Genomic DNA, 55,175 nt, shown 5'->3' on the forward strand with positions numbered 1-55,175 from the left:
TGGAGGAGGCGACGGGCCGCCCGCTGTTCGCCCGGGACACGCACCGCGTGGAACTGACGGAGGACGGCGAGGCCATGCTCGGTTTCGCGCGCACGATCCTCCAGGCGCACGAGCGGGCGGCGGCCTTCTTCGGCGGGACCAGGTTGCGGGGGCGGCTGCGGTTCGGGGCCTCGGAGGACTTCGTGACGACCCGCCTGCCGGAGATCCTGGAGTCCTTCCGGCGCGAGCACCCCGAGGTCGACCTGGAGCTGACGGTCGAACTGTCCGGGACGCTCCAGGCCCGGCTCGCGGCCGGGCGGCTGGATCTGATCCTGGCCAAGCGGCGCGGGGCGGAGAGCGAGGGCCGGCTCGTCTGGGAGGACACGCTCGTCTGGATCGGGGCGCCGGGGCTGCGGATCGATCCGGACCGTCCGGTGCCGCTGATCCTGTACCCGCCGCCGGGGATCACACGGGCGCGTGCCCTGGAGGCGCTGGAGGCGCAGGGCAGGGCGTGGCGGATCGCGTGCACGAGTTCCAGTCTGAGCGCGAACGTGGCGGCGGCCCGTGCGGGGCTCGGCGTGATGGCGCACACGCGGGGTCTGGTGCCGCCGGGGCTCGTGCCGGTGCCGGCCCGCGCGGGGCTGCCGGACCTCGGCGACGTGGGGTTCGTGCTGCGCAAGGGGCGCCGGGGCGGGGAGACCCAGGAGGCGGCGGACGCCCTCGCGGAGGCGATCCTCGCGGGCGGCGACCGCCTGCACCGGCCGAGCTGACCGGGCGGCGCCCGGCCGCACCGGCCCCCGCGCACGCGACCCCGGCGGCCACGCCCGGCAGGACAGCGAGAAGGCGCCACGACGGCCTGGCGGGGTCCGGGGCGTGAGCGGCCGGTACAGATTCGGTGGAGATTCGCTCCCGGAGGCCGTACCGTCCGGTCAGTAACCGACCTGCGCCGTCCCCCACTTGGTCGCCTCACCGGCCCTGACCTGTGAGAACGCGAAATGTCCCGGCTTGGTGAAGGACCTCCCCCCGGCCGGTCGGGTGGGGTACCGTCACCCGCGCCGTACGGAGCGCGACAACGGGCTTTTCCAGCCACCGAGCCGTCGAGGAGCAGGTCAGTGCGCGAGTTCACCGTGCCGCCCGTCGAGGCGGCGCCTCAGGTCGGCGGTCTGGCGGACGCCGTGTTCGAGCACGCCCTCGCCGATCCCGGCCGGATCGCCTTCGGCCGGAAGGGCCCCGACGGGGCGTGGCACGACGTGACCGCCGCGCGGTTCCGGGACGAGGTCGTGGGCCTCGCGAAGGGGCTGATCGCCGAAGGTGTGCGGTTCGGCGACCGGGTCGCGATCATGGCCCGGACCCGGTACGAGTGGACGCTCTTCGACTTCGCGTTGTGGGCGCTGGGCGCGCAGTCCGTGCCCGTCTATCCGACGTCCTCCGCCGACCAGGTCTTCTGGATGCTGCACGACGCCGAGGTCACGGCCTGTGTCGTGGAGCACGAGGACCACGCGATGACGATCGGCTCGGTCGTCGACCGGCTGCCCCGGCTCCAGCGGCTCTGGCAGCTGGACGCGGACGCGGTGGGTGAGCTGACGGCGGCGGGCGCGGGGATCGACGAGGAGATCGTGCACCGGCACAGGCGGGCGGTGACCCCGGAGACGGTCGCGACGGTCATCTACACCTCGGGGACGACCGGCCGCCCCAAGGGCTGTGTGATCACCCACTCCAACCTCATGTTCGAGACGGACATGGTGATGGGCCGCTGGGAGCCGGTGTTCCGCTCGCGGCCCGACGAGCAGGCGTCGACGCTGCTGTTCCTGCCGCTCGCGCACGTCTTCGGGCGGATGGTGGAGGTGGCGGCGGTCCGGGGCGGGGTGAAGCTGGGGCACCAGCCGGTGATGGCGGCTGCGGAACTCCTCCCGGATCTGGTCGCGTTCCGGCCGACGTTCGTCCTGGCCGTGCCGTACGTCTTCGAGAAGGTCTTCGACGCGGCCCGCCGCAAGGCGGAGCGCGAGGGGAAGGCGGGCCCCTTCGACAAGGCCGTGGAGGTGGCGGTCGCGTACGCGGAGGCGCTGGAGCAGAAGGCCTTCGGGACGGGTCCGGGGCCGTCGGCGGCGCTGCGCGTCCAGCACCAGTTCTTCGAGAAGACGGTGTACGGGAAGGTGCGCGCGGTCCTGGGCGGACGAGTGCGGCACGCGATGTCGGGCGGTTCGGCCATGGACCGCCGGCAGGGGCTGTTCTTCGCGGGCGCGGGGATCGAGGTCTTCGAGGGGTACGGCCTGACCGAGTCCTCGGCCGCCGCCACGGCGAACCCGCCCGGACGGACCAAGTACGGCACCGTGGGCCAGCCGGTCCCGGGGACGACGGTCCACATCGCGGAGGACGGCGAGGTGTGGCTGCACGGCGGCCAGATCTTCTCCGGCTATCTGAACGCCCCCGAGGCCACGGCGGCCGTCCTCAACGACGGCTGGCTGGCCACCGGGGACATCGGCGCCCTCGACGCGGACGGCTATCTGACGATCACCGGGCGGAAGAAGGAGATCCTGGTGACCTCGGGCGGCAAGAGCGTCTCGCCCACCGCCCTCGAGGAGCGGGTGCGGGCGCATCCGCTGATCGCCCAGTGCATCGTGGTCGGCAACGACCGGCCGTACATCGCCGCTCTCGTGACGGTCGATCAGGAGGCGGTGGAGCACTGGCTCGCGGTGCAGGGGCGGGCGCCGCTCTCCCCGGCCGAGCTGGTGCGCGATCCGGCGCTGGAGACGGAGATCCGGCGGGGGGTGGTGGCGGCGAACACGCTGGTCTCGCAGGCGGAGTCCATCCGGACCTTCCGGATCCTGGCGCATCCCTTCAGCGAGGAGCACGGGCTGCTCACCCCCTCGCTGAAGCTGAAGCGGAAGGCGATCGAGCGGGCGTACGCGGCGGAGGTCGCGGCGCTGTACGGCTGACGGGCCTCGCGGCGCTGTTACGGCCGACGAAACCTCCGGCGCTGTGCGGCTGACGGAATGCGGGCCGGTCTGTGATCGTTGACGCTGGGAGTACCTCGGTACGACTCGTACGACCGCGACGACGTAAGGATCCACCCCACGTGAGCAAGGACAGCAACGTTCCCTCGATCACCCTGAACAACGGTGTGCCCATGCCGCAGCTGGGCTTCGGCGTCTGGCAGGTGCCGGACGACGAGGCGACGGCCGCCGTGACGACGGCCCTGGAGGCCGGGTACCGCTCGATCGACACCGCCGCCATCTACGAGAACGAGCGGGGCACCGGCCGTGCCCTCGCCGACTCGGGGATCGCCCGCGAGGAGCTGTTCGTCACCACGAAGCTCTGGAACAGCGAGCAGGGCTACGACTCGACGCTCAGCGCCTTCGACGCCTCCCTCGACAGGCTGGGGCTCGACTACGTCGACCTGTACCTGATCCACTGGCCGGTGCCGGCGAAGGACGCGTACGTCGACACGTACCGGGCGTTCGAGAAGATCCTCGCGGACGGGCGCGCCAAGGCGATCGGCGTCTCGAACTTCCTCCCGGAGCACCTGGAGCGGCTGATCGGCGAGACCTCGGTCGTGCCCGCCGTCAACCAGATCGAGCTGCACCCGCAGCTGGCCCAGCAGAAGTCGCGCGAGGTGCACGCCACGCACGGCATCGCGACCGAGGCGTGGTCGCCGCTCGGTCAGGGCAAGGGTCTCCTGGAGGTCCCGGCGATCGTCGCGATCGGCCGCAAGCACGGGCGGACGCCGGCGCAGGTGGTGCTGCGCTGGCACCTCCAGCTGGGGAACGTGGTGATCCCGAAGTCGGTCACCCCCTCGCGCATCCGCGAGAACATCGACGTCTTCGGCTTCGAGCTGGACGCCGAGGACCTGGCGGCGATCGCCGCCCTAGACGAGAGCCGCCGTCTGGGTCCGGACCCGGCGGAGTTCAACGCCGGCGCCTGACGGGACGAGGGCGTACGACGGAAGGCGCGGCGGTCTCACCGCGCCTTCCGCGTGTGCGAACTCGCCGCGCCTTCCGCGTACGCGAAGAGCGGTGCGGGATCAGCCCTTGCGGGCGGTGTGGACCGTGCGGGCCGTGAGGTGGAACAGGTCCGTGCGGTGGTGCAGGGACAGCTCCTCGGCCGGGTCGAGGAGCCGGTCGAGGGTCTCCTTGTCGGTCGCGTCCAGGCCGGCGCCGATGCCGTCCCGGAGGCGCCCGTAGTGGGCGAGGGCCAGCTCCCGGACGGCCGGGGAGACGGGCGCGGGGACGTCGGTGAGGAAGGTGCGGGTGCCGGCCGGGGTGAGACCGGCGCCGGCGAGCAGCGCCCGCCAGTCGTCCGGCTCGTCCTTGGAGCCCGGGAGTCCGGCGCGCATCTCGCCGAACCAGTCGGCGTGGACGGCGTCGAGACGGGCCTCCAGTCCGGGGCGTCCCATGCCGATGTGCCGGGGCAGGTGACGGGTGGGCAGGCCGCCCTCGACGAGGACCATCAGGCCGCCGGGGTTCAGGAGGGCGGCGAACTCCGCGAGCGCGGCGCCCTGGTCGCCGATGTGGTGCAGGGAGTTGCCCGCCCAGATGAGGTCGGCCGGTCCCAGGGTGCCGATCGACTCGGGGAGTTGGGCGTGGCGGGTGGAGACCCGCGCGCCGAGACCTCGGGCCTCGGCGCGGGCCTGCGCCCGTGCGAGGAGTTCGGGGGCGCCGTCGACGGCGACCGTCTCGGCGGCCGGGAACGCCTCGGCGAGCAGGCTGGTCACCACACCGGGGCCGCTGCCGACGTCGAGGACCCGGCGGACGCCCTGCACCGGCGCGAGGGTCCCCAGCCAGGCGGCGGCCTCCGCGTAGGCGGGGCTCGCGAGCTCGGCCTGTCGTTCCAGGAGCGGCGCGATCGCGTTCCAGTCGGGGTGGGTGCTGTCGTGGTGCCCGTGACCGTGGCCCTGCTGGTGGCCGGGGTGGGGCGCGGACGCGTGATGCTGGCTCATGGCCCCAGAGTGCGACGGAACGGTCGGGAGCGCGAGAAATGTTGCCGGTCCGGCAACATGTCCCGGGTCCGTGCGGGGCCGCTCAGCCGCGCCCCCGGTGTTCCTGCGGGCTGATGCCCCGGACGCGCTTGAAGGCGGCGCTCAGGGCGAACGCGCCGCTGTAGCCGACCTGCCGGGCGATGGATTCGACGGTGGCGTCCGTCTCGCGGAGCAGGTCGGCGGCGAGCGCGAGCCGCCAGCCGGTGAGGTACGCCATCGGCGGCTCCCCCACGAGTTCGCTGAACCGCCGGGCGAGCGCGGCCCGTGACACGCCCGACTTCACGGCGAGCGAGGCGACGGTCCACGGGTGGGCGGGGTCGTTCTGGAGCAGCCGGAGCGCCCGGCCCACGACCGGGTCGCCCATCGCGCGGTACCAGGCGGGGGCCTCGGCGCCCGGCCGGGAGAACCAGGCCCGGACGGCGGCGATGAGCAGCAGGTCGAGGACCCGGTCGAGGACGACGCTCTGGCCGGGTTCGTCGCGGGAGATCTCCTCGTCGAGGAAGGGCATGAGGGGGCAGTTCCACACGTCGGCGGGCAGGTGCGCCAGGCCCGGCAGGGCGTCGAGGAGCCTGCGGCCGACCTCGCCGTCCATCAGGTAGGTGCCGACGAGGACCGTGGTGCTGCCGTCCGGGGCGTTGCCCCAGGTGCGCACGCCGAGGCGCATGGACTGGGCGAGCGGCTCCCCCGAGAGGGTCGTGCAGCCGCCGTCCGGGCCGATCCTGGCGCGGGGCGGGGCGTCGGGGGCGTGGGCGACGGTGTACGGCTCGGGGCCGCGGGCGATGGCTATGTCCCCCGGGCGGAGCAGGACGGGTTCGCCGCGGTCGGGGACGATCCAGGCCTCGCCCTCGGTGACGCACATGAGGCAGATCGGGGCCTCGTCCTCGATGCGCACGGACCACGGCGGCTCCATGATCATGCGGAGCAGGAAGGCGCCCTTGGCGCGTGGCCCGTCGAGCAGTCCGGCGAGTGCGTCCATGGTGGGCAAGGGTAAGGCGTCGGCGGCTGGTTCCTGAGACGGATGCGTAGGCGGGCGAGACGGCGGAGCATGGGCGGGCGGCGCTCCGGACGGGAGTCTTGAGCCATGACGACGAACACGAACACGAGCGGCACGGAGAACATGACGGTCCTGGTGACCAGCGCCACCGGCAAGACCGGGCGGCGGGTGGCCGAGCGGCTGACCGCGCGCGGCGCGACGGTCCGCGCCGGCTCCCGGACCGGGGCGACCGTCTTCGACTGGGAGGCCCCTGAGACCTGGGCGCCCGCACTGCGGGGCGCGGACGCCGCGTACGTGGCCTACTACCCGGACCTGGCCGCCCCAGGGGCGGTCGAGGCGATGGAGACCTTCGGCCGGCTGGCCGTGGAGAACGGCGTCCGGCGGCTCACCCTCCTCTCCGGGCGCGGAGAGCCGGCGGCGGTGCTCGCGGAGGAGGCCCTGCGGGCGGCCGCTTCCGGGTCCGAACCGACCGTCGTACGGGCCTCGTTCTTCGCGCAGAACCTCTCCGAGGGACTGCTCGCGGAGGGAGTCGCCGAGGGCGTCCTGGTCTTCCCCGCCGGTGACACGGCCGAGCCGTTCATCGACGCGGACGACCTGGCGGACGTCGTCGTGGAGACGCTGACGGCGGACGGACACGTGGGGCGGGTGCACGAGGTGACGGGCCCGCGCCCGGTCGGCTTCGCGGAGGTGGCGGCGGAGATCTCCCGCGCCTCGGGCCGCCCGGTGGTCTATCAGCCGGTGTCCGAGGCCGAGTACGCCGGACTGCTCGCCGGGTTCGGACTCCCGGTCCCCGAGGCGGAGTGGCTCGCGGCGCTGTTCGCGACGCTCCTCGACGGGCACAACGCCTCGGCGACGGACGGCGTGAAGCGGGTCCTGGGCCGTGAGCCGCGCTCCTTCGGCGACTTCGCGGCGGAGGTGTGGGCCGGTCGTCGGCCCTGAGCGGTTCAGGCCTACCGCGCGGCCAGGGTCCGTAGGTCGCGGCGACGTGGTCGCGGAGCTCCTCGGGGGCGAGGAACCGGGTGAGGGACTTCAGCCGCGTCTGACGAAGCTCGCGAGCCGGTAACGGGGGTCGGCTCGGGGGCGGTCCTGCTCCGGGAGGGCGGTCAGGGCGGCGGCGAGCTTCTCCGTGGCCGCCGGGTCCCCCGCGTACCAGGAGGCGAAGTAGCCGGCGCGCAGCTTCCGGACGGTGTCGCGTGGCGTGCTGCCCTGGCCGTGCCCGGTGAAGCGGGTGCCGGGGGCGGGGTCCAGGCCGTAGGCGGCTGCGGACGCGGTGATCAGGTCGGCGCGGTCGGAGGCCGCTCTGACCGAGCGGTACGGGCGGAGGAGCGCGTCGATGTCGCTGCCGACGTCGTGGGCGGCGTCCTTGTCGACGGTGGCGACGAGGACGCCGCCGGGGCGCAGCACCCGGGCCGCCTCGGCGACGATGTCCGTCGCGAAGGGGACGAGGTGCAGCAGCCAGACGGCGGCGACGGCGTCCAGGGAGGCGTCGGGCAGGGGCAGCCGCCGGGCGTCGGCGCGTACGGCGCGGCCGGGGACCCGGCGGGCGGCGACCCGCACCATGGCGTGCGCGGCGTCGGCCCCGTGGACGCGCAGACCGGGCCGGGTGAGGCGCTCGGTGACGAGGCCGGTGCCGCAGGCGAGGTCGAGCAGGGTGCGGGCGCCGGGCGGGACGAGGCGGAGGACGGCCTCCGCGGCGGCCTCGGCCCTGGGCACGCCGCCGCGGGTCCGGTCGTAGTGCGCCGCCTCAGTCTCGTAGTCGAGCACGGTCTCCGGCATGCCCGCGATCCTAGAGGGTGTCAGTTCGCGCCGTGGCCGGGGGCGATCCCTTCGACGCGCTCGGCGAGTTCGAAGTCCTTCTCGGTGACGGCACCGCCGGCGGAGTGGGTGCTCACGGCGACGGCGACCGTGTTGTAGCCGAGGGTGAGGTCGGAGTGGTGGTCGAGCTCCTGCTGGATCTGAGCGACGTGGACGACGAGCGCGGTGGCCGCGAAGTGGTCACCGAGGCGGTAGGTCCGGGTGAGCCGGTCGGCGTCGACGGACCAGCCGGGAAGCTCCCTCAGGCGGTCCTCGATCTCCTTCTGCGACAGCGGCTGTGTGGGCACGGCGGTGCTCCCTCCGGTCGGGTGGTGCGGGTGACGGGGTGACGGACAGGGGCCCCTGGGGAGAACTACCCGGGGTCCCCCTCTGGGATACCGTCTGGCCATGACAACTGTGGTGAGCGACACGGGAGTGGGGGCCCTGCTGCGCGGCTGGCGTGAGCAGCGGCGGCTGAGCCAGCTGGAGCTGGCACTGCGCGCGGACTCCTCGGCGCGCCACATCTCGTTCGTGGAGACGGGCCGCTCCCGGCCGAGCGAGGAGATGGTCCTCAAGCTCGCGGAGCACCTGGAGGTGCCGGTGCGGGAGCGGAACGCGCTGCTGCTCGCGGCCGGTTACGCGCCGCGGTACACGGAGTCGCCGCTGGACGCGCCGCGCCTGGAGACGCTGCGCTGGGGCATCCAGCAGCTGCTGGACGGGTACGAGCCGTATCCGGCGCTCGTGGTGGACGGCACGTACACGGTGGTGGCGGCGAACCGGGGGATCGAGCTGCTGCTCGGCGGGCTCCCGGAGCATCTGATGACCCCGCCGATGAACGCGATGCGGCTGACGCTGCACCCGGAGGGCCTGGCGCCCCGGATCCGGAACCTCCGGGAGTGGCGGGGCCACCTCCTGGCCCAGATGGACCGTCAGATCGCGCTGGCCCGTTCGGAGACGCTGCGGGAGCTGTACGAGGAGGTGGCGGGCTATCCGCTGCCGGAGCAGGTCGATCCCGAGGACCGGCCGGACGCGGAGCCGTACCCGTACTTCGCGCTGCCGCTGCGGATCGAGCACGAGGGGCGGGTGCTGTCGTTCGTGTCGTCGATCTCGACGTTCAACACGCCGATGGACGTGACCGTCGCCGAGCTGGCCATCGAGACGTTCCTCCCGGCCGACCCGGAGACGGTCGCGTACCTCCGGTCCCTGAGGGGCTGACACTCAGCGACCGGCCGCCCTGAGCGCCGCCCACTGGAGCCCGGCGAAGCCGGCGACGGTGGCCGCCTGCACCGGGGTCCACAGCAGGCCGGCGGTGGTCGGCTCCAGCCAGGCGACGAGGGCGACGACGCTGAGGACGGCCCAGAGCACGTTGGCGTCGACGACGAGCTTCACCGCGAGCGCCGGGGGCTGCGGGCGGCTCGCGAGCCAGGCCACGCCGGCGGCGAAGGCGGTGAGGAAGCCGCCGAGTTCGAGAAGGAGCCCCGCCTCGACGCCGAGGAGTTCTCCGAGGGGGCCGGAGGCGGCGAGGTAGGCGATCCCGTTGGCTCCGGTGACGACGGCGTCGAGGGCGAGGAAGCGGCGGACCGCGGACTGGGGCCGGGTGGTGCGGGTGGTGGTCCTTGAAGACCGGTGCAGGGCCTGGGACATGGTGGATCACCCTCCAAGGGGGACGTCCGTGCTGGTGGTGGGCCCGGAGCCCGGGAGGAGTGCGCCGCCCGGGTTCCGGTGTCCCCGAGCATGGCGGGCCGGGCGGAGGGGGTCGATTACGCCCGAGGTAATGCGGGGTCGCGGACATCCGTGCCGCCGCTCCTCCGGGATGAGTAGTCTTCGCGCCGGGCGGCCGGAACCGGTCTCCGGGAGGGGGAGGACAGACATGGCGTGGAGCGGTGAACGGGCCCGGATGGTGGCCACTCGGGACGATCACACGGTGACGCCCGCGGAGCTCTTCTTCGACCTGGTGTTCGTGTACGCGATCACGCAGGTCACCGCCCTGATGGCGGCCGCGCCTTCGCCGGTGCGGGTGGTGGGCGCCATGGTCGTCCTCGCGCTGCTGTGGTGGTGCTGGTGCGCCTTCGCCTGGCTGGGCAATGTCGTACGGGCCGATTCCGGCGCCCTGTTCGGCGTCCTCGTCACCGTCATGGCCGTCGTCCTCATCGTGTCCCTCGCCGTGCCCGAGGTCTTCGCGGACGCGCCGGGCGGGCTCTCGGCGCCGCTGGTGTTCGTGCTCTGTTACGGCGCGGTGCGCGTCCTGCACCTTGCCTCGTACTGGATCTCGAGCCCGGGGGACGCCGCGCTGCGGGCCACCCTGCGGCGTACGGCCATGGCGTCCGTGCTGCCGCCGCTGGTGCTGCTGCTCATCGGCTGCGGGTACGACGGCCGGGTCCAACTCCTGTGGTGGCTGGGCGCGGTGGTCGTCGACTACGGCGGGATCTACGTCACCGGGTCCTCCGGCTGGCGGGTCAACTCCCCCGGGCACTTCGCCGAGCGGCACGGTCTGATCGTGATCATCGCCCTGGGCGAGTCCATCGTGGCCATGGGCGTCGGTGTCTCCGGTTTCCCGCTCTCGTACGCGGTGCTCGGGGCCTCGGCCGCCGGGCTGCTGCTCTCGGCCGCGCTGTGGTGGCTGTACTTCCGGCAGCTCGGCGAGTCCGCCGAGCACCGTCTCGCGGGGCTCGACGGCGACGACCGCACCCGCTTCGCGCGGGACGTCTACACGTTCCTGCACCTGCCCCTGGTCGCGGGGGTCGTGCTGTGCGCGCTCGGGATGAAGAAGGTCCTCCAGCAGGTCGCCGACACCGGGCACTACGGTCTCGCCGAGCCGCTGCACGGTGTCGTGGCCTGGTCCCTGGCCGGCGGGGTCGGCGTCTATCTGCTCGGCGCCGCCGCGATCGTGCTGCGCACCTCGGGCCGGCGGCCGACCGCGCTGGCCGTGGGCGGGGTGTGCTGTCTGGCGGCGGGCCCGCTGGTCGGTCTCGTCCCGGCACTGGTGGCCCTCACGGTTCTCGCCGGGACGGCGGCGGTTCTCGTGGGGCTGCACACGCGGCGCGGCGCGCGGCGGCTCACGCACGTGGAGGCGGCCTGACGCCGGCCCGTCGGCGCGCCGGCCTCCCGGAGGCGTGCCCCGGGAGGCCGGCGCGGGCGTTCAGCTGAGCGGACCCTCCCGGCGGACGCGGTCCTCCCGGTGCACGGGCGGCTCGGGCGTCCGGGCGGGCGGCGCGGGCGTCCGGGCGGGGGCCGGGGCTCCGGGTTCGGGGGCGGGGCGCTCGCCGCGCAGGGCGCGGGAGGCCTCGGCGCGCAGCAGGGCCTGGAGGACGGCGTACGGGTCGACGGGCATGGCGGAACTCCTCGTGGTGCGGGGGTGATGTCGGGTGGTCTGCGGGGAGGCGAGGGCCTCTCAGCAGCGCATCACCACGCACCGGAGCGCGTCGCCGCGCGGGGCGGGTACGGGGACGGGGGCCGGCGTCCTGCGGTGGCCCCGGGGGCCGTGGGGCCGGGCCCCGGTCCTGACGGGCCGGAGCCGCGTGCCGTGACGTCGGGCCCTGCCGGGCAGTCCGGCGTCGGTGCCGGCCGGGTCGTGGGTCTCGCCGCCCGGGTCGGAGGCCGGGGCGGCGGCAGCGCCGCGCGTCTCGGCGACGGGGAGCGCGGCGGCGGCCCCGGTGCCGAACAGGGCGGCGAGGACGAGGAGCAGCGCGATCCACCGGTGCCGGCGCCGGTCCGGGCGCGCCCGGCGGCCCGCCGGGGTGGCGGGCGCGGCGGGCGTCTGGTGCGCGGAGCTCACGGAGATCCGTACTGCCCCACGGTGCGAGCGGCGCGGCGCCCCCGGCCCGAGTTCCGCCCGGGCGGCCTACGCGTGGGCCCCCGGATTCACTCCCTGGGCGGCAGCGCGCTGCTTGCGGGCCGCCCTCCACGCGTACACGAGCACGCCGGCGAAGAGGAACAGCACGCCCTGGTAGACGGCGGCGTAGCCGGCGCCGGCGACCAGCCAGAGGGAGAAGCCGAAGGCGGCGAGGGCGAGGACGCCGTCGCGGACGAGCCGGGCGCGGGAGACCTTCTCGGCCTGCCCGGACAGCAGGAAGTAGATCTGGGCCGCCGCGGACAGCAGGTAGGGGACGGTGGCGGTGAAGGTGGTGACGAGGACGAGGATCTCGAAGACGCCCTTCGTGCCGGCCGTGTAGTTGTAGACCGTCAGGAGCGAGGCGAGGACGACGGTGACGAGGACGCCCACCGTCGGCACACCGCGCCGCTTGACGGTGAAGACCTTCGGGAAGAGTCCGTCGCGGGCGGCCGCGTAGGGGGCCTGGGCGCTCAGCAGGGTCCAGCCGTTGAGGGCGCCGAGCATGGAGACCATGGCCATGCAGGCGACGGCCGTGCCGCCCCAGGTGCCGCCGAACATGGCGTTCACGGCGTCGGAGAAGGGCGCGGTGGAGGTGACCAGCTTGTCGTGGGCGACGGTGCCGAAGACGGCGAGGGTGCCGAGCAGGTAGACGGCGGCGGCGCCGAGGGTGCCCAGGACGGTGGCGCGGCCGACGTTGCGGCGGGGGTCGCGGACCTCGCCGGCGCTGACGGCGGCGGACTCGACGCCGAGGTAGCTGAAGAGCAGGATCGCGGCGGAGGCGGAGACCGCGCCGAGCGCGCTGCCCTCGCCGGGGTGGAACGGCCCGAGGTTGGCGCTGTCGAAGAAGAAGAGGCCGCCGACGGCGACCAGGATCAGCGGGACGAACTTGAGCACGGTCGCGACGATCTGCACCGCGCCGACGTAGCGGGTGCCGGCCAGGTTCGCGAGCGCGGGAAGCCACTGGAAGAGCAGGGCGGCGGCGATCGTGGCGAGCGTGGACTCGTGGACGGGCACGAGGACGTCGAGGTAGCCGACGGCGGCGACGGCGAGCGCGGCGTTGGAGACCCAGGCGGTGATCCAATACGACCAGGCGGCGAGGAAGCCGGCGAAGTCGCCGAAGGCGGCGCGGGCGTAGACGTAGGGTCCGCCGGTCTGCGGCAGGCGGTGGGCGAGGCGGCCGAAGACGAGGGCGAGGGCGATCGCGCCGAGGGTGAGGACGCCGAAGGCGACGAGGCTGAGGGTGCCGTAAGGGGCGACGGAGGCGGGCAGCAGGAAGATCCCGCCCCCGATGATGTTGCCCATGACCAGGGCGGTCGCGATCGGGAGGCCGAAGCGGCGGGCGTGCTGGGTGCCCTCCTGCCGGGCCGCGTCCCGCTGGGGAGTGGTGGTGGCCGTGCTCATGGGGTGGTGCGCCTTCCGTCGTGCAAATCCGGAACATCGTCCGGTAACGGCGAACAGGCGTCCAAATCAGCGTTTTTTGTCCTGCGCGAGAGGGCCGTCAACCGGAAGAAGTGATTCCGATGGGTCCGTGGACCGGGAAATCTTCTGTCGGCCCAGCGGCCCGAGCGGCACCTGTGGCCCCGAGGACTCGCGCAGCCAGCGCCGCAGCACCCGGTGCACCTGCTCCGCCCCGACCAGCTCCTCCCCCGGGCCGACCGGCGGCGAGAGGTCCGGCGGCGACAGGAGGAAGGCGTGCGACTGCTCGCCTCCGAGACCGCCGTGGGAGCCGATCTGCTCCTCGAAGGCGTGCACGGTTCCCCTCGCCGGGTCGTACATGGAGTTGACCATGATGTCGGCGACGTGCGGAAAGCCGTCCGTGCGCCGCACCGCCCGCGCCGCGCCCGGCCCGAAGACCGCGAGCGGCCCGTCGTCCGCGAGCTCGGCGACCGGCACCTCCACCCCGTCGCGGGCGAGCACCACCGAGCCGTGCTCGGCGCTCGCCACGAGCACGAACCCGACGCCCGGGTGGTGCGCGAGGGTCCGCAGGAGGGCGGGATGGCGCCGGTCGATCTCCTCCCGGGTCATCCGGTGCGGCACGTCGGGGAAGGACACGAGCCCCAGGTTCCCCGAGGCGAGCACCACCGGCTCGGAGGGCCGGGCGGGCAGCTCCCGCGCCGTCTCCCCGCTCTCGTCCACCGGCCGGTGCAGCGCGCTGCGCAGCGCGTCCCTGGCCGCGTCTCGCGCCTCCGAACCGCTTCGCGTGCGCCGCACGCGGCGCGGCACCGGCAGCCCGCACCCGGCCCGTACGAGGTCCTTGAGCGTCAGCCCGTACGCCGACTCGAACGTCTCCCCGGGGCTCTGCCCGTGGTCGGAGAGCAGCACGATCCGGTACGGACGCGGGGCGTGCTCGGCGACGGTGGCGATGAGCGCGATCGCGCGGTCGAGACGGGCCAGGACCTGGTCCGTGTCGGGGCCGTGCGGTCCCGAGTGGTGCGCCACCTCGTCGTACGCGACGAGGTCGGCGTAGACGGCGGTCCGCCCGGCCAGCATGTCCCCCATCACGGCGGAGACCACGACGTCCCGCTCGACGACCGTCGCGAAGGCGCGGACGAAGGGGTACGTGCCGCCGCGCGTGACCCTGGGGGCCTCCCGGCGCAGCCGCGCCCGCGTCGACTGGTACACCTCCCGGGCGCACTCGGCGACGAGCGATCCGGCGGTGCGGACGGCGTTGGCGGGGTCGGAGAAGTAGGCGAAGTAGCCGGCCCGGGAGCGGTTGCGGCGGCCGCGCCGGGCGGCCATCGACAGGACGAGGGCGAGCTGGTCGGCGCCGCCGCTGAAGAGGTTGCCCCGGGAGGCGCCGTCGACGGTGAGGAGGCCGCCGTCGCCGGTGCGGTGCACCGCCCGGCGCTGGAGCTCGACCGCGCTCGCCGGGCGGTTGGACACCATGAGCCGGCCGGTGTCCTTCTCGTACCAGCGGAAGGCCGGCACGTCCTCGTTGGAGCCGTGCAGGATGCCGAGCTGGCTGGCGCCGGTCTGGCTGGACCAGTCGGTGCGCCAGGGGGTGAGGCGGTGACCGGCGTCCAGCCAGCCCGCGACGGTGGGCATGAGACCGTCGGCGACGGCGCCGCGCAGCACGTGGTGGCCGACGCCGTCGAGCTGGAGGAAGACCGTGCCCGGCACGGCTTCCGCCGTGGCGCCCGGGTCGCGGGGGCGGGTGCGGCCGGTGAGGCGGTAGAGCCGGCTCCGGTAGGCGTCGTCGTCGCGGACGGCGAGGGCCGTGGAGGTGGCGGAGGCGACGGCGGACATCACGGCGGCGACCACGACCGCGGTCTCGGGTTCGGCGGCGCCCCGCCCGTCGGGGATCAGCCAGAGCGCGACGAGCAGCAGTGAGCCGTTGAGGAAGAAGACGAGCAGGCCGAGGACGAGCGCGGGGACGAGCAGCAGCGCCCGTACGATCAGCGGCCACACGAGCGCGCCGAGGAGACCGAACGCGCCCGCCGCCCAGGCGGCGGTGAGGGCCGTCCTGGTGAGGGTGTCGCCGTCGGCTGACTGGAGCTGGAAGTCGGGGAGCAGTCCGGCGAGGAGGAGCAGGGTGAGGGTGGAGACCGCCCAGACCACGAGCACCCGCGCCAGTGTCCGGCCCGCGGACCGCCAGCGGTCGGCGCCACCCCATCGCCCGTCACCCACGCCCGCTACACCTTTCGCCTGTTTCCTGCCCCAAGCGTGGCACAACGGCCGCGATCGGGCGGGAGGGACGGGCTTCGGGGGCCTTCTCGGCTCCTGGGCAACGGCTTCGGGGGCCTTCTGAGGTCCTGTGCAACGGCTTCGGAGGCCTTCTGAGGTCCTGTGCAATGGGCTTCGGGGTCCTCGGAGACGACGGGGCTCAGGAGCCGTCGTACCCGGCCGTGGGCATCGAGAGCCGCCGGTGCACCCCGGCTTTGGCCGCCGTGTCGTACGGGGGTTCGTCAAGTCCGACGGTCTCCACCCGCACCCCGCGCCGCTCACACTCGGCGCGGAAGCCGAGCACGGAGGTCAACGCGCGGGCGAGGACCCGTTCGTTCGGGGCCACGAAGAGGTCGACCTTCCCGGCCTCCACGTCGGCCCAGAGCTCGGCGTGGTCCGGGCGGATTCCGTGGCAGAACAGCTGACGGGCGAGCACATACCCCTTGTCGTCGGCCCAGCGGGCGCACAGCGCGTGCTGACTGCGCGTGTCGACAAGGAAGGGGTCGCTGTCCAGCTCTTCGAGCGGGGTGAGGCTGGCGATCGCCGCCACCCGAACGTCGTCCATGGACCGACCCTACTGGGGATCGGCACGGCCGAACATCCTCCGGAGCCCGCTCCGGACATTTACCCTCGTTACGGAACGAGCACGGACGACCGGGAGCGGAAGGGCGGCATGACGGTGGAGGTCACCTGGTGGGGGCACGCGACCTGCACGGTCGAGGACTCCGGGGTCCGCTTCCTCACCGACCCGCTGTTCGCCCGGCGTCTCGCCCATCTGCGCAGGCGGCGCGGCGCCGTGCCGCCGCCCGAGGCCGCCCGCGCCGAGGCCGTCCTCGTCTCGCACCTGCACGCCGACCACCTCCACCTCCCCTCGCTCGCCCGGCTGGCGCCGGGGACGCGGGCCCTCGTGCCGCGCGGCGCGCCCGCCGCCGTACCGGGACTGCGCAGGCTCGGCCGGGGCGGGCTGCGGCTGACCGAGGTGGAGCCGGGTGACGAGGTGACGGTGGAGGGCGTGACGGTACGGGTCGTCCCCGCGCTCCACGACGGGCGGCGGCTGCCGGTCGGACCGCACCGGGCCCCGGCGCTCGGGTACGTCGTCGAGGGCGAGGCACGGACGTACTTCGCCGGAGACACCGGCCTGTTCGACGGCATGGCGGACGCGGTGGGCCCGGTGGACGTGGCCCTGCTGCCGGTCGGCGGCTGGGGGCCCTGCCTCGGGCACGGTCACCTCGACGCGGGGCGGGCGGCCGAGGCGCTCGCCGCGCTGTCGCCGGCGGCGGCGGTGCCGGTGCACTACGGCACGTACTGGCCGATCGGGCTCGACGGGGTCCGGCCGCACGAGTTCCACGCGCCGGGCGACGAGTTCGTCCGTCACGCGGCCCGGCTCGCGCCGAAGGTGACGGTCCACCTCCTCGGCCACGGCGGCCGGGTCCGGCCGGAGGTCGCTCGGTGATCGCCGGTGCCGCCCATGTCGCCGGGATGGTGACGGCGGTGCGCGTGCTGCCGCCGGAGTCCACGCAGCAGGCGGTCGGCTATCCCTCGCTGTTCCTGCTGGTGGCGCTCGGCGCGCTGGTGCCGGTCGTGCCGACGGGCGCGATCGTCAGCTCGGCGGCGGTGGTCGCCTTCCACCAGTCCTCGCCGTTCTCGCTGCTCTTCGTTTTCCTGGTGGCCGCCTTCGCCGCCTGTCTCGGCGACGCGGCGCTCTACTGGCTCGGACAGCGCGGGACCCGTTCCCGCAACGGCTCGCGGTGGCTGGCCGCCCTGCGGTCCCGGGTGACGCCTGACCGGCTCGCGCACGCCCAGGAGCGGCTCGACACGCACCAGGTGTCGGTGCTCGTGCTGTCCCGGCTCGTGCCGGCGGGGCGGATCCCGGTGATGCTGGCGTGCCTGCTCGCGGAGATGCCGCTGCGGCGCTTCGTCCGGGGGGACGTCGCGGCGTGCCTGGCGTGGGCGGCGACGTACCAGCTGATCGGGATCCTGGGCGGTTCCCTCTTCCCGGAGCCCTGGCAGGGCGTGGTCGCGGCGGTCGGCCTGACGGTCTTGATCGGCGCGGCCCCGGCGCTGTGGCGGCGGCTCCGGGGCGCGCCCGACGGGGCCCGGCCGGGGCACGAGCAGACGTGAGGCGCGGGCGGTGCCGGGGGGCTCGGATCCGTGAGGCGCGGGCGGTGCCCGGGGGCTTGGATCCGTGAGGCGCGGGCGGCGCTCAGGGCACGAGCACCCGTGAGGCGCCGACCGGCATGTCCCACAGGTCCTCGCGGGGCAGTCCGGCCTTCTCCCAGGCGGCCCTGACCCGGGTGAGGGGTTCGAGGACCGGCTCGGAGGAGAGCACGAACGTGGCCCAGTGCATGGGCGCCATCCGTCGCGCGCCGAGGTCCTGGTGGGCGCGGACCGCCTCCTCCGGGTCGGTGTGGACGTCGCTGAGCCACCAGCGCGGGTCGTACGCGCCGATCGGGAGCAGCGCCAGGTCGATGCCGGGGTAGCGGCGGCCGATCTCGGCGAACCAGTGGCCGTATCCGGTGTCTCCGGCGAAGTGGATCCGGCGGCCGGCCCGGTCGGTGAGCACCCAGCCGCCCCACAGGGAGCGGCAGGTGTCCAGGAGGGTGCGCTTGGACCAGTGGTGCGCGGGGACGAAGTCGAAGCGGACGCCGTCGAGTTCGGCGGCCTCCCACCAGTCGAGCTCGGTCACGCGGCTGAACCGGCGGCGGGTGAACCAGCGGCCGAGTCCGGCCGGGACGAAGACCGGGGTGTGCCGTGGCAGCCGCTTGAGGGTGGGGGCGTCGAGGTGGTCGAAGTGGTTGTGGCTGATGACGACGGCGTCGACGGTCGGCAGGTCCTCCCAGCGGACCCCGACGGGGGTGATCCGGGCGGGTGTGCCGATGATGCGGCGGGACCAGACCGGGTCGGTGAGGACGGTGAGTCCGCCGACGCGCAGGATCCAGCTGGCGTGGCCGGCCCAGGTGACGGCGAGGGTGTCGGGTCCGGCGGGTGGCAGGGGGCCGGGCTCGAAGGGGAGCAGGGGGATGTCGCGGAGGCCCTCGGGGCGGGGGCGTACGGCTCCCTCGCGGGCGAAGCGCGCCAGGGCCCGGACGCCGGGGAGGGGTGCGGTGAGCCGGTCGACGAAGGTGCGGGGCCAGTCCTGCCGCAGTCGGCCGACGGGCTGGAGGGCGGGCGCGGGGGCCGTCCCCTGGGCCGGGTGGGGCGGGGCGGGGGTCTGTACGGCCCGGGCGGGGGGTGCCGTCCGTTCGGTCATCTGCTGGCTCCGTTCCGCTCGTGCTCGGCACTTCGTGGCGGGGTGGCGGTCACGGGACGAGGGGGTGCGCCCGGGGCCGCCGCCGAGGCCCTCGCCGCCACCGTCACCGGAGTTCCTCCAGGGCTCCTCCGAAGTCCTCCAGCGCGCGGGCCACGTGCGGCAGTGCCACGGGGTCGGATGCCCCGAGGATCTCGGCGCATTCCTCCTCGGTGGCGCCCAGGAACATGCCGGTGCCGAACCGGACGCGCAGTGCGCCGAGTTCGTCGCCGAAGCGGTGGCCGCCGGTCGCCGGGGCGCCGAGCCGCGCGGTGAGGTGGCTCTCCAGCTCCAGGGAGTCGGTGACGCCCCGGGTGGCGAGCCCGGCCCGCAGCGGCCCGAGGTCGGCGTAGAGGTGGCGGCCTGCCTGCGGGGGCCGGGCGAGGGCGCCTGCGGCGAGGACGGTGCGGTGCGCGGCTCCGGCGAGGCGGCCGTGGACGGTGGCGGCGCGCCGGGCCCGGACGGTGACGTCCTCGGGTTCGTCGAGGGCGTGGGCCACGGCGGGGGCCACGGGCCCGGGGACGAGCGCGCCGAGGGCGGTGAGGACGTCGAGGACGCGGGCCCTGCGGTCGGTCCAGCGGTCGGCGCGGGACGGGTCGGTGGGCGGGAAGCGGGCGACGGCGCAGGGCCAGGCGGCGGGGGTGAGGGCGCCGCCGAGGTCGACGAGGACGGTGACGTCGTCGGGGCACATCTCGGCGGGGCTGAGCAGCACGAGGTCGTGCGGGTGGTGGAGGGTGTCGCGCCACGTCTCGTCGCTGATGACATGGAGGCCCTCGGCGACGGCGGCCTCGCAGGCCTCGCGGACGAGTTCGGGCGGGGCGACGGTGGCGGTGGGGTCGTCGGCGACGGAGAGCAGCAGGACGCGGGGGTCGCCGCCCTCGGCGCGGATCCGCCGGACGGTCTCCAGGAGGGCGTACGGATCGGGGACGCCGCCCGCCTCGGCGGACGTGGGCACGTGGTAGGCCGGGCGGCCCAGCAGCCGGGCCTGCGGGGTCCACCAGGCGGGGCAGGGGCGGGGCAGCAGGAGGTCGCCGCCGTGGGCGGCGATCAGCGCGAGGAGGAGGGCGGGGGCGCCCGGGGCGGCCACGACGTCCTCGGGGTGGGTGCGCAGACCGCGGCGCCACCAGTAGCCGGCGGCGGCCTCCCGCAGGACGGGCCCGCCACCGGGCGGCTCGGGGGCGGTCCGCCCGGCGGCGGCCGCGAGCAAACCGGCGAGTCCGGGCAGGACGGGGAAGCCGGTGTCGGGTGCGGGAGGTCCGTAGCGCACCGGGCCGCGGCCTTCCGGAGCCGTCTGCCGCATGTCCCCTACCTCCTGAGCACGCGGGGGCGCCGGGAAGGCACCCCCGTGCCCTTTATACGAAGGTTCAGGCGTTCTCGCCCCTCCAGGCGACGGTGACGGGCGCCGCACGACCCCGAGGCGGCCCTCGGCGCCGGCGGGCGGCTCCGACGGCATCGAGGGGCCGGGGGGTGTCGAAGACCGGCTCGCCCTGCTGGGGGGCGTCGTGACGGCGGCCGTCTCCGGCGCGCTCGATGAGGGCCGTCCGGGTGACGGAGGACAGGTCGCGGAGCTGTCCGCTGGTGAGGGGCTCGGGGCGCGGGGACGTGACGGACGGCCCGTTCGCAGGGCTGTCGTACGGCGGAATCCGGGGGCGGTCGACGTGTCCCCCGGGCCAGAATGCCGCATGCCGATACGTGAAGCCCTTCCCGAGGACGCCGCCGCTCTTGCCGCCGTGCACGTCCTGTCCTGGCGGGCCGCCTACCGTGACCTGCTCCCCGGCCCGCACCTCGACGCCCTGGACACCGGGGAGCGCGCCGCCGTCTGGCGCGACCGTCTCACGGCCCCGGACCGGCCGACGGTGCTCGTGGCGACCGAGGAGGGTGGGCGGATCGTCGCGTTCTCCTGCTTCCGGCCCTGGCCGGACGGCGAGTTCGCGCCCGGCAGCACGGCCGAGCTGGCGGCGCTGTACGCCCTGCCGGAGGTCTGGGGTGCGGGGGTGGGGCGGGCGCTCATGGCGGCGACCTCCGAGGCGCTCGTCGCGGCCGGGTTCCGGGCGGCGGCTCTGTGGGTGTTCGCGGGGAACGCGCGGGGGCGGCGGTTCTACGAGGCCGCGGGCTGGCGGCCGGACGGGACGGCAGTACGCGAGGAGACGGGCGGCCGACTCCTGGAGGAACTCCGGTACCGCCGAGCCCTGTTCACCTGAGCTGATGTCCACATCGCAAGACGCGAGTCTCATCATTCGGCAGCCGTGCGTACGGTGGAGGCACGCACCCACACCGAGGGAGTCGCTTCGATGACGCACGCCTCCGCACAGCCCGCGGCCCATGAGACCGCCGTCTACACGCATGGCCACCACGAGTCCGTCCTGCGCTCGCACAGCTGGCGGACCGCCGCCAACTCCGCCGCCTATCTGCTGCCCGAGCTGCGTCCGGGCCTGGACGTCCTGGACGTGGGCTGCGGGCCCGGCACGATCACCGCGGACCTGGCCGCGCTGGTCGCGCCGGGCCGGGTGACCGGGGTCGACGCGGCCGAGGACGTACTGACGAAGGCCCGCGCGACGGCCGCCGAACGCGGCCTGGAAAACGTCGAGTTCACGGTCGCCGACGTCCACGCCCTGGACTTCCCCGACGACTCCTTCGACGTCGTCCACGCCCATCAGGTGCTGCAGCACGTCGGCGACCCCGTCCAGGCGCTGCGCGAGATGCGCCGGGTGTGCCGGCCCGGCGGTGTCGTCGCGGCCCGCGACAGCGACTACGGAGCCTTCGCCTGGTTCCCCGAGCGGCCCGCGCTGGACGGCTGGCTGGACCTCTACCACCGGGTCGCGCGCGCAAACGGCGGTGAACCGGACGCGGGGCGGCGGCTGTTGTCCTGGGCCCGGCAGGCCGGTTTCACCGACATCACGACAACGGCCGGCACCTGGTGTTTCGCCACCCCCGAGGAGCGGGACTGGTGGAGCGGCCTGTGGGCGGACCGTACGACCTCCTCCGGCTACGCCGACCTGGCCGTCGACGGCGGGCACGCGACCACCGCCGAACTGGCGTCGATCGCGGAGGCCTGGCGGGAGTGGGGCAGGCAGGAGGACGCCTGGTTCATGGTCCCGCACGGTGAGATCCTGTGCCGGGTGTCCTGACGCCGCACGACGGAACGGGACCGCCTCAGTCGCGGAAGAGGTCGTGGAATCCGAGGCAGTCCGGGTCCTGGAAGGGGCAGCTCGGATGCGGGGTGCGAGCCGGCTCCGGCGGGGCGGGCTCGGGATCCGGGGAGCCGGCCGCCGGCGGCGGCAGCTCGAACCCGCCGCACAGGCAGGCGCCGCAGGCACCGGAGAACCGGGGTTCGGCATGGCGGAAGCGCGGGTGGCCGCACCGGCACTCGGCCGTCGCCCAAGACGCCACCTCCGCACCCCCGCCCCTCGCCACACGCCCCACGCCCCAGGCCCCAGGCCCCAGGCCCCACGGTACCGCCGCCGGACACGCGCCCGTCAGCTCGGGCGCGTCCTGAACTCGTAGGCGTCCGGCAGGGGTTCGTCGGTGAGCTCCGCCCACAGCTCGCCCAGGATCTCGGCTCCCTCGCGCAGATCGGCGACCTCGAAGCCCGCGTCGAAGACGGCGCGGGCTTCGCCCGTCCTGCCCTCCGCGAGCAGGATCCGCGCCTCCAGGAGCCGGAACGCGCCCCGTCCCCGGACCTCCTCCGGGAGGCTCGCCCACAACTCCCCCGCCGCGCCGGGCCGCCCGGCGGCGAGCAGGGCGACGATCGCCTCGCGCCCGAGGGCGGCGACCACCGCGACGTCCTCGGCGCCGTCCGTCTCCGCGTAGTCGGCGCAGGCGTCCGCGAACCGTTCGGCGGCCCGCTCCGGGTGCCCGTCCTCCCGGTCGGCGACGGCCAGGCAGTACAGCAGGGGCCAGCGCACCTCGGCCCGGTGCAGTCCGCGCTCCCAGCTCCGTACCGCCTGGGCGCGGTCTCCGGCGTGCCACTGGGCGATGCCCAGGTGGTACTCGGTGGACGGATCGGCCGGAGCGGTCTCCAGCATGTCCCGCCAGGGGGCGGCGACCAGCGGCGCGCCGGGCCCCGCGCCCTTCGGCGGGGGCGGCAGTACGCCGGTGCGCAGGAGTTCCCGCCAGGGTTCCTGGTGGGGGCCGAGCGTCGACTCGGGGAAGGGCGTGCCCGGCAACGCGTACCCCCCGCGCAGGACTTCGAGGGCACCCCAGCCGGAACCGGCCGCGAGGACGGCCTCCGGTTCGGCGTCGGCCGCGCCCTCCCGCCAGGCGGTGTAGGCCGCGTCGACGGCGGCGCGGGGCAGCGCCGCCGCGAGGCTCTCCTCGACGTCCGCACGGGCGGCGGCCCAGTCGTCACCGAGCGCGGCGGCGGGGTCGGCGGTGAGCGGTCCGTACGCCTCCAGCCAGCTGAACTCCGCGCCGCCCGCGAGCTCCAGGTGCTCCAGCTGGGTGCGGGCGAGTCCGGCCTGTATCTCGGCGTAGCCGGGGGTGCCGGCCTCGGTCAGCCACTCCTGCCAGCGTCTGCCCCCGCGCTCGGTACCCCACAGGAAGAGCTTGCGGCCCCGCAGCTGGTCGGTGGAGGTCTGGACGAGTCCGGAGCCGTCCGTGTCGAGCGCGGCGATCCAGCGGCGCCGGCCCTCGGGCAGGTCGTAGAAGTAATCGGCGGCGTGGGCGCTGTTCAGCGGGTACGAGCGGTCGGTGCCGTCCTCGGTGACCGGTACGGGGACGCGGTCCAGGCCGCGGTCGTAGCCGTGGTGCCAGGCCGAGTCGGCGGGCGCGAGGACCCTGCGCTCCTCCGGGACGGCGGTGTTGGACCACCAGTAGACGGGGGAGGTCCGCTCGTGGGGGTTGCGGACGCGGACGCCCACGTACAGGAAGTCGGAGCCGTCCGGGAGCCACAGGTCGACCTGGAAGGGCAGGTCGCGCAGGCGCTCCCACTCCCACAGGCGGAGCATGGGGCCGCCGTCGGGGGCGCGGACGGTCGCCGCGTGGAGGGGCGAGCAGGAGAGCGTGGTGTGGCCGGTGGCCCCGATGTTCCACTCGATGCCGCCGGAGAACCAGGCGCCGTTGAGGGCGAAGGCGGCGGGCTGGAGAACGGGGTTGCGGTAGAGGAGTTCGCGTCCGGTGGGCTTGTGGAGGAGGGAGTGGACGCGGCCGCCGAGGCCGGGGAGCACGGTCGCCCGCAGCCGGTCGTTCTCGACCACGATCGTGTCGAGGTCCACGGGGGCGCGTTCGCGGCCGTAGCCGTCGCGCACGGGGGCGGGGAGCAGGCTGCGCAGGGGCGCCCGTCCGATGCCCCGGGCCATGTCGCGCGGGAGCTCCGCGAGGGTCCGCGCGTCGACCGCGTGGGCCCCGGCGCCGGCGGGGGCCCGCAGGGCGGGGAGAGGGTTGTCCGGGCCCAACGGGGCCGCGGGCAGCGTCAGTACGGCACGTCGTACGGTCGTCATCGATCCATGGAACACGCCGGAGCCGGTCCTGACCAGGGGTTCTCCACGCCGGGCTGCCGGGGCGGGGCGCCCGGATATTCCCGGCGGCCCCGGTGTCCGCCGCCGTAGTGTGGAGGGTCGGTCCGCCGCCGTGGCGACCGGCAAGGACGCGGGCACAAGGGAGTACGGGGAATGGGCACGCAGCACACCTATCGGGTCATCGTGCGCGGCACGTTCGACGGTCTGTCGGAGGCGAGCCGGTCCCGGCTGCTCGCCGAGGCGGACGCGCACGGGCTGACGGCGATGCAGTTCACGGAGGAGGGCTCGCTGGCCTACGACCGGACGCTGAAGCACTTCTCGTACCGCCTGGTCGTCGTCTCGGACGCCGAGGACGGCGAGGAGATGGCGGCCGCGATCGCGGAGGACCGGGTGGAGACGGCGCTCGGGGAGCTGGGCCACGGGTACACGGCGCTGCGCTCGACGGTGACGGACCTCGACACCATGAAGATCAACTACAAGCGCTAGGAGAAGGCGGCGTCGAGGTCGTGGCGTCAGAGGTCGTGGCGTCGGAGGTTTCCGCCTCAGGAGCTGTCAGGCGCTTCAGAGGCCGTCGGGCGCGTCAGGGGCCGTCGGGCGCGGTGACCGCCCAGCGTTCGTGGTCCCGCCAGGCGCCGTCGATGTGCAGCATCGCGGGCGAGAAGCCCTCCAGGCGGAAGCCCGCGCGGCGGACGAGGGCGCGGGAGGCGGTGTTGCCGGGCTGGATGTTCGCCTCCAGGCGGTGCAGCTCCAGGGGGCCGAAGGCGTACTCCAGGACCAGCCCGAGGGCCTCGGTGAGGAGTCCGCGCCCGGCGGCGTGCGCGAAGGCGCCGTAGCCGAGGGCGCCGCTGCGGAAGCTCCCGCGGACGATGTTGTTGATGTTGACGAAGCCGGCGATCCCGCCGCCTTCGGCGCGCTCGCACACGAGGAAGCCCTCGCGCGCCGGGTCCTCGATCAGCGCGCCCGCGTAGGCGGCGTACGCCTCGGTCGTGCACGGCGGGAAGAGCCACGGGCGGTGGAGCTCGCGGCTCTCGCGGGCGCGGGCGGTGAACTCCTCGGCGTCGGCCGGGGAGAAGGGGCGCAGGCCCACGCGGGGCCCGACGGCGCGGTACGTGTCAGGGTCGTCGGACATGGGATCAGGCTATGTCGTGGCGGAGGCGGGCCGACGGGGGTACGTCGCCGCTCAGCGGCGGGCGTCGCGGACGCGCGGTGGACAGGTCTCGCCCTTCCGTACGACTCCGATCACGAGGGTGGTCCGCCGGTCGACGGCCGTTCCCGCCGTCGGGTACTGGGTGCAGACCTGCCAGCGCGGCGGCCAGAGCACCCGCCGGTCACGGCCGCTCGCGTCGTGGACGTCGAGCCGGGTGCGGCGGTCGAGGTGGGTGAAGACCCGCCACAGGCCTCCGCCGAGGAAGTCCGGCGTCGGCGGCGTCCCCGCGTCGTCGCCGGTTGCGGCGGCCTCCGCCGTCGAGGAGGCGGCGACGGCCGCGAGCGCGAGGACCGCGCCGCCGACGACGACGGCGGCGCGCCTCACCTCGTCCTCCGGGCGGCGAGGCGGAAGCCGCGGACGGCGCCGAGGAGGGCGGTCGCGAGCAGGGCCACGCCGAGCCGCATGGCGACCTCGGGGGCCGACAGGCGCATGGCGGTCTCGCGGGTGTTGCCGAAGAGGAGGACCAGGGCGAGGACGGGGCCAGCCGCCAGCGCCATCCGGCCCGGGGTGAAGGCTCCGGCCGGCCGGTACGTCCCTCCGCCCGATGTCCGTGTCGTGCGCTTGGGACCCATGCCCCGCCTCTCTCCTCCGTCGTGCCGTGGGACCAGAATGGGTCGCGCGAGGCCTCCCCGGGCGGTGAGGAGAGCCGTACGGGTGGCTTGTCAGACAACGCGAGCCGACTACGGTGGTTGCGGAGACCGGCCGAGAGGCAGGCCGGCGACGAGACGAGGAGGGGCCGTGGCGGTCAGCGGGCAGCGGCGGCGGCCGGTCGTGGCGCTCTACGAACGGATCGCGGACGCCGTCCACGACGGCACCTACCCGCCGGGCTCCACACTCCCCTCCGAGCCGAAGCTCGCCGCCGAGCTGGGCGTCAGCCGGCCGGCCCTGCGCGAGGCGCTGCTGCTGCTCCAGGAGGACGGCGTCCTCACGGTGCGGCGCGGGGTGGGCCGCACGGTGAACGACCGGCCGCCCCGGCGCGGCTTCGAGCACGTCCAGCCACTGGAGGAGCTGATCGGCGCGGGGGCCCCGCTCCGGGTGCGGGCGCTGGTCCGGACCGTCGAGGAGCCGACCGACTTCACCACCCAGCACCTCCTCGCGCCCGCCCGCGCGGAGCTGCGCTTCTGGGAGTCCGTCCTGACCGGGGAGGGCGCGGGGGCGGCGCTGAGCCACGAATGGGCGGCGCCGGACGCGCTGCTCGACCGGGTGCACCCGGAGTTCGCGCGGGCCCTCCGGGCGGCGGAGACGGCCACCGGCGGCGCGGTCTCCATGCTGGCGGTCCTGGTCGCGGCCTCGCGGGAGACGGCCCTGAGCGCGCACAGCGGCATCACGGCGACGCTGCTCGGGCGGCGCCGCGGGGACCAACTGGGCCGCCCCGCGGACACCCCCGCCGTCCTGGTCACCCAGGTGGTGCGGGTCGGCGAGACCCCGGTCCTGGCGGCCAAACACATGCTGCCGACGGGCACACCGGCCCTGCCGGTGCTGCAATCGCACTGAGGCCGGACGGAGACCCGGCCACAGGCCTCAGGCCGAACCGTCCCGACGAGCCCCCCGCCGTGCCCCGCCGTGCCCTGTCGTGGCCGTCACAGCGGCCCGCTGCGCCGTCGCGTACACTTCCCCGCCATGCACTTGTCTGACAACCTCACCGCGCCCGTCGCCGCCCCCGTCTCCGACTGGATCCGTCGGGCCCCCAAGGCCGTCCTCCACGACCACCTCGACGGCGGGCTGCGCCCCGCGACCATCGTCGAGCTGGCGCGGGAGTACGGCTACACCGCGCTGCCGACCGAGGATCCGGCCGAGCTCGCGGTCTGGTTCCGGGACGCCGCCGACTCCGGTTCGCTGGAGCGGTACCTCGAGACCTTCGCCCACACCTGCGCGGTCATGCAGACCCGCGAGGCGCTCACGCGCATCGCGGCCGAGTGCGCCGAGGACCTGGCGGCGGACGGCGTCGTCTACGCCGAGATCCGCTACGCCCCTGAGCAGCACCTTGAGGGCGGACTCACCCTCGACGAGGTCGTCGAGGCCGTCAACGACGGCTTCCGCGAGGGCGAGCGCCGCGCCGGCGGCCGGATCACCGTCCGTGCCCTGCTCACCGGCATGCGCCACACCGACCGCTCCCTGGAGATCGCCGAGCTCACGGTCGCGCACCGGGACAACGGCGTGGCCGGCTTCGACATAGCCGGCGGCGAGATCGGCAACCCGCCGGCCCGGCACCTCGCCGCCTTCCAGCACCTGAAGCGGGAGAACTGCCACTACACCATCCACGCGGGCGAGGCCGTCGGCGCCGAGTCGATCCACGAGGCCGTGCAGGTCTGCGGCACCGAGCGGATCGGCCACGGCGTGCGGATCACGGACGACATCGCCGAGGACGGCACGCTGGGCAGGCTCGCCTCGTACGTCCGGGACAACCGCATCGCCCTGGAGGTCTGCCCGACCTCCAACCTCCAGACGGGCGCCGCGAAGGACTACGCCTCGCACCCGATCGACGAGCTGCGCCGCCTCGGCTTCCGGATCACGCTCAACACCGACAACCGGCTGGTCTCCGGCACCACCATGAGCGAGGAGTTCCAGCACATGGTGGACGCCTTCGGCTACGGGCCGGAGGTCTTCGAGGAGTTCACGGTCGCCGCCCTGGAGGCCGCCTTCCTGCCACTGCCGGAGCGGCAGCGGCTGGTCGACGAGATCGTCCGCCCGGGGTACGCGGCGCTGTAGGCGCGCTCCAACCGACCCTCCCCCCGGCCCGCCATGGCTTCCGCTCAGCGCAAGGCCGGCACCTCCAGGGTCAGCGTGCCTCTCTCCTCGGTCGCGTCGAGGGTGGCCGGCACGCCGAGCGGGAGGGTCAGCGCGGTCGGGCTGTGACCGAAGCCCATCTCCTCCAGGACCGGCACCCCCAGCCCGCCCAGACGGTCGGCGAGCAGCGCCCGCACCTCCTCGTACGGGCCGCACTCCTCCCAGGAGCCCAGGCCGATGCCCGTCACCCCGTCGAGCCAGCCGGCGCGGACGAGCTGGGTGAGGATGCGGTCGAGGCGGTACGGCTCCTCCCCCACGTCCTCCAGGAGCAGCAGCCCGCCGCGCGCCGAGGGCCGTCCGTGCGGGGTGCCGAGATCGGCGGCGAGGAGGCTGACGCAGCCGCCGAGCGTCACGCCCCGGGCGCGGCCCGGCACGAGGGCCCGTGCCGTCTCCGGGCCGAGCCTCAGTACGGTCTCGGGTGCGAAGAGGGTGGCCCGCAGCGACTCCTGGGTGCGCGGGTCCGACAGGAACGTGCCGGCGGCGACCATCGGTCCGTGCAGGGTGGCGAAGCCCGCGCGGACGGCGAAGGCCTCGTGCAGGGCGGTGACGTCGCTGTAGCCGACGAACGCCTTGGGCCCTGCCGCGCGGATCGCCGCCCAGTCCACCAGGTCCACCATGCGCTGGGCCCCGAACCCGCCGCGCGCGCAGAGCACGGCGGAGACCGAGGGGTCGCACCAGGCCTCGGTCAGATCGAGGGCCCTGGCCCGGTCCGTGCCGGCGAGGTACCCGAGCGCGGGGTGGGCGTCCAGGACGTGCGGGGCCACCACCGGTTCCAGGCCCCAGCCGCGCAGGATGTCCAGGCCGGCCGTGAGCCGCTCCTCGGGGACGGGCCCGCTGGGGGCGACGACGGCGACCCGCGCGCCCGACCGGAGGCGCTCCGCCCGGGCCAGGGGCTGCACCACCCGGGTCATGTGCGGTACTCCAGAGCCGGGACGTCCGTACGGTCGAGGCCGAAGGCCCGTACGTACAGGGCGAGTTCCGCCTCCAGGGCGCGGACCATGGTGTCGGCTCCGCGGAAGCCGTGCCCCTCCCCCTCGAAGGCGAGGTAGGCGTGCGGGACGCCCCGGCCGGCCGCGCGGGCGAGGAAGCGCTCGGCCTGGGCGGGCGGGCAGATGACGTCGTCGAGGCCCTGGAGGAGCAGGAAAGGGACCGTGATCCGCTCGACGTGCTCGACCGGCGAGCGCTCCTTGTAGCGGGCGGGCACCTCGTCGAGCGGTCCGATCAGTCCGTGGAGGTACTGGGACTCGAAGTCGTGGGTCTCGTCGGTGGCCCAGCCCCGCAGGTCCAGGACGGGGTAGATGATCGTGCCGCAGGCGTACACGTCGGTGGTGACGAGGGACGCGGCGGTCGTCCAGCCGCCCGCGCTGCCGCCGCGCACGGCGAGCCGGGCCGGGTCGGCGGTGCCCTCGGCGGCGAGCGCCGCCGCGACGGCCGCGCAGTCCTCGACGTCGACGACGCCCCACTGTCCGCGCAGCCGCTCCCGGTACTCCCGGCCGTAGCCGGTGGAGCCGCCGTAGTTGACCTCGGCGACGCCGATGCCCCGCGAGGTGAAATAGGCGATCTCCAGGTCGAGGACGAGCGGGGCGTGGCCGGTGGGCCCGCCGTGCGCCCGGATCACGTAGGGCGGCAGCTCGCCCTCGGGCCCGGTGAAGCCGGGGTGGCGGGGCGGGTGGACCTGCGCGTGGATCTCCCGTCCGCCGGGGCCGGTGAAGGTACGGAGGCGGGGCTCGGGGAGGTACGCGGGGTCGACGGCGTCGGTGTGGGCGGCGCCGACCACCCGGCTGCGGCCGGTGCGGGTGTCGAGCTCGACGAGCTCGTAGGAGCGGTGCGGTCCGGCGGCGACGCCGACGACCCGGGTGCCGTGCGCGGCGAGGGTGGAGGCCCACTCCGTGCGGGGCCCGCCGGCGTCGACGAGGGCCCGGCGCTCGGGGTCGAGGATCCCGAGGGTGGTGGCCCCCCTGCCGTGGACCACGGCGATCAGTCCGTTGTCCAGGGGCGTGAACCAGCGGAGGCCGATCTTCCAGAGCGGGCCGCCGAACTCCTCCGCGCGGGGGCAGAGCGCCTGGGGTTCGGCGAGGCCGCCGTCGGCGTCGACCTCCGCGCGATAGAGGTTCCACCAGCCGGTGCGGTCGCTGAGGAGGAGCAGTCGGCCGGCCTCGTCCCAGTCGACCTGCGGGATCGACTCGGTCGTCCCCCCGGCGACGGTCCTGGCCCCGCGGAAGGTGCCCTCGGGGGTGATCTCGGCGAGTCGGACCTCGGTGCCGTCCCAGGGCATCCGGGGGTGGTCCCAGGCGATCCAGGCCGCCCGGCGGCCGTCCGGGGAGAGGCGGGGGCCGGTGACGAACCGGTGGCGTCCGTCGGAGAGTTCGCGGACGGCTCCCCGGTCCTCGGCGGCCGAGCCGTCGAGGGGCACGGCGGCGAGGACGCGGCGCACGTCGGTGGGGGCGGGGCCGGTGAACTCCTCCAGGACGCACCACACCTCGCCCCGGTCCGGGTGGATCACCGGGTCCACCCAGCGCAGTCCGGCACCGACGGCGGAGAGCGGGGTGATCGGCCGCGGCTCCCTGCCCGGGGCGGCGTCGGGCTCGTAGGCGTAGAGCCGCTGGTCGGGGAAGTGGCAGAACACGGCGAGCGGCCCGCCCGCCGGGCGCGCGACCGCCGCCCACGGCTGACCGCCGTACTCGATCACCCGGCTGCGGACGTTCCACGGGGCGGGCAGCAGGGTCTCCTCGGTGCCGTCGGCGCGCCGCCGGACGAGGGCGCGCCGACCGTCCTCGGCGGGGCGGGGCGCGGTCCACCAGAGCTCGTCGCCGACCGTTCCCAGGTATTCGGGCCGCCCGTCGTGCGCGGCGGCGAGCGCGGCGCCGACGGGTGACGGCCAGGTGCCGTATCCGGCCGTGGACTTGGCCATTCCCTCTCCCCCTGTCGTCATGGACCTAGGCGGACTTCAGATAGTGGTCGAGCACCCGGACGCCGAAGTGGAGGGCGTCCACCGGGACGCGCTCGTCGACGCCGTGGAAGAGCGCCCCGTAGTCGAGGTCCGGGGGCAGCCTCAGCGGCGAGAAGCCGTAGCCGGTGATGCCGAGCCGGGAGAACTGCTTGGCATCGGTGCCACCGGACATGGTGAAGGGCACGACGTGCCCGGTGGGGTCGAAGCGCTCGACGGCGGCCCGGAGCTTGGCGAAGGTCGGCGAGTCGACGGGAGCCTCCAGGGGCACCTCGCGGTGGTGGAACTCCCACTCCACGTCGGGCCCGGTGAGCAGGTCCATGGTCGCTGCGAACTCCTCGTCGGTGCCCGGCAGCGTCCGCCCGTCGACGTAGGCGACGGCCTGGCCCGGGATGACGTTGACCTTGTAACCGGCGTCCAGGATCGTCGGGTTGGCGCTGTTGCGGACGGTCGGCTCGACCAGGGCGGCGGCGGGGCCGAGCTTGTCCAGGAGGAGGTCGACGTCGAGGTCGGGGGCGCTCGTGTCGACCTCGACGCCGTACAGCGCGGCGAGTTCGGTGAGGGCGGCACGGACGGTCGTGGTGAGGCGGACCGGCCAGGTGTGGGAGCCGATCCGGGCGACGGCCGCGGCGAGTCGGGTGACGGCGTTGGCCGTGTTCACCTTGGAGCCGTGGCCGGCCCGGCCGTGGGCGGTGAGCTTGAGCCAGGCGGTGCCCCGCTCCCCCGCCGCGATCGGGTAGAGGGTCGTGCCGGGCTGGGGATGGAAGCTGAACGCCCCGGACTCGCTGATGCCCTCCGTACAACCCTCGAAGAGGTCGGCGTGCCGGTCGGCGAGGAAGTCGGAGCCGTCCTCGGCGCTGGCCTCCTCGTCGGCGGTGTAGGCGAAGACGATGTCGCGGCGGGGCCGGATGCCGTGGCGGGCCCAGGAGCGGACGACGGCCAGGACCATCGCGTCCATGTTCTTCATGTCGACGGCGCCGCGCCCCCACACGACGCCGTCGCGGACCTCGCCGGAGAAGGGGTGCACGGTCCATTCGGCGGGGTCGGCGGGCACCACGTCCAGGTGGCCGTGGACGAGCAGCGCCTCGGCCGAGGGGTCGGTGCCGGGGATCCGGGCCACCACGTTGGTGCGGCCGGGCGTCCGCTCCAGCAGGGTGGGCTCGATCCCGGCGTCCGCGAGCCGTTCGGCGACGTACTCGGCGGCGGGCCGCTCGCGGCAGTCGCCGCCGCCCCGGTTGGTGGTGTCGACCCGGATGAGCTCGGAGGTGAAGGTGACCACCTCGTCGAGCGCCGTCGCGTCCGGGCCCCGGACCTCCTCAGCCATACTGCTCCTCCACCGCGGCCGAGACGATGGTCGTGACCGCCTTGAACGTGCGAATTGCCTCGTACATCGTCTCGCTGGTGTACGCGACGCGCCGCTCGCCGCTCCGCGCCACGCCGGGAACCACCGTGGCGGCGGCGCCCAGGTGCTCCGCGTCGAACTCCAGCTCCACGGTGAACGGGCCGCCCCGTACCGGCTCGTGCCGGACGGCCAGCGCTGCACCGGTCTTCGCCGCGGCGCGGATCTCGGCGGCGGTTCTCGCCGGAGGGCGGCACACCGCCGCGTACCGCGAGACGTGGTCCTTGACGGCGACCTTCGGCGCCTCCGGCGCGTATCCGAGGGCGTCCTCGCAGGTCAGGTCGTCCCCGGTGACGAGGACGACGGGCACGCCGTACTCCGCGACCACATGCGCGTTGAGGAAGCCCTCGCTCGCACGCTCGCCGTTGAGCCACACCCCCGTGATGGAGTTGGCGAGGTAGGTGTGCGCGAGGACTCCCTCGGTGCCGGCCCCGGTGTGGTAGCCGACGAAGGCGATGCCGTCGACGTCCCCGTGCTGCACGCCCTCGACCATCGAGAGGGACTTGTGCCGCCCGGTGAGCATCTCCGCCCGCTCGTCGAGCCGCTCCAGGAGCAGGTTCCTCATGGACCAGTGCGCCTCGTTGATGAGGACCTCGTCCGCGCCGCCGTCGAAGAAGCCGAGCACGGCGGCGTTCACGTCGGACGTGAACATGGCGCGGCACCGCTCCCACTGTGGCGTGCCGGGCAGCACGTCGGCGGGCCAGGTCACACCGGTCGCGCCCTCCATGTCGGCGCTGATGAGGATCTTCATGCCTGGCACCGTACGCGCCGCCCGGCCGCCCTACCACCCCTGTGGATGACCACCGTTGGAGTGGACCACTGGCACCCACCGGACGGCGGTACGGATCACCCCGGCGGTTCCGCGCAGGCCCTCGGGTCCCCTTCCGCCAGACGGTGCAACACCTCGGCCGCGCGCTCCTCCGGCGGGGTGCCGTCGTCGGGCAGCCGCCACAGGAACTGGCGGGGCTCCCCCGCCGCCTTGCGCCCCCGGCCGCCGAGCGGCGGCCCTGTGAAGGTGACCACGGTCGTGTCCGGGTCGCGGAAGTCCGTACCGATCCAGCCCTGCCGGAGGCCCCAGCGCGTGAGGAGGTCCGGCCGGTCGCGCAGGCCCGCGGCGATCAGCCTGGCGGTGTGGCGGGCCGGCCAGGTCCAGCCGTGGTCCCGCTCGGCGCGCGTGATCTCGGCGTCGTACGCGGCGGCGTCGAAGCGGTGCGCGGGAAGTGCCGGACGCGCGGCCGGAACTCCTGGCCGCCGCCAGTCGCTCCACACGACGTGCGCGCCCTCGCGGCGCACGGTCACGTACAGGGCGCCGCAACAGCCCTCGGTGCAGTACGCCTCGGCGAGACGCACCTCCCGGGGTTCCGGCCCGGCCCGTAGGGCGCCGCTGTCGAGGAGCTGCTCGGGCGGCTCCCCCGGCCCCTGGCCGAAGGCCTCCGGTACGAGGGGGCGGCCGTCGATCAGGAAGCGGGTTTCGACGACGTCCGGGTCGCCGGGGTCGGCGACGGCCACCTCGACCCGGAACGGGGGCGCGTCCGACGGCGCGGCGCGCAGCTGCCGTGCCGTACGGCGGATCCAGTCGGCGCGCCGTCGGCCGTCCGGGCAGGCCGGGGCTTCCCCGTGCCAGACCGCCGTGTCCAGGAGGGCGCGGTGGACCGCTTCGCGTCGGCCCGGCGGCCAGGGGAGGAGGTGCGAGGCGCCACTGTGCAGGTCGAGGGCGAGGGTGAGCAGCCGGGCGCGGTGGTCGACGTCGCGGGGCAGCCGGTGGACGTGGGCGGCCACCGTCTCGTACAGGTCGACGGCTTCTCCGTACGCCAGGATCTCGGGGTGGTGGTCCCGGCTGCTGGTCATCCGGGCGAGGAGGTGCACGGTCCGTGAGAGGAGGCCGGGGCGGTCCGGGTCCGACCGGAGGAGACCGGCGAGGCCGACGGCTTCGGCCACCCGGCGGGCGACCTCGGGCCCCACGTGCCGCGCCTCCGTGGGCAGGCCGAGGAGCCGGCCGGGCACGGCCGTCCGGTCGCCGGTGGCCAGGGCGTCGACGAGGTCGCGCAGTTCCTCGCCCCGGGCGTGGTGGATCAGCCACACCAGGGCGGCGGCCGGCCGGTCCAGCGGGGCGAGGGTGGCGTCGACGGGGTGCACGAGGCCGTCGAGCAGGCCGAGGATCCGCAGGTACGGGACGTCCTCGGGTTCCCCGAGCCGGCTCAGGAGCCCGAGCCCGGCGGATACGCCGCACGTGGTCGTCGCGGTCCGGACGAGGTGCCGGGCGAACGCTCGGGCTCGGGCGCGGGCGATGGGTTCCTCGGGCGGTTCGACGGCCGCGGCGGAGGCGAAGACGGTCTGCTCTCGGACGACGCCGGTCGTGGCGAGCGCGCGTTCCGTCTCGGCGGCGGCCCGTGCGGGGTCGGGAGCGTCGAGGAGCGGGAGCAGGATGTCGGTGACGGCGGCGAGGGCCTCGTGGTGACGGAGGCCGGGGCGCCCGCGGCCCGGGGGCCGTGCCGTGTCGGGGAGGGGGTGGCCGCCCCGGGGCGGCGGCCCGTCGGGGGCGCTGTCGTGCAGGCCCTTGGCGTACGCGTACAGGGAGGGTGCGAGCGTCGGGCGCTCGGGAGAGGCGCTCACCGCGCGGGGTGGAGCTCGATTCCGTGGGTCATGGCAGCATCCTGACCGCCGACCGGCCCACCCCGCCAACGATTTGCCGACAGCCTCGCGCACCGAATCGGGCGAAACATCGCCAAGGGGTGCGTATAGGCTGTCGGCCGCAGTTCTCGTACCCGACTTTCCGGAGAGCTCTCGGTGACCATCGCCTTCACCCCGTCCGACACGTCCCCCGCCGAGCCCGAGGCCGTCACGGCGATCTCCGAGCCGGAGTTCTGGGAGCCGTCGCCTCCCGGCCCCCGCGAGCCCCAGGACGCGCGGGACGCCCAGGCAGCAGACGACGAGACCGACGCCGATGATCACGGCCGGGAACCCGACCCCGTCGTCGTCCGTGACGCCCGGGACTTCGGGGTCTATGCGCGGACCGGTGGCTGGACGTTCGCGCTGAAGGTGGCCCGGAGCGTCCGGCCGGGCGGGCAGGCCGCCGAGGGGACGGCCCGGACGAAGGTCTCCGCGAAGGCCTTCGCGGAACTCGCGGGGTGCTCTCCCGAGCGGGTCATGCGCTACTACAAGGCCTGGGACATGGCGGCCGACGACGGGCTGGTCCCGCAGTTCGAGGTCCTGGTCCCGGGCGAGGACATCGAGCTGCCGGACGCGGACGTCTGGCTCTCGTACTACACCTCGCGCAACGGCGCGTCCTCCGTGCGCGGTCAGGCGATCAGCGCGGCGGCCGAGGCGGAGGGCATTCGGCCGACGAAGGCCCTGGAGGTCGCGGAGAACCCGACGGCGCTGCGGGCGGCGATCCTCGCCGATCCCGGGACGGCGGAGGCCGCGCGCGGGGCGCTGCTCGACCGGATGAAGGAGGACCCGGCGCTCCAGACGGAGATGGCCCGGGCCATCGCCCGTACCGACGACCTGAAGAAGGCGGTGGCGAACGAGGCGAAGGCGGCCGACCGCATCGGGTACGTGCGCCAGATCGTCGAGAACGGCCAGATCAAGACCCCCGCCGGGCAGACCGTCCAGGCGCCGGCCGAGCTGCGGGCCGAGGCCGAGCGGCATCTGTCGCTCCTCGACGAGCTGGACGACTCGGAGGAGGCGGGCGAGTGGGCCGGGGAGGCCTACGACACGGTGAAGGGGCTGGTCGCCAAGGCGGTCGAGGAGGATCCGGCGCTGCGCGTCCAGGAGCGGCGGACGAAGTTCTACAACAGCCTGCAGAAGGCGACGAAGGTCTTCGAGGAGCTGACGCTGGACGAGGTGATGGAGGAGGACATCTACGAGGCGGACATGCTCCAGCGCCTCGAAGCCCTCCAGGAGGCGATCGGCACCTGCATCAGCGCGTTGCGCAAGGCGACGACCGCCTCCTGAGGGCGGCCGGTCAGTCCTGGTGGCCGAGCTGGAGGTCGCGCTCGATGCGGCCGCCGCCGGCCATCTGGAGGACGGTGGCGACGGGCGGGTACCCGGCGGCGATGACCGTGTACTCGCCGGAGGACAGGTCGATGAAGCGGAAGGTGCCGTCGGCGCCGGTGGTGAGGGTGTCGACGACGTTGCCCGCGGCGTCGAGCAGGGTCACCCGGGCGTCCTCCACGGGCCGCCCTCCCCCGGCGCGTACGGTGCCGCGCAGCACCGCCCCGCCGGCGAGTTCGATGTCCTGGCGGGTCTCGCGGGAGGCCTGGACGCTCACGGGGAGCGCGGCGGGCCGGAAGGCGGGGGCGCTGGCGGCGAGCGTGTACTCGCCCGCGACGAGCTCGCCGATGACGTACCCGCCCTCGCGTCCGCTGCGGGTGGAGGCGACGACCTCGCCGCGCACGTCGGTGAGGGTGACGGCCGCGTCCCGCACGGGCGTGCCGTCGGCGGTGACGACGCTGCCCGCCAGGCGTCCGGCGCCGCCGAGGACCACGTCGAGCTCCACGGGCCGGTCGCCGACGGTGACGGAGACGGCCTGCGGCTGGTGTCCGCCGGCCGCCGCGATCAGGACGTACGCGCCGCCGCCGGGGACGCTCAGGGCGTACCGGCCGTCCTCGCCGCTCGCGCCCCGGCCGACTTGCCGGCCCTGGACGTCGATGAGGGTGAGCGCGGCCCGGGGGACTCGGCTGCCGTCGTGGTGCTGGACGGCGCCGCAGACGGGCACGCCGGAGGGCGCGGGAGCGGTGGCGGGGGCGGTGGCGGCGTGGCGGGCGTGCGGAACGCCCTGGGTGGCGGTGTCGCAGGGGATGTCGGTGGCCTCGGTGAGGGGGGTGTGGTGGGACACCAGCGGTTTCTCCTTGAGGAAGAAGGCGAGGACGAGGCCGAGCACGAGGACCGGCACGAGGTAGAGGAAGATCCGCGGCATCGCGTCCGCGTACGCCTGGATGTACGCGTCGCGCACGGCGGGCGGCAGGGTGTGGACGGTCTGGGGGGTGATCGACTCGGCCGGCGGGAGTGACGCGGAGCCGCCCTGGGCGAGGACGCCGGCGAGCCGGTCGCCGAGGGCGTCGTCGAGCCGGGAGGCGAAGAGGGTGCCGAAGACCGCGGCGCCGACGCTGCCGCCGATCTGGCGGAAGTAGGTGTGGGCGCTGGTGGCGGTGCCGAGGTCGGCGGGGCGGACGGAGTTCTGCACGGCGAGCACGAGCACCGGCATGACCAGGCCGATACCGGTGCCGAGGACGGCCTGCCAGAGGCTGTGCTGGAGGCGCGGGGTGTCGGTGTCCATGCGGGAGAGCAGCCACATGCCGAGGACGGAGACGGCCCCGCCGAGCACCGGGTAGATCTTGTAGTGGCCGGTGCGGCTGATGAGCTGGCCGGAGACGACGGAGGCGATGACGATACCGCCCATCAGGGGCAGCATCAGGAGGCCGGACTCGGTGGCGCTGGCGCCCTCGACCATCTGGAGGAAGCTGGGGAGGTAGCTGGCGGCGCCGAAGAGCGCGATGCCGACGACGGCGCCGACGAGGGCGGTGACGGTGAAGACGGAGTCGCGGAACAGCCGGAGCGGGATGAGCGGTTCGGGCGCGAGGTGCTCGACGACCAGGAAGAGCAGGGTCGTTCCGGCGGCTCCGCAGGCCAGGGCGAGGATGACCCGGGAGTCCCAGGCGTACTCGGTGCCGCCCCAGCTCGTCAGGAGGACCAGGCAGGTGGAGGCGGCGGCGAGGAGCAGTGCGCCGAGGACGTCGAAGCGCGCGCGTGCCGTGGGTTTCGGGAGCTGGAGGACGGTGGCGACGACGGCGAGGGTGACGAGCCCGAAGGGCACGTTGAAGTAGAAGCACCAGCGCCAGGAGACGTGGTCGGTGAAGAAGCCGCCGAGCAGCGGGCCCGCGACGGAGGCGAGGCCGAAGGCGGCGCCGATCAGTCCCATGTAGCGGCCGCGTTCCCGGGCGGGGACGATGTCGGCGATGATCGCCTGGACGCCGATCATGAGGCCGCCGGCGCCGATGCCCTGGATCGCGCGGAAGGCGATGAGCTGGTCCATCGTGCGGGACCAGCCGGCGAGGCCGGAGCCGATGACGAAGACGACGATCGCGAAGAGGAAGACGCCCTTGCGGCCGAGGAGGTCGCCGAGCTTGCCGTAGACCGGCAGGCCGATGGTGGAGGTCAGCAGGTAGGCGGTGATCGCCCAGGACATCCGGTCCAGGCCGTGGAGTTCACCGACGATCTTCGGCAGGGCGGTGGCGACGATCATCTGCTCCAGCGCGGCGAGGAGCAGCGCGAGCATGAGGCCGCAGAAGACGAGCCGGACGCGGCGGGGGTCGAGACCGGCGGGCCCCGGCTCGGCCGGGGGCGCGGGGGCGCTGGGCGGTCCGTCGGGGGCGAGCGGTTCCTCACCCTCCTCGGCGTCTTTCACGATCGTGATCGCACCCACGTACCTGCTCCCCTCGTCACGGCGTCAGCGCCGCGCCATTCTTCGCATTGCGCGCGAAGGGGGAGCAAGTCGGGCGGCACGGGAGGACGGTGGCGCGCCGGGGGGTGAACGTGCCTGCACTACGGCGCACTTGGGGCGCTCATCTGCGCGTTTACGAGAAGGCCCGCGCCCCCCGGTGCGCGGGGGCGCGGGTACGGGGGGTGCGGGCGATCCACTCGAATCGGTGAACGCTCCGGGCGTTACTTCTCGACCTCGTCCGCCAGCTTGGCGAGGACGGCGTCGTAGATGCGGCCGAGCCCCTTGGGCGCGAAGGTCTTCTCGAAGAAGCCGCCGATGCCGCCGGCGCCGTTCCAGACGGTGGTGACGACGGCGCGGGACTTGCCCTCGCCGGCGGGGGTCACGGTCCAGGTGGTGACCATGGAGGAGTTGCGGTCCTTCTCGACGAGCTGCCCGTCGGTGGGCTCGGTGACCTCCAGGAGGCAGTCGCGGACCCGCTTGCTGGTGGCCTGGAGCTTCCAGTGGACGAGGGTGCCCTCACCGTCGCCGCCCTCGCGCACCTCGTACTCGCTGAAGTGCTCGGGGAGCAGCTTCGCGCGCGTGCCGCTGTAGTCGGCCAGCGCGTCGAACACCGTCTCCGCGTCCGCGGCGATGATCCGTTCCGTGGTGGCCTCGACCTGCGCCATTGACTTCCTCCAGCTCGTGATTCCTCGGGGGGTGCGGGCCCAAGCGAACCACGTGGGCTCCGGCGGGCGAAATCCGGGTTGCGACGATCAAGGGAACAGATGTTCTATTCTGAGCGAACGGTCGAGGCAGAGCCAACGAGGAGGCGTCCATGCGCTGGGACAATCTGGGCGACACCCCCGCCGCCCCCGCCGACATCGCCCTGTTCGGCACGGACGCGGTCACCACCCGCACCTTCGACACCCCCGAGTTCAGGGGCATCACCTTCCACGAGGTCCGGGCCCGCTCGATCCTGAACCGGGTGCCCGGCGCCTCCCGGATGCCGTTCGAGTGGACGGTCAACCCGTACCGGGGCTGCGCGCACGCGTGTGTGTACTGCTTCGCCCGCAAGACCCACAGCTATCTCGACCTCGACACCGGCCTCGGCTTCGACTCCCAGATCGTCGTCAAGATCAACGCCCCCGAGCTGCTCGCCCGCCAGCTCGCCTCCGCCCGCTGGCAGGGCGCGCACGTCGCCATGGGCACCAACGTCGACTGCTACCAGCGCGCCGAGGGCCGCTACCGGCTGATGCCGGGCATCCTGACGGCGCTGCGGGACCGGGCGAACCCGTTCTCGATCCTCACCAAGGGCACCCTGATCCTGCGCGACCTGGACCTCCTCACCCAGGCCGCCCGGGTCACCGAGGTCGGCATCTCCGTCTCCGTCGGCTTCACCGACCAGGAGCTCTGGCGGACGATCGAGCCCGGCACCCCCTCGCCGCAGCGCCGCCTCGACGTCGTCCGCACGCTGGGCGAGCACGGCATCGACTGCGGGGTCCTGATGGCGCCCGTCGTGCCCTTCCTCGGCGACCGGCCCGAGCAGCTGCGCGCGACGGTCCGCGCGATCGCCGAGGCCGGCGCGAGTTCGGTCACCCCGCTCGTCCTGCACCTGCGCCCGGGCGCCCGCGAGTGGTTCATGACCTGGCTGCGCGAGCACCACCCGGACCTTGTGCGCCGGTACGAGCGGATGTACGCGGACGGGGCCTACGCGCCGACCTGGTACCAGCGACGGATCACCCGTCAGGTGCACGAGCTGGCGGCCGAGTTCGGCATCGGGCCCGCCCACCGGGGCGCCACCCGCCGCATCCCCGTACCGGAGGAACACTCCCCGGCGGCCGCCCCAGAGCAGCTCACCCTCCTCTGAGTACGCCCGTCGAGCACCCCTGGAGCGCCCGTCCGATCATCGGACCGGTCACCTGACACGCCGTCGGATCCGCCTCCGTTCGGGTCAACTCTCGGCGAAATCGGTCCTCTCCGCGCCGGTTCGGGACACAAACGCCCTATGACCACACGCGCAGGAATGCTGATCGCCGCTGGAGCGCTGGTCGCCGGGACGGTGACCGTCCTGCCCGCCGCCCCGGCGGACGCCGGTGAACCGACCCCCCGACCGCTCCCCCCGCTCGCCTGGACCGACTGCGCCACGAAGGCGTACCCCCGGCTCCAGTGCGCCACCCTGAAGGTGCCGCTCAACCACGACGACCCGGCAGGGCGGAAGATCACCCTCGCCCTCACCCAGGTCCCGCACACCGCGAAGACCTCCCAGGGCCCGCTGCTCGTGAACCCGGGCGGGCCCGGCGGCAGCGGCCGCGGCATGGCCGGGTACGTGGCGGCCTCGCTGCCCCCGAAGGTGGCCGCCGAGTACGACGTGATCGGCTTCGACCCGCGCGGGGTCGGCAAGAGCGAGCCCGCGCTCGACTGCGAGCCCGGCCACTTCGCGCCGGTACGGGCGGACTCGGTACCGAAGGGCGCGGCGGCCGAGCGGGCGGCCGTCGAGCGGGCACAGGCCTTCGCCCGTGCCTGCGGCAAGAAGTACGCGGACGTACTGCCGTACATCGACACCGTGAGCACCGCCCGGGACCTGGACGCGATCCGCCGCGCGATCGGCGCGGAGAAGATCAACTACCTCGGCTACTCGTACGGCACCTACCTGGGCTCCGTGTACGCCCGCCTGTACCCGGAACGGGTGCGGCGGATGGCGCTCGACTCCGTCGTGAACCCGCACGGCGTCTGGTACGAGGACAACCTCGCGCAGGACTACGCCTTCGACAGCCGCCACAAGGACTTCATGGCCTGGGTGGCCCGGCAGAACGCCGTGTACAAGCTGGGCACCGACCCGGCGGCGGTCGAGGCCGCCTGGTACCGGATGCGCGACGCGCTGGGCGCCACCCCGGCCGGCGGCAAGGTCGGTCCCGGCGAGCTGGAGGACACCTTCCTGCCGGGCGGGTACTACAACGGCTACTGGCCCCGCCTCGCGAGCGCCTTCGCGGCGTACGTCAACGACGCCGACCCGGCGCCGCTGAAGGCGGCGTACGAGCGGTACGGGGAGGCCGACGCGGCCACCGACAACGGCTACTCGGTCTACACGAGCGTGCAGTGCCGGGACGCGGGCTGGCCCCGCGACTGGAGCGTGTGGCGCAAGGACAGCTGGGACGTGCACGCGAAGGCGCCGTTCTCGACCTGGAACAACGCCTGGTACAACGCGCCGTGCGCCTTCTGGCCGGTGGACTCCCTGACCCCGCCGGACCTCACCAACGACCAGCTGCCGCCGGTACTGATCCTCCAGGCCACGGACGACGCGGCGACGCCGTTCGAGGGCGGGCTCGCCCTGCACCGGCTGATGCGCGGCTCCAGCCTCGTCGTCGAGGAGGGCGGCGGGAACCACGGGGTGACCCTCGGCGGGAACGACTGCCTCGACGAGCACCTGGCCTCCTACCTCGCCACGGGCAAGGTCCCGCGCGCCGAGGGCGACGCCGAGGTCGACGCGGTCTGCGCCGCGCTCCCCGAGCCGGAGCCGGAGCCCGTGACCGCGCCGACGAACCCGGAGAAGACCAAGCGGGCCGGCGCCGTCCGCGCGGAGCCCGCCGGCGTCGCCCTCCACGGCCTCCTGGGGCACGTGCGCTGACCGCCCGCCGACCCCTCGGTGCCCGCTTCCCGCAAGGGGTGGCGGGCACTGTCAGTGGCGTGCGCGAGGATGTGGGGCATGACGAGCCACCTCACCCACGTGCCCGCCCCCGACGGCCTCGCGCCCAGCCCCCAGTACAGCCACGTCGTGTGGGGCACGGGGCGGTTCGTCGCGATATCCGGGCAGTGCGCCCTCGACGCCTCCGGGGCGGTGGTCGGGGAGGGCGACGCGGCGGCCCAGGCGCACCAGGTCTTCGCGAACCTCCAGCGCTGCCTGGCGGCGGCCGGCGCGGGCTTCGGGGACGTGGTGAAGCTGACGTACTTCGTCACGGACGTGGCTCACCTCCCGGCGGTGCGGGACGCCAGGGACGCCCACTTCGCGGGCGTGCCGCTGCCGGCGAGCTCGGCGGTGCAGGTGTCGGCTCTCGTCCGGCCGGAACTGCTCGTGGAGATCGAGGCGTTCGCCCTGGTGCCCGAGCAGGCCGGGGCGGCGCACGGCGACGCCGGGGCGGGGCTCCGTCTGGTTCCGTGACGCGATCCGCCCCGGGGCGGGTCAGGGGAGCCGGGTCAGTGACCGCTCGGCCGCGGCGCCGAGCCGGGGGTGCGGGAGCGCGGCCTCCAGGGCGGGGCGTGCCCGGGGGTCGCCGAGGGCGCCGAGACCCTCGACGCAGGCGAGGCCGACCCGCCAGTGGGGGTCGTCGGCCCGGAGTCGCCGCCCGAGGACGGTGATCAGGGCCGGCACGGACTCGGGGGCGCGCAGTTCGGCGAGCAGCCGGACCGGCAGCAGGGCGTAGGCCACCCGGAGTTCGTTGGTGGCGAGGGCGGCGGCGGCGCGCGCGGTGCGCGGGTCTCCGAGCCGGGCCAGGGCGTGGGCGGAGGTGACGCAGCGCTCCGGGTCGCGGTGGTTGAGGAGCAGGACGAGGGCCTCGAAGGCGCGGGGGTCGCCGGCGACACCCAGGGCGTAGGCGGCGATCTCGCGGGCCCAGAGCGGCTGCCCGGGTGCGGTGAGGACGCGGTGCAGTTCCTCGGCGCGGCCCTCGGATCCGGCGAGTTCCACGAGTTCCGTGAATGCTGCCGGGACTTCTCCGAAGGCATTCTCGATCTCGTCCCGCAATCGATCGATCATCGAGCAGAATTCCGGATCCTCGGAGATTTCCATGAATCCGACCCTATCCGCGATCCAGATCACACTTTCCCAACTTCCCGGGACTGGCGCGCTCGTTACCGGCCGGTTAGTCTCAGGTGAGCGGGCACCACCCGCGCTTCTCACAACGGCCTGGTGACGCAGCCGTTGTGTTCGTTCGTCGGTTCGGCAGTTTCGACGTGGCTCCGGGACAGAGCCCGTCGCACCTTTCCCGGGGCATCGCCCTCATTTCCGGGCATCGCCCCCGCTCTTTCCGCGCCCTTTCGTGCGCGCACTGCCCTCAGTCGTCACTCTTCCTCTGGAGTCCCCTGATGGACACCCCTCTCTCCACCATCGCCGTCGTCGGTCTCGGCACCATGGGCTCGGGTATCGCCGACGTCCTCGCCCGGGCCGGCCGCGAGGTCATCGGCATCGACATCAGCGCCACCGCCGCCGCCCAGGCCGTCGCCGCCCTGGAGGCCTCCACCGCCCGCGCGGTGGCCCGTGAGCGGATCACCGAGGAGGAGCGGCAGGACGTCCTCGCCCGCTTCCGTACCTTCTCCGACCTCCAGGCGGCCGCCGAGGCCGACCTCGTGATCGAGGTCGTGCCCGAGTCGTACGAGGCGAAGCAGGAGGTCTTCCGGGCACTCGACGGGATCGTCCGGCCCGACGCGATCCTGGCCACCGGCACCAACGCCCTCTCGGTGACCCGGCTCGCCGCCGACTCGGCGCACCCGGAGCGGGTCCTCGGCCTGCACTTCTTCGCCCCGGTCCAGGCAATGAAGCTGGTCGAGGTGGTCTCCTCCGTGCTGACCGACCCGCGGGCCGTGGACGCCGTGACGCGGCTCGCCCAGGACCTCGGCAAGGAGCCGGTGGCGGTCGGCGACCGGGCCGGCTTCATCGCGGACGGGCTGCTCTTCGGCTACCTGAACCAGGCCGCCGCCATGTACGAGGCCAAGTACGCCTCCCGCGAGGACATCGACGCGGCGATGAAGCTGGGCTGCGGCCTGCCGATGGGTCCGCTGGCACTGCTCGACCTGATCGGCGTCGACACGGCCCGTACGGTCCTGGAGGCGATGTACGCCTCCTCGCAGGACCGGCTGCACGCTCCCGCGCCGATCCTCAAGCAGCTCAGCGAGGCCGGGCTGACCGGCCGCAAGGCGGGCCGCGGCTTCTACACGTACGCGGCGCCGGGCTCGGGCGAGGTCGTGCGGGACGCGCTGACGCCGCTCACCTCCGCCGAGGCCGGGACCGGCCGGGAGATCCGATCCGTGGGCGTCGCCGGTTCGGGCACGATGGCCTCCGGCATCGCCGAGGTCTTCGCCAAGGCCGGTTACGCGGTCGTGCTCGCCGCCCGGTCCCAGGAGAAGGCGGACACCGCCAAGGCCCGGATCGCCAAGTCCCTGGCCCGCTCGGTCGACAAGGGCCGGATGACGGGCGAGGCCCGCGACCAGACGCTGGCCCTGATCACAGCGGCGGGCTCGCTCGACGCCTTCGCCGAGGTCGACCTGGCCGTCGAGGCGGTCGCCGAGGACCTGGCGGTCAAGCAGGAGCTGTTCGGCCGGCTCGACAAGATCTGCAAGCCGGGCGCGGTGCTGGCCACCACGACCTCCTCGCTGCCGGTCATCGCCTGCGCCCGCGCGACCACGCGTCCGCAGGACGTCGTCGGGATGCACTTCTTCAACCCTGCGCCGGCGATGAAGCTCGTCGAGATCGTCCGTACGGTCCTGACCGGCGACGACGTCCACGCCACCGTCCGCGAGGTCACCGCGAAGATCAGGAAGCACCCGGTGGACTGCGGCGACCGCGCCGGCTTCATCGTGAACGCGCTGCTCTTCCCGTACCTGAACAACGCGATCAAGATGGTCCAGGAGCACTACGCGACCCTGGACGACATCGACGCGGCGATGAAGCTGGGCGGCGGCTACCCGATGGGGCCGTTCGAGCTGCTCGACGTCGTCGGTCTGGACGTCTCGCTCGCGATCGAGCAGGTGCTGCACCGCGAGTTCCGCGATCCGGGCCTCGCCCCCGCCCCGCTCCTGGAGCACCTGGTGGCGGCGGGCTGCCTGGGCCGCAAGACGGGTCGTGGCTTCCGCGAATATGCCCGACGCTGAGCCCCGCACCGCCGGCTGGGGCGGTCTGCTGAGCCCCCCGGGCACCGCCGGTGCCCCGGGGGTCTCCCCGCCCCCACCTGGGCACACTCCCACTCCGATGCAGTACGTTCGGACCATGCCCAAGGCCGCGAAGACACCCCGTGCCACGTCCCCGTCCGACGCTCCGGAGAGCACGGCGGGCACTCGCGCCGCCGCGCAGCGGCTCAAGATGCGCCGCGAACTCGCCGCCGCCGCGATGGAACTCTTCGCGACCAAGGGGTACGAGGCGACGACCGTGGACGAGATCGCGGCCACGGCCGGGGTCGCGCGGCGGACCTTCTTCCGGCACTTCCGGTCCAAGGAAGAGGCGATCTTCCCCGACCACGACGACACGCTGGTGCGGGCGGAGGCGGTGCTGAACGCCGCCCCGCCGCACGAGCACCCGCTCGACACGGTCTGCCGGGGCATCAAGGAAGTCATGAAGATGTACGCGGGGTCCCCCGCGGTCTCCGTGGAGCGCTACCGGCTCACCCGTGAGGTGCCGACCCTGCGGGAGCGCGAGATCGCCTCGGTGGCCCGCTACGAGCGGCTCTTCACCCGCTACCTCCTCGGGCACTTCGACGAGCGGGACCACCACGACGGCAACGACGACCCGCTGCTCGCCGAGGTGGCCGCGTCGGCGGTCGTCACCGCCCACAACCACGTGCTGCGCCGCTGGCTGCGGGCGGGCGGCGAGGGTGACGTGGAAGCCCAGCTCGACCACGCCTTCGCGATCGTCCGGGAGACCTTCGGCTCGGGCATAGGCGCGGGCCGGCCGGCCCCGTCACCGCAGCAGCAGAGCGAGCCCGCCGCCACCGCCGCGGTCCAGGCGTCCGCCACGGGTGACGTGGTCGTCGCCGTGGCCCGCACGGACGCTCCGCTCGACGCGGTCATGCGCACGATCCAGCAGGCGCTCAGGGAGGCCTGAGCACCGCATCCACGAGGAGGGCGCCCCCGGACTTCCGGGGGCGCCCTCCTCGTGTTCGCGCAGTTCACAGGGTGTTTCGATCGATCATCGCTCATCCGTGACGGGCAGATTGCATCTGAGTGAAATTGTTGGCACGCAGTGCCTTGTCAGGTGACACGGCGTGCCATACGTTGATGTTGTCCGGGCGGCCGGCGCGCAGAGATCACACCTCGTGCGCCGGCTGTCCCCACCAGCCACGGCCGGTGCGCCCGGACGCCTGCGTCACAGGCACCCCCGCGCTCCACCACACAGCGCCGCCACCGCACCACCGAGCCGAACCGACGGCACACCTCCACAGCAGCAGCACTTCCCGTCGCAACCCCCAGGCGTCCCCCCTCAGGACGCTCACCGCCGGAGGCAACCCGTGAAGGAAATCCTGGCCGCGATCCAGTCGCAGGACGCCACGTCCGCCGACTTCGCGAACATCCCGCTCCCCGAGTCGTACCGGGCCGTCACCGTCCACAAGGACGAGGCGGAGATGTTCAGCGGGGTCGAAAGCCGCGACAAGGACCCGCGCAAGTCGCTCCACCTCGACGAGGTCGCGCTCCCCGAGCTCGGACCGGGCGAGGCCCTCGTGGCCGTGATGGCGAGCTCCGTCAACTACAACTCGGTGTGGACCTCGATCTTCGAGCCGGTCTCCACCTTCGGCTTCCTGGAGCGCTACGGCCGGCTCTCCGAGCTCACCAAGCGCCACGACCTGCCGTACCACGTCATCGGCTCCGACCTCGCGGGCGTCGTCCTGCGCACCGGCCCGGGCGTCAACGCCTGGCAGCCCGGCGACGAGGTCGTCGCGCACTGCCTCTCGGTCGAGCTGGAGTCCTCGGACGGCCACAACGACACGATGCTCGACCCCGAGCAGCGCATCTGGGGCTTCGAGACGAACTTCGGCGGCCTCGCCGAGGTCGCGCTCGTCAAGTCCAACCAGCTGATGCCGAAGCCCGGCCACCTGAGCTGGGAGGAGGCGGCGGCCCCCGGCCTCGTCAACTCCACCGCCTACCGCCAGCTGGTCTCCAACAACGGCGCCGGCATGAAGCAGGGCGACAACGTCCTCATCTGGGGCGCGAGCGGCGGCCTCGGCTCGTACGCCACGCAGTTCGCCCTGGCCGGCGGCGCCAACCCGATCTGTGTCGTCTCCTCCCCCGAGAAGGCCGACATCTGCCGGTCCATGGGCGCCGAGGCGGTCATCGACCGCAACGCCGAGGGCTACAAGTTCTGGAAGGACGAGAACACCCAGGACCCGCGCGAGTGGAAGCGCTTCGGCTCCAAGATCCGTGAGCTGACCGGCGGCGAGGACATCGACATCGTCTTCGAGCACCCGGGCCGCGAGACCTTCGGCGCCTCGGTGTACGTCACCCGCAAGGGCGGCACCATCACCACCTGCGCCTCGACCTCCGGCTACATGCACCAGTACGACAACCGCTACCTGTGGATGTCGCTGAAGCGGATCATCGGCTCCCACTTCGCGAACTACCGCGAGGCGTGGGAGGCTAACCGCCTGATCGCCAAGGGCAAGATCCACCCCACCCTGTCGAAGGTCTACTCCCTGGAGGAGACCGGTCAGGCCGCGTACGACGTCCACCGCAACCTCCACCAGGGCAAGGTCGGCGTCCTCGCGCTCGCCCCTGAGGAGGGACTGGGCGTCAGCAACCCGGAGCTCCGGGCCCAGCACATCGACGCCATCAACCGCTTCCGGAACATCTGAGGTCCCGAAGATGACAGAGCGCCAGAAGGACCGGCCGTGGCTCATGCGGACGTACGCCGGTCACTCGACCGCCGAGGCGTCCAACGAGCTGTACCGGCGCAACCTCGCCAAGGGTCAGACCGGCCTCTCGGTCGCGTTCGACCTGCCGACGCAGACCGGGTACGACCCCGACCACATCCTCGCCCGCGGCGAGGTCGGCCGGGTCGGCGTCCCCGTCTCGCACCTCGGTGACATGCGCCGGCTGTTCCAGGACATCCCCCTGGAGCAGATGAACACCTCGATGACCATCAACGCCACCGCCATGTGGCTGCTGGCGCTCTACCAGGTGGCTGCCGAGGAGCAGGGTGCGGACATCACCCAGCTCCAGGGCACCACCCAGAACGACATCGTGAAGGAGTACCTGTCGCGCGGGACGCACGTCTTCCCGCCCGGCCCCTCGCTCCGCCTCACGACGGACATGATCGCGTACACGGTCAAGCACATCCCGAAGTGGAACCCGATCAACATCTGCAGCTACCACCTGCAGGAGGCCGGGGCCACGCCGGTCCAGGAGATCTCGTACGCGATGGCGACCGCGATCGCGGTCCTCGACTCGGTCCGCGACTCCGGTCAGGTCCCCGAGGACCGCTTCGGCGAGGTCGTCGCCCGTATCTCCTTCTTCGTGAACGCGGGCGTCCGCTTCATCGAGGAGATGTGCAAGATGCGCGCCTTCGGCCGCATCTGGGACAAGATCACGCTGGAGCGGTACGGCATCGAGAACGCCAAGCAGCGCCGGTTCCGCTACGGCGTGCAGGTCAACTCGCTCGGCCTGACCGAGGCCCAGCCGGAGAACAACGTCCAGCGGATCGTCCTGGAGATGCTGGCCGTCACCCTCTCCAAGGACGCCCGCGCGCGCGCCGTGCAGCTCCCCGCCTGGAACGAGGCCCTCGGCCTCCCCCGGCCCTGGGACCAGCAGTGGTCGCTCCGCATCCAGCAGGTGCTCGCCCACGAGTCCGACCTGCTGGAGTACGAGGACATCTTCGCCGGCTCGCACGTGATCGAGGCCAAGGTGGACGCCCTCGTCGAGGAGTGCCTGGCCGAGATCGACCGGATCCAGGAGATGGGCGGCGCGATGGCCGCCGTCGAGTCCGGCTACCTCAAGTCGCAGCTGGTCTCCTCGCACGCCGAGCGGCGCGCCCGGATCGAGGCCGGCGACGAGAAGATCGTCGGCGTCAACATCTTCCAGTCGACCGAGGAGAACCCCCTCACCGCCGACCTGGACACCGCGATCATGACGGTGGACCCGGCGGTCGAGGCCCGGGTCGTCGCCTCGCTGAAGACCTGGCGGGAGAACCGCTACCAGCCGCCCTTCAACCACCCCCGGCCGTGCAAGGCCCTGGAGCGCCTCAAGGAGGCCGCCAAGGGCACGGACAACCTCATGGAGGCCACCCTGGAGTGCGCCCGCGCCGGGGTGACCACCGGCGAGTGGGCCGGGGCCCTGCGCGAGGTGTTCGGCGAGTTCCGCGCCCCGACGGGCGTCTCCTCCGCCCCGGTCGCCGTGACGGCCGAGGCGGGCACCCCGCTCGCGCTCGTCCGCGAGAAGGTGGCGAGGACCGCCGAGGAGCTGAACTGCGGGCGGCTGCGGCTGCTCGTCGGCAAGCCGGGCCTGGACGGGCACTCCAACGGGGCCGAGCAGATCGCCGTACGCGCGCGTGACGCCGGTTTCGAGGTGGTCTACCAGGGCATCCGGCTGACCCCCGAGCAGATCGTCAACGCCGCCCTGGCGGAGGACGTGCACTGCGTGGGCCTGTCGATCCTCTCCGGCTCGCACTCCGAGCTGGTCCCGGACGTCCTCGACCGCCTCCGCGAGGCGGGGGCCCCCGACATTCCGGTCATCGTCGGTGGGATCATCCCGAACGCCGACGCCGCGGAACTGAAGCGCGCGGGTGTGGCCGCCGTCTTCACACCGAAGGACTTCGGCATCACGGAGATCATCGGCCGTATCGTCGACGAGATCCGGAAAGCGAACAAGCTCAGCCCCCTTGAAAGTACGGAGGTCCTCGCATGACCAGCCCTGTGAACCGGCTCCGCCCCCGCCGCTCGTGCCTGGCGGTCCCCGGCTCCAACCCGCGCTTCCTGGAGAAGGCCCAGGGCCTCGCGGCCGACCAGGTCTTCCTGGACCTGGAGGACGCGTGCGCCCCGCTGGCCAAGCCCGAGGCCCGGCACACCATCGTGAAGTTCCTGAACGAGGGCGACTGGACCGGCAAGACCCGTGTCGTCCGCGTCAACGACTGGACGACCCACTGGACCTACCGTGACGTCGTCACGGTCGTCGAGGGCGCCGGCCAGAACCTCGACTGCATCATGCTGCCGAAGGTCCAGGACGCCCAGCAGATCGTCGCCCTCGACCTGCTGCTCACGCAGATCGAGAAGACCATGGGCTTCGAGGTCGGCAAGATCGGCATCGAGGCGCAGATCGAGAACGCCCAGGGCCTGACCAACGTCAACGCGATCGCGCAGGCCTCCCAGCGCGTCGAGACGATCATCTTCGGCCCGGCCGACTTCATGGCCTCCATCAACATGAAGTCCCTCGTCGTGGGCGAGCAGCCGCCCGGCTACCCGGCGGACGCGTACCACCACATCCTGATGAGCATCCTGATGGCCGCCCGCGCCAACAACCTCCAGGCGATCGACGGCCCCTACCTGCAGATCCGCAACCAGGAGGGCTACAAGGCCGTCGCGCGGCGCGCCGCCGCCCTGGGCTTCGACGGCAAGTGGGTGCTGCACCCGGACCAGGTCGCCGCCGCGAACGAGATCTTCTCGCCCTCGCAGGAGGACTACGACCACGCCGAGCTGATCCTCGACGCGTACGACTACTACACGTCCGAGGCCGGCGGGAAGAAGGGCTCCGCGATGCTCGGCGACGAGATGATCGACGAGGCCTCCCGCAAGATGGCCCTGGTCATCTCCGGCAAGGGTCGCGCCGCCGGCATGCAGCGCACCAGCAAGTTCGAGATCCCGGAGGCCTGAGTCCCATGCAGTTCGGCCGCACGTACGAAGAGTTCGAAGTCGGCGCCGTGTACAAGCACTGGCCCGGGAAGACGGTCACCGAGTACGACGACCACCTCTTCTGTCTGCTGACGATGAACCACCATCCGCTGCACATGGATGTGAACTACGCCGAGAACACGACCGACTTCAAGCGGAACGTGGTCGTCGGCAACTACATCTACTCGCTGCTGCTCGGCATGTCCGTCCCGGACGTCTCCGGCAAGGCCATCGCCAACCTGGAGATCGAGTCGCTGCGGCACGTGGCGCCGACCTTCCACGGCGACACCATCTACGGCGAGACCACGGTCCTCGACAAGACCCCGTCGAAGTCGAAGACCGACCGCGGCATCGTCTACGTCGAGACCAAGGGCTACAAGCAGGACGGCACCCTCGTCTGCGTCTTCCGCCGCAAGGTGATGGTCCCGACCGCCGAGTACATCGACGCGCGCGGCGGCGAGCAGCCCGGCCGCCCCGAGCTGAACGAACAGGGGAAGTAGTCATGGCGCGACTCGCCCAGACCCACGGTCTGACCGATGTCCAGCAGGAGATCCTGGCGACCGTCCGGGACTTCGTCGACAAGGAGATCATCCCGGTCGCGACGGAGCTCGAGCACCGCGACGAGTACCCGCAGCAGATCGTCGACGGGCTCAAGGAGCTCGGCGTCTTCGGCCTGATGATCCCCGAGGAGTACGGGGGCCTGGGCGAGTCGCTGCTGACCTACGCGCTGTGCGTGGAGGAGATCGCGCGCGGCTGGATGTCGGTCTCCGGCATCATCAACACGCACTTCATCGTCGCGTACATGCTCAAGCAGCACGGCACGCAGGAGCAGAAGGACTACTTCCTTCCGCGGATGGCGGCCGGCGAGACGCGCGGTGCCTTCTCGATGTCGGAGCCGGGCCTCGGCTCGGATGTGTCGGCGATCACGTCGAAGGCGGTCAAGGACGGCGACGAGTACGTCCTCAACGGCCAGAAGATGTGGCTCACGAACGGCGGTACGTCAACGCTGGTGGCCGTTCTCGTCCGCAGTGACGAAGGACACCCCGAGGGAACCGCCCCCCACAAGTCGATGACGACCTTCCTCGTCGAGAAGGAGCCCGGCTTCGGAGAGGTCCGCCCCGGCCTCACGATCCCCGGGAAGATCGACAAGATGGGCTACAAGGGTGTCGACACCACCGAGCTCATCATGGACGGACTGCGCATTCCGGCCAATCGTGTACTCGGCGGGGTCACCGGCCGAGGGTTTTACCAAATGATGGACGGTGTCGAGGTCGGCCGGGTGAACGTGGCGGCCCGTGGCTGTGGCGTCGCACAGCGTGCGTTCGAGCTGGGTGTCTCGTATGCCCAGCAGCGTCACACTTTCGGCAAGGCGATCGCCGAGCACCAGGCGATCCAGTTCAAGTTGGCCGAAATGGCTACCAAGGTCGAGGCCGCCCATGCCATGATGGTGAACGCAGCACGCAAAAAGGACTCCGGGGAACGAAACGACCTGGAAGCAGGGATGGCGAAGTACCTCGCCTCCGAATACTGCAAGGAGGTCGTCGAGGATGCCTTCCGTATCCACGGTGGCTACGGGTTCTCGAAGGAGTACGAGATCGAGCGTCTCTACCGTGAGGCGCCGATGCTGCTCATCGGTGAAGGTACCGCCGAGATCCAGAAAATGATCATTGGTCGTCGGCTGCTCGAGGAGTACCGATTCCAGGGTTGATTGTCGCGTTTGAGTCGATTCGGCCGCGAAGAAGATCACACCCTGTGTTCGTCTTCCGGCCGTCGACTCGGTTCCTGGCTTGCCCAGTTGCGCCCCGCAACCGATAGCATCGCCGGAAAGCCGCCGTCCCCGTTGCCCGCGCGGCATCATCCGCTACGAAGGTCATTCATGCCCCACAGCCAAACCTCTGCACACCGCGACAGCCTCTCCGGCGTACGCCTCGCGCGCGGAGCATCGCCGTGGCTCCTCCCGACCGTCGCCACCGCGGCGCTCAGCCTCGTGCGCGCGCGCAAGTCGAGGCGTGCCGCGGCCATCGCCGTGCCGACCACCGCGCTCGCGGCCGGCATGCTGTGGTTCTTCCGCGACCCCGAGCGTGAGATCGCTCAGGGACGGGTCATCTCCCCCGCCGACGGTGTGGTGCAGAGCATCATGCCGTGGAAGGACGGACGCACCCGGGTCGCCATCTTCATGAGCCCGCTGAACGTCCACGTCAACCGCGCACCGCTGGCCGGCACGGTGACGTCCGTGGAGCACATCCCCGGCGGGTTCGTCCCGGCGTTCAACAAGGAGAGCGAGAACAACGAGCGCGTCGTCTGGCACTTCGACACCGAGCTCGGTGACATCGAGATGGTCCAGATCGCCGGCGCCGTCGCCCGGCGGATCGTGCCGTACATCCCGCAGGGGACGAAGGTCGAGCAGGGTGACCGCATCGGTCTGATCCGCTTCGGCTCGCGCGTCGACATCTACCTCCCCGAGGGTGTCGAGGTCGCGGTCGAGGTCGGCCAGGCCACCACAGCGGGGGTGACTCGCATTGACCGTGATTGATCCCGACACACGGGCTGCCGAGTGGGGCGCCGACGCCGAGGCTGAGGCCGAAGAGGCCGAGGAGATGCCGCTGTCGCTGAGGCTGTCCATTGCGGACGCCCTCACGCTCGGTAACGCCACGTGCGGTTTCATGGCGGTGTACTTCACGACCACCGGAATCCTGATCCCGCACCTCACCGGCAGCACGGAGACCGGCATGGCGCGCAACAGCGCCGCCACCGCCGTGATCCTGATGCTGGCCGCGGCGATCTTCGACCTCTTCGACGGCATCGTGGCGCGCAAGCTCCGCAGCTCGCCGATGGGCGCCGAGCTCGACAACCTGTCGGACCTGATCAGCTTCGGTCTGGCCCCGGCCTACTTCGTACTCGTGTACGGCATGGTCACGCCCGGAGCGCAGCAGAAGGTCTCGGCCGTGGCCGCGATCGTGGTGCTGCTCGCCGTGGTCCTGAGGCTCGCGAGATTCTCGTGCGTGACGATGAAGGACGGCATGTTCCAGGGCATGCCGAGCCCCTTCGGCGCGCTGACGGTCGTCTCGATCGTGCTGCTTGAGCTGCCCTTCATCCCGACGCTGCTCGCGATCATCGGAGTGGCGTGGCTGATGGTCAGCCGGGTCGAGTACCCGAAGCCGCGGGGCGTCCTCGCGGTGGCGATGCTCAGCTGGATCGTCGGTGCGATGGCCATGCTGGCGGCCTGGGCGTTCGACGCGCCGGGCGGGGCGTTCCTGCTCCAGACCGGCTGCGCGCTCCAGGTCGTGCTGGGCGCCGTGATCCCCCTCTTCGCGACGGCCCGCCGGGTGAACACCTTCCGCGGCAACCGGCGTGAGAGCCGGGAGGCGCGGGCGGCGCAGCTGCCGTAGCGGACGGATGACGTACGGAAGGGCCCGGGAGGCGATCGCCTCCCGGGCCCTTCCGCATGCCCCCCGGCCCCTAGGGCGTGTTTCGAAAAGTCCCGTCTGCGCGGCGGCGCCTGGCACGCACGCTCGCCGCGTTGTCGGGACCGCCCTCGTACGCCCAGTACGAGGGCGACCCTCCGCCTTGCGATCGCACGCACCAGACACCGCCGCGCCCGCCCTCCGGGCGAACGACGCTACTTTCGAAACACGCCCTAGAGGCGCTTGTAGTACAGCGTGGTGGCGCGGAGGGTGCCGGCCGGGTCGGCGGCGAAGTCCGGGATCGTCCCGGCGGCGGTCCAGCCGGCGCCCCGGTAGAGGCGCTCGGCCGGGCTGTCGGTCTGGGTGTCCAGGACGAGGAGGCGGAGGCCGGTGGCGGCGGCGTGCGCCTCGGCCGTGGCGAGCAGCCGCTGCCCCAGGCCCCGGCCGCGGGCGGAG

At 73.4% G+C, this 55,175-nt stretch carries 52 protein-coding genes (2 of these 52 running past the window's edge); 26 read left to right on the plus strand and 26 right to left on the minus strand.

Translation table 11 applies throughout. From position 1 onward, the window contains the following. From ACZ51I_RS09745 to ACZ51I_RS09755, 3 genes are all read left to right on the plus strand, one after another. On the plus strand, nt 1-749 hold the 3' portion of the coding sequence (locus ACZ51I_RS09745; RefSeq protein WP_468873252.1) for a LysR substrate-binding domain-containing protein. It extends 118 nt beyond the left edge of the window; 749 of the gene's 867 nt are visible here — the last part of the coding sequence; its start codon lies off the left edge, out of view; the stop codon is at nt 747-749. Between the two features lie 342 nt (nt 750-1,091). Further along, entirely contained in the window at nt 1,092-2,915 is a 1,824-nt protein-coding gene (locus ACZ51I_RS09750) for an AMP-dependent synthetase/ligase (protein ID WP_468873254.1), read from the plus strand. 191 nt (nt 2,916-3,106) lie between these two features. Then, entirely contained in the window at nt 3,107-3,901 is a 795-nt protein-coding gene (locus tag ACZ51I_RS09755; RefSeq protein WP_468873830.1) for an aldo/keto reductase, read from the plus strand. A 99-nt stretch (nt 3,902-4,000) separates the two neighbouring features. Here ACZ51I_RS09755 and ACZ51I_RS09760 read toward each other — a convergent pair whose 3' ends face one another. Continuing rightward, entirely contained in the window at nt 4,001-4,915 is a 915-nt protein-coding gene (locus ACZ51I_RS09760; protein WP_468873257.1) for a class I SAM-dependent methyltransferase, read from the minus strand. Nucleotides 4,916-4,997: 82 nt separating this feature from the next. Then, the gene (locus tag ACZ51I_RS09765) at nt 4,998-5,930 is read right to left on the minus strand and encodes an AraC family transcriptional regulator (protein WP_468873260.1); all 933 of its coding nucleotides are present in this window, start codon (nt 5,928-5,930) and stop codon (nt 4,998-5,000) included. Between the two features lie 105 nt (nt 5,931-6,035). Here ACZ51I_RS09765 and ACZ51I_RS09770 point away from each other — a divergent pair, with 105 nt between their 5' ends. Then, nucleotides 6,036-6,887 (plus strand): Rossmann-fold NAD(P)-binding domain-containing protein, encoded by an 852-nt coding sequence (locus ACZ51I_RS09770; protein ID WP_468873263.1) that lies wholly within the window; start codon nt 6,036-6,038, stop codon nt 6,885-6,887. A gap of 90 nt (nt 6,888-6,977) precedes the next feature. On the opposite strand, the gene ACZ51I_RS09775 is transcribed toward ACZ51I_RS09770, so the two are convergent. Together ACZ51I_RS09775 and ACZ51I_RS09780 are read right to left on the minus strand one after the other, a co-directional pair. After that, entirely contained in the window at nt 6,978-7,724 is a 747-nt protein-coding gene (locus ACZ51I_RS09775) for a class I SAM-dependent methyltransferase (RefSeq protein WP_468873265.1), read from the minus strand. A 20-nt stretch (nt 7,725-7,744) separates the two neighbouring features. Beyond that, nucleotides 7,745-8,050 carry a 4a-hydroxytetrahydrobiopterin dehydratase gene (locus ACZ51I_RS09780; protein ID WP_468873268.1) on the minus strand — a complete coding sequence of 102 codons (306 nt, stop codon included), beginning with the start codon at nt 8,048-8,050 and terminating at the stop codon, nt 7,745-7,747. Nucleotides 8,051-8,150: 100 nt separating this feature from the next. Between ACZ51I_RS09780 and ACZ51I_RS09785 the strand changes: the two genes are divergently transcribed. Then, nucleotides 8,151-8,957, plus strand: coding sequence for a helix-turn-helix domain-containing protein (locus ACZ51I_RS09785; protein WP_468873271.1), 807 nt, complete (start codon nt 8,151-8,153; stop codon nt 8,955-8,957). A 3-nt stretch (nt 8,958-8,960) separates the two neighbouring features. Here the strand turns inward: ACZ51I_RS09785 and ACZ51I_RS09790 are convergent, their stop codons facing one another. After that, nucleotides 8,961-9,386, minus strand: coding sequence for a hypothetical protein (locus ACZ51I_RS09790; RefSeq protein WP_468873273.1), 426 nt, complete (start codon nt 9,384-9,386; stop codon nt 8,961-8,963). A 280-nt stretch (nt 9,387-9,666) separates the two neighbouring features. On the opposite strand from ACZ51I_RS09790, the gene ACZ51I_RS09795 reads away from it, so the two are divergent. Beyond that, the gene (locus ACZ51I_RS09795; RefSeq protein WP_468873275.1) at nt 9,667-10,821 is read left to right on the plus strand and encodes a low temperature requirement protein A; all 1,155 of its coding nucleotides are present in this window, start codon (nt 9,667-9,669) and stop codon (nt 10,819-10,821) included. Nucleotides 10,822-10,881: 60 nt separating this feature from the next. Here ACZ51I_RS09795 and ACZ51I_RS09800 read toward each other — a convergent pair whose 3' ends face one another. The 5 genes from ACZ51I_RS09800 to ACZ51I_RS09820 all read right to left on the minus strand — a co-directional run bounded on the left by ACZ51I_RS09800 (nt 10,882) and on the right by ACZ51I_RS09820 (nt 15,802). Next, nucleotides 10,882-11,073, minus strand: coding sequence for a hypothetical protein (locus ACZ51I_RS09800; RefSeq protein WP_468873278.1), 192 nt, complete (start codon nt 11,071-11,073; stop codon nt 10,882-10,884). Nucleotides 11,074-11,133: 60 nt separating this feature from the next. Then, nucleotides 11,134-11,517, minus strand: coding sequence for a hypothetical protein (locus ACZ51I_RS09805; protein ID WP_468873281.1), 384 nt, complete (start codon nt 11,515-11,517; stop codon nt 11,134-11,136). A gap of 66 nt (nt 11,518-11,583) precedes the next feature. After that, on the minus strand, nt 11,584-12,975 hold the full coding sequence (locus ACZ51I_RS09810) for an amino acid permease (protein ID WP_468873284.1): 1,392 nt from the start codon (nt 12,973-12,975) through the stop codon (nt 11,584-11,586). A gap of 66 nt (nt 12,976-13,041) precedes the next feature. Then, the gene (locus tag ACZ51I_RS09815; protein ID WP_468873287.1) at nt 13,042-15,201 is read right to left on the minus strand and encodes a phage holin family protein; all 2,160 of its coding nucleotides are present in this window, start codon (nt 15,199-15,201) and stop codon (nt 13,042-13,044) included. Nucleotides 15,202-15,397: 196 nt separating this feature from the next. Then, complete coding sequence (locus ACZ51I_RS09820; RefSeq protein ID WP_468873290.1) at nt 15,398-15,802, minus strand: recombinase family protein; 405 nt, start codon at nt 15,800-15,802, stop codon at nt 15,398-15,400. A 108-nt stretch (nt 15,803-15,910) separates the two neighbouring features. Here ACZ51I_RS09820 and ACZ51I_RS09825 point away from each other — a divergent pair, with 108 nt between their 5' ends. Continuing rightward, nucleotides 15,911-16,690, plus strand: coding sequence for an MBL fold metallo-hydrolase (locus ACZ51I_RS09825; protein ID WP_468873292.1), 780 nt, complete (start codon nt 15,911-15,913; stop codon nt 16,688-16,690). Nucleotides 16,691-16,716: 26 nt separating this feature from the next. Further along, nucleotides 16,717-17,358, plus strand: coding sequence for a DedA family protein (locus tag ACZ51I_RS09830; RefSeq protein WP_468873832.1), 642 nt, complete (start codon nt 16,717-16,719; stop codon nt 17,356-17,358). Nucleotides 17,359-17,440: 82 nt separating this feature from the next. On the opposite strand, the gene ACZ51I_RS09835 is transcribed toward ACZ51I_RS09830, so the two are convergent. Together ACZ51I_RS09835 and ACZ51I_RS09840 are read right to left on the minus strand one after the other, a co-directional pair. Then, entirely contained in the window at nt 17,441-18,487 is a 1,047-nt protein-coding gene (locus ACZ51I_RS09835) for an MBL fold metallo-hydrolase (RefSeq protein ID WP_468873295.1), read from the minus strand. Between the two features lie 103 nt (nt 18,488-18,590). Further along, nucleotides 18,591-19,823, minus strand: a complete 1,233-nt coding sequence (locus ACZ51I_RS09840; protein WP_468873297.1) for an aminotransferase class I/II-fold pyridoxal phosphate-dependent enzyme — start codon at nt 19,821-19,823, stop codon at nt 18,591-18,593. Between the two features lie 382 nt (nt 19,824-20,205). Here ACZ51I_RS09840 and ACZ51I_RS09845 point away from each other — a divergent pair, with 382 nt between their 5' ends. Together ACZ51I_RS09845 and ACZ51I_RS09850 are read left to right on the plus strand one after the other, a co-directional pair. After that, a complete protein-coding gene (locus tag ACZ51I_RS09845) occupies nt 20,206-20,724 on the plus strand; it encodes a GNAT family N-acetyltransferase (protein ID WP_468873299.1) in 519 nt (172 codons plus the stop codon). A 90-nt stretch (nt 20,725-20,814) separates the two neighbouring features. Then, complete coding sequence (locus ACZ51I_RS09850) at nt 20,815-21,651, plus strand: methyltransferase domain-containing protein (RefSeq protein WP_468873302.1); 837 nt, start codon at nt 20,815-20,817, stop codon at nt 21,649-21,651. Nucleotides 21,652-21,676: 25 nt separating this feature from the next. Here the strand turns inward: ACZ51I_RS09850 and ACZ51I_RS09855 are convergent, their stop codons facing one another. Further along, on the minus strand, nt 21,677-21,913 hold the full coding sequence (locus ACZ51I_RS09855; RefSeq protein WP_468873304.1) for a hypothetical protein: 237 nt from the start codon (nt 21,911-21,913) through the stop codon (nt 21,677-21,679). Nucleotides 21,914-21,999: 86 nt separating this feature from the next. Continuing rightward, nucleotides 22,000-23,961 carry a DUF5107 domain-containing protein gene (locus ACZ51I_RS09860; protein ID WP_468873306.1) on the minus strand — a complete coding sequence of 654 codons (1,962 nt, stop codon included), beginning with the start codon at nt 23,959-23,961 and terminating at the stop codon, nt 22,000-22,002. 171 nt (nt 23,962-24,132) lie between these two features. Between ACZ51I_RS09860 and ACZ51I_RS09865 the strand changes: the two genes are divergently transcribed. Further along, entirely contained in the window at nt 24,133-24,465 is a 333-nt protein-coding gene (locus ACZ51I_RS09865) for a DUF6204 family protein (RefSeq protein WP_468873309.1), read from the plus strand. Between the two features lie 94 nt (nt 24,466-24,559). Here the strand turns inward: ACZ51I_RS09865 and ACZ51I_RS09870 are convergent, their stop codons facing one another. The 3 genes from ACZ51I_RS09870 to ACZ51I_RS09880 are packed head-to-tail and all read right to left on the minus strand — an operon-like array spanning nt 24,560 to nt 25,758. Then, complete coding sequence (locus ACZ51I_RS09870) at nt 24,560-25,108, minus strand: GNAT family N-acetyltransferase (protein WP_468873311.1); 549 nt, start codon at nt 25,106-25,108, stop codon at nt 24,560-24,562. A gap of 51 nt (nt 25,109-25,159) precedes the next feature. Beyond that, nucleotides 25,160-25,510 carry a hypothetical protein gene (locus ACZ51I_RS09875; protein ID WP_468873313.1) on the minus strand — a complete coding sequence of 117 codons (351 nt, stop codon included), beginning with the start codon at nt 25,508-25,510 and terminating at the stop codon, nt 25,160-25,162. Next, complete coding sequence (locus ACZ51I_RS09880; RefSeq protein ID WP_468873315.1) at nt 25,507-25,758, minus strand: DUF1049 domain-containing protein; 252 nt, start codon at nt 25,756-25,758, stop codon at nt 25,507-25,509. The genes ACZ51I_RS09875 and ACZ51I_RS09880 overlap by 4 nt, the downstream gene beginning before the upstream one ends. A 166-nt stretch (nt 25,759-25,924) precedes the next feature. Between ACZ51I_RS09880 and ACZ51I_RS09885 the strand changes: the two genes are divergently transcribed. Further along, nucleotides 25,925-26,680: a GntR family transcriptional regulator gene (locus tag ACZ51I_RS09885; protein WP_468873317.1), complete on the plus strand. Its 756-nt coding sequence runs from the start codon at nt 25,925-25,927 to the stop codon at nt 26,678-26,680. A 126-nt stretch (nt 26,681-26,806) separates the two neighbouring features. Next, nucleotides 26,807-27,895, plus strand: coding sequence for an adenosine deaminase (locus tag ACZ51I_RS09890; RefSeq protein ID WP_468873319.1), 1,089 nt, complete (start codon nt 26,807-26,809; stop codon nt 27,893-27,895). A 44-nt stretch (nt 27,896-27,939) separates the two neighbouring features. Here the strand turns inward: ACZ51I_RS09890 and ACZ51I_RS09895 are convergent, their stop codons facing one another. The 5 genes from ACZ51I_RS09895 to ACZ51I_RS09915 form a co-directional block, all read right to left on the minus strand. Then, nucleotides 27,940-28,884 carry a S66 peptidase family protein gene (locus ACZ51I_RS09895; RefSeq protein WP_468873322.1) on the minus strand — a complete coding sequence of 315 codons (945 nt, stop codon included), beginning with the start codon at nt 28,882-28,884 and terminating at the stop codon, nt 27,940-27,942. Then, nucleotides 28,881-30,884 carry a S9 family peptidase gene (locus ACZ51I_RS09900; protein ID WP_468873325.1) on the minus strand — a complete coding sequence of 668 codons (2,004 nt, stop codon included), beginning with the start codon at nt 30,882-30,884 and terminating at the stop codon, nt 28,881-28,883. Before ACZ51I_RS09900 ends, ACZ51I_RS09895 begins: the two co-directional genes overlap by 4 nt. 25 nt (nt 30,885-30,909) lie before the next feature. Then, nucleotides 30,910-32,244, minus strand: a complete 1,335-nt coding sequence (locus ACZ51I_RS09905) for a M20/M25/M40 family metallo-hydrolase (RefSeq protein WP_468873328.1) — start codon at nt 32,242-32,244, stop codon at nt 30,910-30,912. After that, nucleotides 32,237-33,070: a M55 family metallopeptidase gene (locus tag ACZ51I_RS09910; protein ID WP_468873331.1), complete on the minus strand. Its 834-nt coding sequence runs from the start codon at nt 33,068-33,070 to the stop codon at nt 32,237-32,239. The genes ACZ51I_RS09905 and ACZ51I_RS09910 overlap by 8 nt, the downstream gene beginning before the upstream one ends. Nucleotides 33,071-33,165: 95 nt before the next feature. After that, a complete protein-coding gene (locus ACZ51I_RS09915; RefSeq protein WP_468873333.1) occupies nt 33,166-34,932 on the minus strand; it encodes a hypothetical protein in 1,767 nt (588 codons plus the stop codon). 174 nt (nt 34,933-35,106) lie between these two features. On the opposite strand from ACZ51I_RS09915, the gene ACZ51I_RS09920 reads away from it, so the two are divergent. Further along, entirely contained in the window at nt 35,107-36,273 is a 1,167-nt protein-coding gene (locus tag ACZ51I_RS09920; protein ID WP_468873335.1) for a hypothetical protein, read from the plus strand. A 10-nt stretch (nt 36,274-36,283) separates the two neighbouring features. Here ACZ51I_RS09920 and ACZ51I_RS09925 read toward each other — a convergent pair whose 3' ends face one another. Both ACZ51I_RS09925 and ACZ51I_RS09930 read right to left on the minus strand, forming a co-directional pair. Continuing rightward, a complete protein-coding gene (locus ACZ51I_RS09925) occupies nt 36,284-38,743 on the minus strand; it encodes an MFS transporter (RefSeq protein ID WP_468873337.1) in 2,460 nt (819 codons plus the stop codon). A 239-nt stretch (nt 38,744-38,982) separates the two neighbouring features. Next, nucleotides 38,983-39,426, minus strand: coding sequence for an SRPBCC family protein (locus tag ACZ51I_RS09930; RefSeq protein WP_030686492.1), 444 nt, complete (start codon nt 39,424-39,426; stop codon nt 38,983-38,985). Between the two features lie 149 nt (nt 39,427-39,575). On the opposite strand from ACZ51I_RS09930, the gene ACZ51I_RS09935 reads away from it, so the two are divergent. The 3 genes from ACZ51I_RS09935 to ACZ51I_RS09945 all read left to right on the plus strand — a co-directional run bounded on the left by ACZ51I_RS09935 (nt 39,576) and on the right by ACZ51I_RS09945 (nt 42,896). Further along, nucleotides 39,576-40,607, plus strand: a complete 1,032-nt coding sequence (locus tag ACZ51I_RS09935; protein ID WP_468873340.1) for an Rv2578c family radical SAM protein — start codon at nt 39,576-39,578, stop codon at nt 40,605-40,607. A gap of 138 nt (nt 40,608-40,745) precedes the next feature. Next, complete coding sequence (locus ACZ51I_RS09940) at nt 40,746-42,365, plus strand: alpha/beta hydrolase (RefSeq protein WP_468873342.1); 1,620 nt, start codon at nt 40,746-40,748, stop codon at nt 42,363-42,365. Between the two features lie 78 nt (nt 42,366-42,443). After that, nucleotides 42,444-42,896: a RidA family protein gene (locus tag ACZ51I_RS09945; RefSeq protein ID WP_468873345.1), complete on the plus strand. Its 453-nt coding sequence runs from the start codon at nt 42,444-42,446 to the stop codon at nt 42,894-42,896. 21 nt (nt 42,897-42,917) lie between these two features. Here ACZ51I_RS09945 and ACZ51I_RS09950 read toward each other — a convergent pair whose 3' ends face one another. Beyond that, nucleotides 42,918-43,523, minus strand: a complete 606-nt coding sequence (locus ACZ51I_RS09950) for a HEAT repeat domain-containing protein (RefSeq protein ID WP_468873347.1) — start codon at nt 43,521-43,523, stop codon at nt 42,918-42,920. Between the two features lie 296 nt (nt 43,524-43,819). Here ACZ51I_RS09950 and ACZ51I_RS09955 point away from each other — a divergent pair, with 296 nt between their 5' ends. From ACZ51I_RS09955 to pssA, 9 genes are all read left to right on the plus strand, one after another. Beyond that, nucleotides 43,820-45,601 carry a 3-hydroxyacyl-CoA dehydrogenase family protein gene (locus ACZ51I_RS09955; protein WP_468873349.1) on the plus strand — a complete coding sequence of 594 codons (1,782 nt, stop codon included), beginning with the start codon at nt 43,820-43,822 and terminating at the stop codon, nt 45,599-45,601. Nucleotides 45,602-45,716: 115 nt separating this feature from the next. Beyond that, nucleotides 45,717-46,547 (plus strand): TetR family transcriptional regulator, encoded by an 831-nt coding sequence (locus tag ACZ51I_RS09960; protein ID WP_468873351.1) that lies wholly within the window; start codon nt 45,717-45,719, stop codon nt 46,545-46,547. Nucleotides 46,548-46,950: 403 nt separating this feature from the next. Next, nucleotides 46,951-48,288, plus strand: a complete 1,338-nt coding sequence (gene ccrA, locus ACZ51I_RS09965; RefSeq protein ID WP_468873354.1) for a crotonyl-CoA carboxylase/reductase — start codon at nt 46,951-46,953, stop codon at nt 48,286-48,288. Between the two features lie 10 nt (nt 48,289-48,298). After that, complete coding sequence (locus ACZ51I_RS09970) at nt 48,299-50,335, plus strand: protein meaA (protein ID WP_468873356.1); 2,037 nt, start codon at nt 48,299-48,301, stop codon at nt 50,333-50,335. Further along, nucleotides 50,332-51,297, plus strand: coding sequence for an HpcH/HpaI aldolase/citrate lyase family protein (locus tag ACZ51I_RS09975; protein ID WP_030686470.1), 966 nt, complete (start codon nt 50,332-50,334; stop codon nt 51,295-51,297). Before ACZ51I_RS09970 ends, ACZ51I_RS09975 begins: the two co-directional genes overlap by 4 nt. Nucleotides 51,298-51,302: 5 nt before the next feature. Beyond that, nucleotides 51,303-51,815 (plus strand): MaoC family dehydratase, encoded by a 513-nt coding sequence (locus tag ACZ51I_RS09980; protein WP_384886638.1) that lies wholly within the window; start codon nt 51,303-51,305, stop codon nt 51,813-51,815. 2 nt (nt 51,816-51,817) lie between these two features. Then, nucleotides 51,818-53,023 carry an acyl-CoA dehydrogenase family protein gene (locus ACZ51I_RS09985; RefSeq protein WP_468873359.1) on the plus strand — a complete coding sequence of 402 codons (1,206 nt, stop codon included), beginning with the start codon at nt 51,818-51,820 and terminating at the stop codon, nt 53,021-53,023. Nucleotides 53,024-53,191: 168 nt separating this feature from the next. Beyond that, nucleotides 53,192-53,848 (plus strand): phosphatidylserine decarboxylase, encoded by a 657-nt coding sequence (locus ACZ51I_RS09990; protein WP_073812552.1) that lies wholly within the window; start codon nt 53,192-53,194, stop codon nt 53,846-53,848. After that, nucleotides 53,841-54,704, plus strand: a complete 864-nt coding sequence (pssA, locus tag ACZ51I_RS09995; RefSeq protein WP_468873834.1) for a CDP-diacylglycerol--serine O-phosphatidyltransferase — start codon at nt 53,841-53,843, stop codon at nt 54,702-54,704. The genes ACZ51I_RS09990 and pssA overlap by 8 nt, the downstream gene beginning before the upstream one ends. Nucleotides 54,705-54,952: 248 nt before the next feature. On the opposite strand, the gene ACZ51I_RS10000 is transcribed toward pssA, so the two are convergent. Beyond that, nucleotides 54,953-55,175: the end of a GNAT family N-acetyltransferase gene (locus ACZ51I_RS10000; protein WP_468873362.1), read on the minus strand. It continues 776 nt past the right edge of the window; only the last 223 of its 999 coding nucleotides appear in the window; the start codon falls outside the window, past its right edge; its stop codon occupies nt 54,953-54,955.

It is taken from the genome of Streptomyces sp. NPDC034084, from assembly GCF_055575535.1.

What these genes read in the sequence shown, in the direction of transcription:
- ACZ51I_RS09755 (WP_468873830.1), top strand. Translation starts at nt 3,107, where the DNA reads ATGCCGCAGCTGGGCTTCGGCGTCTGGCAGGTGCCGGACGACGAGGCG.
- ACZ51I_RS09760 (WP_468873257.1), bottom strand. Translation starts at nt 4,915, where the DNA reads ATGAGCCAGCATCACGCGTCCGCGCCCCACCCCGGCCACCAGCAGGGC.
- ACZ51I_RS09765 (WP_468873260.1), bottom strand. Translation starts at nt 5,930, where the DNA reads ATGGACGCACTCGCCGGACTGCTCGACGGGCCACGCGCCAAGGGCGCC.
- ACZ51I_RS09770 (WP_468873263.1), top strand. Translation starts at nt 6,036, where the DNA reads ATGACGACGAACACGAACACGAGCGGCACGGAGAACATGACGGTCCTG.
- ACZ51I_RS09775 (WP_468873265.1), bottom strand. Translation starts at nt 7,724, where the DNA reads ATGCCGGAGACCGTGCTCGACTACGAGACTGAGGCGGCGCACTACGAC.
- ACZ51I_RS09785 (WP_468873271.1), top strand. Translation starts at nt 8,151, where the DNA reads ATGACAACTGTGGTGAGCGACACGGGAGTGGGGGCCCTGCTGCGCGGC.
- ACZ51I_RS09790 (WP_468873273.1), bottom strand. Translation starts at nt 9,386, where the DNA reads ATGTCCCAGGCCCTGCACCGGTCTTCAAGGACCACCACCCGCACCACC.
- ACZ51I_RS09800 (WP_468873278.1), bottom strand. Translation starts at nt 11,073, where the DNA reads ATGCCCGTCGACCCGTACGCCGTCCTCCAGGCCCTGCTGCGCGCCGAG.
- ACZ51I_RS09810 (WP_468873284.1), bottom strand. Translation starts at nt 12,975, where the DNA reads ATGAGCACGGCCACCACCACTCCCCAGCGGGACGCGGCCCGGCAGGAG.
- ACZ51I_RS09820 (WP_468873290.1), bottom strand. Translation starts at nt 15,802, where the DNA reads ATGGACGACGTTCGGGTGGCGGCGATCGCCAGCCTCACCCCGCTCGAA.
- ACZ51I_RS09825 (WP_468873292.1), top strand. Translation starts at nt 15,911, where the DNA reads ATGACGGTGGAGGTCACCTGGTGGGGGCACGCGACCTGCACGGTCGAG.
- ACZ51I_RS09830 (WP_468873832.1), top strand. Translation starts at nt 16,717, where the DNA reads ATGGTGACGGCGGTGCGCGTGCTGCCGCCGGAGTCCACGCAGCAGGCG.
- ACZ51I_RS09835 (WP_468873295.1), bottom strand. Translation starts at nt 18,487, where the DNA reads ATGACCGAACGGACGGCACCCCCCGCCCGGGCCGTACAGACCCCCGCC.
- ACZ51I_RS09840 (WP_468873297.1), bottom strand. Translation starts at nt 19,823, where the DNA reads ATGCGGCAGACGGCTCCGGAAGGCCGCGGCCCGGTGCGCTACGGACCT.
- ACZ51I_RS09845 (WP_468873299.1), top strand. Translation starts at nt 20,206, where the DNA reads ATGCCGATACGTGAAGCCCTTCCCGAGGACGCCGCCGCTCTTGCCGCC.
- ACZ51I_RS09850 (WP_468873302.1), top strand. Translation starts at nt 20,815, where the DNA reads ATGACGCACGCCTCCGCACAGCCCGCGGCCCATGAGACCGCCGTCTAC.
- ACZ51I_RS09860 (WP_468873306.1), bottom strand. Translation starts at nt 23,961, where the DNA reads ATGACGACCGTACGACGTGCCGTACTGACGCTGCCCGCGGCCCCGTTG.
- ACZ51I_RS09865 (WP_468873309.1), top strand. Translation starts at nt 24,133, where the DNA reads ATGGGCACGCAGCACACCTATCGGGTCATCGTGCGCGGCACGTTCGAC.
- ACZ51I_RS09870 (WP_468873311.1), bottom strand. Translation starts at nt 25,108, where the DNA reads ATGTCCGACGACCCTGACACGTACCGCGCCGTCGGGCCCCGCGTGGGC.
- ACZ51I_RS09880 (WP_468873315.1), bottom strand. Translation starts at nt 25,758, where the DNA reads ATGGGTCCCAAGCGCACGACACGGACATCGGGCGGAGGGACGTACCGG.
- ACZ51I_RS09890 (WP_468873319.1), top strand. Translation starts at nt 26,807, where the DNA reads ATGCACTTGTCTGACAACCTCACCGCGCCCGTCGCCGCCCCCGTCTCC.
- ACZ51I_RS09895 (WP_468873322.1), bottom strand. Translation starts at nt 28,884, where the DNA reads ATGACCCGGGTGGTGCAGCCCCTGGCCCGGGCGGAGCGCCTCCGGTCG.
- ACZ51I_RS09900 (WP_468873325.1), bottom strand. Translation starts at nt 30,884, where the DNA reads ATGGCCAAGTCCACGGCCGGATACGGCACCTGGCCGTCACCCGTCGGC.
- ACZ51I_RS09905 (WP_468873328.1), bottom strand. Translation starts at nt 32,244, where the DNA reads ATGGCTGAGGAGGTCCGGGGCCCGGACGCGACGGCGCTCGACGAGGTG.
- ACZ51I_RS09910 (WP_468873331.1), bottom strand. Translation starts at nt 33,070, where the DNA reads ATGAAGATCCTCATCAGCGCCGACATGGAGGGCGCGACCGGTGTGACC.
- ACZ51I_RS09930 (WP_030686492.1), bottom strand. Translation starts at nt 39,426, where the DNA reads ATGGCGCAGGTCGAGGCCACCACGGAACGGATCATCGCCGCGGACGCG.
- ACZ51I_RS09935 (WP_468873340.1), top strand. Translation starts at nt 39,576, where the DNA reads ATGCGCTGGGACAATCTGGGCGACACCCCCGCCGCCCCCGCCGACATC.
- ACZ51I_RS09940 (WP_468873342.1), top strand. Translation starts at nt 40,746, where the DNA reads ATGACCACACGCGCAGGAATGCTGATCGCCGCTGGAGCGCTGGTCGCC.
- ACZ51I_RS09945 (WP_468873345.1), top strand. Translation starts at nt 42,444, where the DNA reads ATGACGAGCCACCTCACCCACGTGCCCGCCCCCGACGGCCTCGCGCCC.
- ACZ51I_RS09950 (WP_468873347.1), bottom strand. Translation starts at nt 43,523, where the DNA reads ATGGAAATCTCCGAGGATCCGGAATTCTGCTCGATGATCGATCGATTG.
- ACZ51I_RS09955 (WP_468873349.1), top strand. Translation starts at nt 43,820, where the DNA reads ATGGACACCCCTCTCTCCACCATCGCCGTCGTCGGTCTCGGCACCATG.
- ACZ51I_RS09960 (WP_468873351.1), top strand. Translation starts at nt 45,717, where the DNA reads ATGCCCAAGGCCGCGAAGACACCCCGTGCCACGTCCCCGTCCGACGCT.
- ACZ51I_RS09970 (WP_468873356.1), top strand. Translation starts at nt 48,299, where the DNA reads ATGACAGAGCGCCAGAAGGACCGGCCGTGGCTCATGCGGACGTACGCC.
- ACZ51I_RS09975 (WP_030686470.1), top strand. Translation starts at nt 50,332, where the DNA reads ATGACCAGCCCTGTGAACCGGCTCCGCCCCCGCCGCTCGTGCCTGGCG.
- ACZ51I_RS09980 (WP_384886638.1), top strand. Translation starts at nt 51,303, where the DNA reads ATGCAGTTCGGCCGCACGTACGAAGAGTTCGAAGTCGGCGCCGTGTAC.
- ACZ51I_RS09985 (WP_468873359.1), top strand. Translation starts at nt 51,818, where the DNA reads ATGGCGCGACTCGCCCAGACCCACGGTCTGACCGATGTCCAGCAGGAG.
- ACZ51I_RS09990 (WP_073812552.1), top strand. Translation starts at nt 53,192, where the DNA reads ATGCCCCACAGCCAAACCTCTGCACACCGCGACAGCCTCTCCGGCGTA.